This is a genomic window from Rhodoferax sp. U11-2br (assembly GCF_018619435.1).
GTDB lineage: Bacteria > Pseudomonadota > Gammaproteobacteria > Burkholderiales > Burkholderiaceae_C > Rhodoferax.
The window spans coordinates 1-57034 of the sequence record NZ_JAHFZF010000020.1 but is presented as its reverse complement, the minus strand read 5'-3'; the positions used below and the strand labels follow the sequence as shown (position 1 = coordinate 57034).

At 60.0% G+C, this 57034-nt stretch carries 54 protein-coding genes, 3 tRNA genes and 1 pseudogene (1 of these 58 cut by a window edge); 37 read left to right on the top strand and 21 right to left on the bottom strand.

Features of this window, described 5'->3' with window-relative positions; all coding sequences use genetic code 11:
- The 3 genes in view from rph to KKO72_RS13605 are tightly spaced (at most 25 nt apart) and all read right to left on the bottom strand, a layout consistent with a single transcriptional unit that may run on beyond the window.
- A protein-coding gene (gene rph / locus KKO72_RS13615; protein WP_214939247.1) for a ribonuclease PH crosses the window boundary here: on the bottom strand, nt 1-37 show its 5' portion. 686 nt of this gene lie to the left of the window's left edge; 37 of the gene's 723 nt are visible here — the first part of the coding sequence; its start codon is at nt 35-37; the stop codon falls past the left edge of the window.
- 25 nt (nt 38-62) lie between these two features.
- Entirely contained in the window at nt 63-977 is a 915-nt protein-coding gene (locus KKO72_RS13610) for a PP2C family serine/threonine-protein phosphatase (RefSeq protein WP_214939244.1), read from the bottom strand.
- Nucleotides 974-1981, bottom strand: a complete 1008-nt coding sequence (locus tag KKO72_RS13605; RefSeq protein ID WP_214939242.1) for a serine/threonine-protein kinase — start codon at nt 1979-1981, stop codon at nt 974-976. Before KKO72_RS13605 ends, KKO72_RS13610 begins: the two co-directional genes overlap by 4 nt.
- Nucleotides 1982-2058: 77 nt before the next feature.
- Here KKO72_RS13605 and KKO72_RS13600 point away from each other — a divergent pair, with 77 nt between their 5' ends.
- From KKO72_RS13600 to KKO72_RS13585, 4 genes are all read left to right on the top strand, one after another.
- Nucleotides 2059-2976, top strand: coding sequence for a YicC/YloC family endoribonuclease (locus KKO72_RS13600; protein ID WP_214939239.1), 918 nt, complete (start codon nt 2059-2061; stop codon nt 2974-2976).
- Nucleotides 2977-2982: 6 nt separating this feature from the next.
- Nucleotides 2983-3603 carry a guanylate kinase gene (gene gmk / locus KKO72_RS13595; protein ID WP_180125473.1) on the top strand — a complete coding sequence of 207 codons (621 nt, stop codon included), beginning with the start codon at nt 2983-2985 and terminating at the stop codon, nt 3601-3603.
- Nucleotides 3604-3629: 26 nt separating this feature from the next.
- A complete protein-coding gene (rpoZ, locus tag KKO72_RS13590; protein WP_180125474.1) occupies nt 3630-3833 on the top strand; it encodes a DNA-directed RNA polymerase subunit omega in 204 nt (67 codons plus the stop codon).
- A 173-nt stretch (nt 3834-4006) separates the two neighbouring features.
- Nucleotides 4007-6211: a bifunctional (p)ppGpp synthetase/guanosine-3',5'-bis(diphosphate) 3'-pyrophosphohydrolase gene (locus KKO72_RS13585; protein WP_251140648.1), complete on the top strand. Its 2205-nt coding sequence runs from the start codon at nt 4007-4009 to the stop codon at nt 6209-6211.
- A gap of 167 nt (nt 6212-6378) precedes the next feature.
- Here KKO72_RS13585 and KKO72_RS13580 read toward each other — a convergent pair.
- From KKO72_RS13580 to hrcA, 3 genes are all read right to left on the bottom strand, one after another.
- A tRNA-Arg gene (locus KKO72_RS13580) sits at nt 6379-6455 on the bottom strand.
- 331 nt (nt 6456-6786) lie between these two features.
- A tRNA-Ile gene (locus KKO72_RS13575) sits at nt 6787-6863 on the bottom strand.
- A gap of 23 nt (nt 6864-6886) precedes the next feature.
- Nucleotides 6887-7891 carry a heat-inducible transcriptional repressor HrcA gene (gene hrcA / locus KKO72_RS13570; RefSeq protein WP_214939232.1) on the bottom strand — a complete coding sequence of 335 codons (1005 nt, stop codon included), beginning with the start codon at nt 7889-7891 and terminating at the stop codon, nt 6887-6889.
- 145 nt (nt 7892-8036) lie between these two features.
- Here hrcA and KKO72_RS13565 point away from each other — a divergent pair, with 145 nt between their 5' ends.
- From KKO72_RS13565 to KKO72_RS13530, 8 genes are all read left to right on the top strand, one after another.
- Nucleotides 8037-8939: an NAD kinase gene (locus KKO72_RS13565; RefSeq protein ID WP_214939229.1), complete on the top strand. Its 903-nt coding sequence runs from the start codon at nt 8037-8039 to the stop codon at nt 8937-8939.
- Entirely contained in the window at nt 8936-10588 is a 1653-nt protein-coding gene (recN, locus tag KKO72_RS13560; RefSeq protein WP_214939225.1) for a DNA repair protein RecN, read from the top strand. The genes KKO72_RS13565 and recN overlap by 4 nt, the downstream gene beginning before the upstream one ends.
- Before the next feature lies 1 nt (nt 10589).
- Nucleotides 10590-11498, top strand: coding sequence for an RNase adapter RapZ (gene rapZ / locus KKO72_RS13555; protein WP_214939222.1), 909 nt, complete (start codon nt 10590-10592; stop codon nt 11496-11498).
- Nucleotides 11499-11987: 489 nt separating this feature from the next.
- On the top strand, nt 11988-14153 hold the full coding sequence (locus KKO72_RS13550) for a TonB-dependent siderophore receptor (RefSeq protein WP_214939219.1): 2166 nt from the start codon (nt 11988-11990) through the stop codon (nt 14151-14153).
- A 14-nt stretch (nt 14154-14167) separates the two neighbouring features.
- On the top strand, nt 14168-15067 hold the full coding sequence (locus KKO72_RS13545) for an alpha/beta hydrolase (RefSeq protein WP_251140645.1): 900 nt from the start codon (nt 14168-14170) through the stop codon (nt 15065-15067).
- A 42-nt stretch (nt 15068-15109) separates the two neighbouring features.
- Nucleotides 15110-15382 (top strand): hypothetical protein, encoded by a 273-nt coding sequence (locus KKO72_RS13540; RefSeq protein WP_214939216.1) that lies wholly within the window; start codon nt 15110-15112, stop codon nt 15380-15382.
- 1 nt (nt 15383) lies between these two features.
- Complete coding sequence (locus KKO72_RS13535) at nt 15384-15674, top strand: hypothetical protein (protein ID WP_214939213.1); 291 nt, start codon at nt 15384-15386, stop codon at nt 15672-15674.
- The gene (locus KKO72_RS13530) at nt 15671-17305 is read left to right on the top strand and encodes a PepSY-associated TM helix domain-containing protein (RefSeq protein ID WP_371736881.1); all 1635 of its coding nucleotides are present in this window, start codon (nt 15671-15673) and stop codon (nt 17303-17305) included. Before KKO72_RS13535 ends, KKO72_RS13530 begins: the two co-directional genes overlap by 4 nt.
- Nucleotides 17306-17423: 118 nt before the next feature.
- Here the strand turns inward: KKO72_RS13530 and mutY are convergent, their stop codons facing one another.
- From mutY to mutM, 3 genes are all read right to left on the bottom strand, one after another.
- Nucleotides 17424-18470, bottom strand: coding sequence for an A/G-specific adenine glycosylase (mutY, locus tag KKO72_RS13525; RefSeq protein ID WP_214939210.1), 1047 nt, complete (start codon nt 18468-18470; stop codon nt 17424-17426).
- Nucleotides 18460-20409, bottom strand: coding sequence for a dynamin family protein (locus KKO72_RS13520; protein ID WP_214939207.1), 1950 nt, complete (start codon nt 20407-20409; stop codon nt 18460-18462). The genes mutY and KKO72_RS13520 overlap by 11 nt, the downstream gene beginning before the upstream one ends.
- 69 nt (nt 20410-20478) lie before the next feature.
- On the bottom strand, nt 20479-21294 hold the full coding sequence (gene mutM / locus KKO72_RS13515; RefSeq protein WP_214939204.1) for a bifunctional DNA-formamidopyrimidine glycosylase/DNA-(apurinic or apyrimidinic site) lyase: 816 nt from the start codon (nt 21292-21294) through the stop codon (nt 20479-20481).
- Nucleotides 21295-21332: 38 nt separating this feature from the next.
- Here mutM and KKO72_RS13510 point away from each other — a divergent pair, with 38 nt between their 5' ends.
- The 8 genes from KKO72_RS13510 to KKO72_RS13475 all read left to right on the top strand — a co-directional run bounded on the left by KKO72_RS13510 (nt 21333) and on the right by KKO72_RS13475 (nt 27545).
- The gene (locus KKO72_RS13510; RefSeq protein ID WP_214939200.1) at nt 21333-23063 is read left to right on the top strand and encodes a tetratricopeptide repeat protein; all 1731 of its coding nucleotides are present in this window, start codon (nt 21333-21335) and stop codon (nt 23061-23063) included.
- Between the two features lie 104 nt (nt 23064-23167).
- Nucleotides 23168-23578 carry a lipoprotein insertase outer membrane protein LolB gene (locus KKO72_RS13505; protein ID WP_251140644.1) on the top strand — a complete coding sequence of 137 codons (411 nt, stop codon included), beginning with the start codon at nt 23168-23170 and terminating at the stop codon, nt 23576-23578.
- 25 nt (nt 23579-23603) lie between these two features.
- Nucleotides 23604-24440, top strand: coding sequence for a 4-(cytidine 5'-diphospho)-2-C-methyl-D-erythritol kinase (gene ispE / locus KKO72_RS13500; RefSeq protein WP_214939194.1), 837 nt, complete (start codon nt 23604-23606; stop codon nt 24438-24440).
- 42 nt (nt 24441-24482) lie between these two features.
- Nucleotides 24483-24559, top strand: a tRNA-Gln gene (locus KKO72_RS13495).
- A gap of 63 nt (nt 24560-24622) precedes the next feature.
- Nucleotides 24623-25600 carry a ribose-phosphate pyrophosphokinase gene (locus tag KKO72_RS13490; protein ID WP_078366461.1) on the top strand — a complete coding sequence of 326 codons (978 nt, stop codon included), beginning with the start codon at nt 24623-24625 and terminating at the stop codon, nt 25598-25600.
- 95 nt (nt 25601-25695) lie between these two features.
- Complete coding sequence (locus tag KKO72_RS13485; RefSeq protein ID WP_214939191.1) at nt 25696-26352, top strand: 50S ribosomal protein L25/general stress protein Ctc; 657 nt, start codon at nt 25696-25698, stop codon at nt 26350-26352.
- 69 nt (nt 26353-26421) lie between these two features.
- A complete protein-coding gene (gene pth / locus KKO72_RS13480; protein ID WP_214939189.1) occupies nt 26422-27090 on the top strand; it encodes an aminoacyl-tRNA hydrolase in 669 nt (222 codons plus the stop codon).
- A complete protein-coding gene (locus KKO72_RS13475; RefSeq protein ID WP_214939186.1) occupies nt 27087-27545 on the top strand; it encodes a hypothetical protein in 459 nt (152 codons plus the stop codon). Before pth ends, KKO72_RS13475 begins: the two co-directional genes overlap by 4 nt.
- Before the next feature lie 59 nt (nt 27546-27604).
- Here the strand turns inward: KKO72_RS13475 and KKO72_RS13470 are convergent, their stop codons facing one another.
- The 6 genes from KKO72_RS13470 to KKO72_RS13445 all read right to left on the bottom strand — a co-directional run bounded on the left by KKO72_RS13470 (nt 27605) and on the right by KKO72_RS13445 (nt 32482).
- A complete protein-coding gene (locus tag KKO72_RS13470) occupies nt 27605-27880 on the bottom strand; it encodes a YfhL family 4Fe-4S dicluster ferredoxin (RefSeq protein ID WP_214939183.1) in 276 nt (91 codons plus the stop codon).
- A gap of 37 nt (nt 27881-27917) precedes the next feature.
- Nucleotides 27918-28373: a universal stress protein gene (locus KKO72_RS13465; RefSeq protein WP_214939180.1), complete on the bottom strand. Its 456-nt coding sequence runs from the start codon at nt 28371-28373 to the stop codon at nt 27918-27920.
- A gap of 21 nt (nt 28374-28394) precedes the next feature.
- A complete protein-coding gene (gene coaD, locus KKO72_RS13460) occupies nt 28395-28892 on the bottom strand; it encodes a pantetheine-phosphate adenylyltransferase (RefSeq protein ID WP_214939177.1) in 498 nt (165 codons plus the stop codon).
- Between the two features lie 65 nt (nt 28893-28957).
- The gene (rsmD, locus tag KKO72_RS13455) at nt 28958-29578 is read right to left on the bottom strand and encodes a 16S rRNA (guanine(966)-N(2))-methyltransferase RsmD (RefSeq protein WP_214939174.1); all 621 of its coding nucleotides are present in this window, start codon (nt 29576-29578) and stop codon (nt 28958-28960) included.
- Between the two features lie 66 nt (nt 29579-29644).
- Complete coding sequence (locus KKO72_RS13450; protein WP_214939171.1) at nt 29645-31000, bottom strand: pitrilysin family protein; 1356 nt, start codon at nt 30998-31000, stop codon at nt 29645-29647.
- A 21-nt stretch (nt 31001-31021) separates the two neighbouring features.
- On the bottom strand, nt 31022-32482 hold the full coding sequence (locus KKO72_RS13445; RefSeq protein ID WP_371736880.1) for a M16 family metallopeptidase: 1461 nt from the start codon (nt 32480-32482) through the stop codon (nt 31022-31024).
- Nucleotides 32483-32511: 29 nt separating this feature from the next.
- Between KKO72_RS13445 and ftsY the strand changes: the two genes are divergently transcribed.
- From ftsY to KKO72_RS13430, 3 genes are all read left to right on the top strand, one after another.
- Entirely contained in the window at nt 32512-33627 is a 1116-nt protein-coding gene (gene ftsY, locus KKO72_RS13440; protein ID WP_214939168.1) for a signal recognition particle-docking protein FtsY, read from the top strand.
- A 121-nt stretch (nt 33628-33748) separates the two neighbouring features.
- On the top strand, nt 33749-35482 hold the full coding sequence (gene pilB, locus KKO72_RS13435) for a type IV-A pilus assembly ATPase PilB (RefSeq protein ID WP_214939165.1): 1734 nt from the start codon (nt 33749-33751) through the stop codon (nt 35480-35482).
- Between the two features lie 20 nt (nt 35483-35502).
- Nucleotides 35503-36726: a type II secretion system F family protein gene (locus KKO72_RS13430; RefSeq protein WP_214939162.1), complete on the top strand. Its 1224-nt coding sequence runs from the start codon at nt 35503-35505 to the stop codon at nt 36724-36726.
- A 5-nt stretch (nt 36727-36731) separates the two neighbouring features.
- On the opposite strand, the gene KKO72_RS13425 is transcribed toward KKO72_RS13430, so the two are convergent.
- A complete protein-coding gene (locus KKO72_RS13425) occupies nt 36732-37727 on the bottom strand; it encodes a LysR family transcriptional regulator (RefSeq protein ID WP_214939159.1) in 996 nt (331 codons plus the stop codon).
- 97 nt (nt 37728-37824) lie between these two features.
- Between KKO72_RS13425 and KKO72_RS13420 the strand changes: the two genes are divergently transcribed.
- The 3 genes from KKO72_RS13420 to KKO72_RS13410 all read left to right on the top strand — a co-directional run bounded on the left by KKO72_RS13420 (nt 37825) and on the right by KKO72_RS13410 (nt 41919).
- A complete protein-coding gene (locus KKO72_RS13420) occupies nt 37825-39072 on the top strand; it encodes an MFS transporter (protein ID WP_214939156.1) in 1248 nt (415 codons plus the stop codon).
- 80 nt (nt 39073-39152) lie between these two features.
- Complete coding sequence (locus KKO72_RS13415) at nt 39153-40706, top strand: DUF1800 domain-containing protein (RefSeq protein WP_251140643.1); 1554 nt, start codon at nt 39153-39155, stop codon at nt 40704-40706.
- Between the two features lie 28 nt (nt 40707-40734).
- Nucleotides 40735-41919: a DUF1501 domain-containing protein gene (locus KKO72_RS13410; protein WP_214939153.1), complete on the top strand. Its 1185-nt coding sequence runs from the start codon at nt 40735-40737 to the stop codon at nt 41917-41919.
- Between the two features lie 42 nt (nt 41920-41961).
- Here KKO72_RS13410 and KKO72_RS13405 read toward each other — a convergent pair whose 3' ends face one another.
- The 4 genes from KKO72_RS13405 to KKO72_RS13390 form a co-directional block, all read right to left on the bottom strand.
- Nucleotides 41962-43200: an ABC transporter permease gene (locus KKO72_RS13405; RefSeq protein ID WP_214939150.1), complete on the bottom strand. Its 1239-nt coding sequence runs from the start codon at nt 43198-43200 to the stop codon at nt 41962-41964.
- Complete coding sequence (locus tag KKO72_RS13400; RefSeq protein ID WP_214939147.1) at nt 43197-43895, bottom strand: ABC transporter ATP-binding protein; 699 nt, start codon at nt 43893-43895, stop codon at nt 43197-43199. The genes KKO72_RS13405 and KKO72_RS13400 overlap by 4 nt, the downstream gene beginning before the upstream one ends.
- Entirely contained in the window at nt 43892-44302 is a 411-nt protein-coding gene (locus tag KKO72_RS13395) for a hypothetical protein (RefSeq protein ID WP_214939144.1), read from the bottom strand. The genes KKO72_RS13400 and KKO72_RS13395 overlap by 4 nt, the downstream gene beginning before the upstream one ends.
- Nucleotides 44303-44367: 65 nt before the next feature.
- On the bottom strand, nt 44368-46161 hold the full coding sequence (locus KKO72_RS13390; protein ID WP_214939141.1) for an alkaline phosphatase: 1794 nt from the start codon (nt 46159-46161) through the stop codon (nt 44368-44370).
- Between the two features lie 278 nt (nt 46162-46439).
- On the opposite strand from KKO72_RS13390, the gene KKO72_RS13385 reads away from it, so the two are divergent.
- The 4 genes from KKO72_RS13385 to KKO72_RS13370 are packed head-to-tail and all read left to right on the top strand — an operon-like array spanning nt 46440 to nt 48896.
- Nucleotides 46440-47294 carry an A24 family peptidase gene (locus tag KKO72_RS13385; RefSeq protein ID WP_251140642.1) on the top strand — a complete coding sequence of 285 codons (855 nt, stop codon included), beginning with the start codon at nt 46440-46442 and terminating at the stop codon, nt 47292-47294.
- 3 nt (nt 47295-47297) lie between these two features.
- On the top strand, nt 47298-47936 hold the full coding sequence (gene coaE, locus KKO72_RS13380; RefSeq protein ID WP_214939134.1) for a dephospho-CoA kinase: 639 nt from the start codon (nt 47298-47300) through the stop codon (nt 47934-47936).
- A 1-nt stretch (nt 47937) separates the two neighbouring features.
- The gene (zapD, locus tag KKO72_RS13375; protein ID WP_214939131.1) at nt 47938-48693 is read left to right on the top strand and encodes a cell division protein ZapD; all 756 of its coding nucleotides are present in this window, start codon (nt 47938-47940) and stop codon (nt 48691-48693) included.
- Nucleotides 48690-48896 (top strand): DNA gyrase inhibitor YacG, encoded by a 207-nt coding sequence (locus KKO72_RS13370; RefSeq protein ID WP_214939129.1) that lies wholly within the window; start codon nt 48690-48692, stop codon nt 48894-48896. Before zapD ends, KKO72_RS13370 begins: the two co-directional genes overlap by 4 nt.
- A gap of 105 nt (nt 48897-49001) precedes the next feature.
- Here KKO72_RS13370 and KKO72_RS13365 read toward each other — a convergent pair whose 3' ends face one another.
- Complete coding sequence (locus KKO72_RS13365) at nt 49002-49769, bottom strand: sulfite exporter TauE/SafE family protein (RefSeq protein ID WP_214939125.1); 768 nt, start codon at nt 49767-49769, stop codon at nt 49002-49004.
- Nucleotides 49770-49786: 17 nt separating this feature from the next.
- Here KKO72_RS13365 and KKO72_RS13360 point away from each other — a divergent pair, with 17 nt between their 5' ends.
- The 7 genes and pseudogenes from KKO72_RS13360 to KKO72_RS13330 form a co-directional block, all read left to right on the top strand.
- Entirely contained in the window at nt 49787-50425 is a 639-nt protein-coding gene (locus tag KKO72_RS13360; RefSeq protein ID WP_214939121.1) for a trimeric intracellular cation channel family protein, read from the top strand.
- 34 nt (nt 50426-50459) lie between these two features.
- Nucleotides 50460-50894, top strand: coding sequence for a DUF1841 family protein (locus KKO72_RS13355; protein ID WP_214939114.1), 435 nt, complete (start codon nt 50460-50462; stop codon nt 50892-50894).
- Between the two features lie 45 nt (nt 50895-50939).
- Nucleotides 50940-51794: a MoxR family ATPase gene (locus tag KKO72_RS13350; RefSeq protein ID WP_214939113.1), complete on the top strand. Its 855-nt coding sequence runs from the start codon at nt 50940-50942 to the stop codon at nt 51792-51794.
- 211 nt (nt 51795-52005) lie between these two features.
- Nucleotides 52006-52602 carry a GNAT family N-acetyltransferase gene (locus tag KKO72_RS13345; RefSeq protein WP_214939110.1) on the top strand — a complete coding sequence of 199 codons (597 nt, stop codon included), beginning with the start codon at nt 52006-52008 and terminating at the stop codon, nt 52600-52602.
- Between the two features lie 25 nt (nt 52603-52627).
- On the top strand, nt 52628-53848 hold the full coding sequence (locus tag KKO72_RS13340) for a VWA domain-containing protein (protein ID WP_214939107.1): 1221 nt from the start codon (nt 52628-52630) through the stop codon (nt 53846-53848).
- Nucleotides 53845-55767, top strand: a complete 1923-nt coding sequence (locus KKO72_RS13335) for an autotransporter assembly complex family protein (RefSeq protein ID WP_214939104.1) — start codon at nt 53845-53847, stop codon at nt 55765-55767. Before KKO72_RS13340 ends, KKO72_RS13335 begins: the two co-directional genes overlap by 4 nt.
- Nucleotides 55764-57034, top strand: a pseudogene (locus KKO72_RS13330) (hypothetical protein); the annotation flags it as partial. The gene KKO72_RS13335 and the pseudogene KKO72_RS13330, both read left to right, overlap by 4 nt.

Genomic DNA, 57034 nt, shown 5'->3' with positions numbered 1-57034 from the left:
CAAAGGCGCGCGCGCCTGAGCGTGAAAAATCAGTCATGGCAGAACCTTCTCAATAACAAAAATCAGGTTTTTTTCTGGGCCGAGCGGCGGATCGCTTCGTTGATCTCGGCAATCGAGCGCTCGATCGCCTCGTCATCCAGATCGTCGTCGGCCGGATCCAGCCAACCGGCCTGCACAGTCGAAGCAAACACACCATCCAGAATCGAGTCGGTGGTGATCGAGCCCCGGGTGGACGACAGGTTGTCGGGGGTTTCCCAGGCCAGCGCCAGACAGGTCACATTGTCGGCGCTCGGGCCGGCCAGGCGCAAGGCCTGTTCCACCAAGTCGGGCACCGCCACATCCACCGGTTTGTTCAGCAGCTCAGACACCAGGGTGGGTTCGGGCACCGCCGACCACAGGCCATCCGAGCACAACATGATGCGGTCACCCAACTGCAGGTTCACCGCTCCCTCCACCGCAAACAGCGGTTTGGTGGGTGAGCCCAGGCAGGTGAACAACACATGGCGGTTTTTGCCTGCCTCAGGCCGCGCGGTGGCGGGTTTGATGAGGTCCTGCTCCAGCAGCGAGTGGTCGCGGGTGCGTGTCAAGAGGTCACCCCGACGCAACAGGTAGAGCCTGGAGTCGCCGCAGTGGGTCCAAGTCAAGGCACCGTTCTGGATCACCGCCACCACAATCGTGCTGCGTGGTGCGTCCAGCATGGCGCGGCCCGTCGCGTAGCGCAGGATATGCCGGTGCGCCGAGCGCACCGCGTTGTCCAGAAAACGGGGCACGTCCGCGAGTTCAGGTTTGGCTTCTTTCTGGAACAGGGCGGCAATGGCCTGAATGGCCAGCTGCGCCGCCACCTCCCCCTCAGGATGCCCACCCATGCCGTCGGCCAGCATAAAAATGGCGGCGCTACTGGTGTAGCAGTACCCCATGCGGTCTTCGTTTTTGTCACGCCCACCTTTGCGGCTGACCTGGAAGACAGAGAACTTCATCGCGTCTTTTTGCTGGGCTCAGTGGCCTTGAGCACGGTTTTTTTGGTGCCGGTGACCATGTTGTCAAACTGCAGACGCACCTTCTCACCCACACTCAGGCGGGTGTAGCGCCGCTCGCCAGGGCTATTGAGCTCTTTTTGCAAGGCAAACACCGATTGCGGCCTGGCCAGCGGGTCCAGCGCCATGCACCATTGCACCACCTCGATCAGGTTGTCGGAATACACCCCCTGCAGGCGTTTCCAGGCGGCAGCCATTGGGTCGTTGTTGACGCGCTGCGGTGCCTCGTTGGGCGGGTAACCCTGCATACAGGCGAACATGCAGGCGCCAATGGCGTAGATGTCGGTCCAGGGGCCCATGGTGCTGTCGCGCCGGTACATCTCGGGCGCAGCAAAACCAGGGGTGTACATCGGGCGGATGAAGTTGCCCTCTTTGCTGAGCACCTCACGCGCCGCACCGAAGTCGATCAGCACCGCCTTGTTGTCGTCGGTGATGAAGATGTTGGCCGGTTTGATGTCCAGATGCAGCATCTTGTGCTGGTGCACGATGCGCAGGCCGCGCAGAATCTCCTCGAACAACGAACGGATGGTCGACTCACGGAACACCTTGGGCTGTTTGAGATCACGCGCGATCAGGATGAAATCCTGCAGGCTGGCGCCTTCCAGGTAGTTCATCACCATGTAGACCGTGTCATTTTCCCGAAAAAAATTCATCACACTCACCACCGAGGGGTGGGAGATCTGGGCCAGCGAGCGGCCTTCCTCGAAAAAACTCTTGAGCCCCAGGCGGTACAGCGACAACTTTTCGGGCGCCACCTGCGGCGCCAGATCACCCGGGTCACGGGTGGTGAGCGAGGCAGGCAGGTACTCCTTGATGGCGACTTGCTGGCCGTCGTTGTCGGTGGCCAGGTAGACCACCCCAAAACCACCCGCTGCCACCTTGCGAACGACCTGATAACCACCAATGAAGGTTCCGGGGGGCAGTGGGGAGGGTTTGACCTTGGACATCATTTTTTAATCAGGAAACCGCAAGCGGGGCAAGAACCGGGTTATTCTCAAAAGCACATTTTTTGAAGAGAACCGCAATGTCAGTTTACAGCATGACCGGTTACGCCAGCGCCCAGCATAACCCGGCCAAAGAGGGCGCCGAGGGCGATGGCAAAAGCAGCGCCAACAGCCGATTGGGCATCGAAATCCGGGCGGTCAACAGCCGCTTTCTGGACCTGTCTTTCCGCCTGCCTGAGGAACTTCGCGCGTGCGAGCCCGCACTGCGCGAGAAGTTGAATGCCCGACTCAAACGCGGCAAGGTGGAGCTGCGGGCGTCCATCGAGAGCACCACCACCAATGTGGTTGCCGAGCCCTCAACCCGGCTGCTGCAACGCCTGAACGCCATTCAAGACCATGTCAAGGCCTGGCTGCCGTCGGCCCAGCCCCTCAGCGTCGCCGAAGTGATTCGCCTGGCAGGGGACGAATCCCAACCCGGCAAGGACTGGCAAGCCGAGACACTGCAACTGGCCGACGAGGTGCTGGACGCGCTGATGGCCGCGCGCAAACGTGAAGGCGCCCGGCTGGCGACCATGTTGTTTGACCGCATCAAACAATTGCGCGCCCTGGCCGCCCAGGCCGAACCGCTGATCCCGCAGCTGGTGACACAACAACGCCAACGCTTTCTGGACCGCTGGGCACAGGCCATGGAACTCACCGATGGCCAGGCCAAATCCGAAATGGCCCAGGACCGGGCGCTGACCGAAGCCACCGCGTTTGCCATCCGCATCGACGTGGCCGAGGAGCTGACCCGGCTGGCCTCTCACCTGGACGAGCTGGAACGCCTGGTCAAAAAGGGTGGCGACATCGGCAAACGGCTGGACTTCCTGATCCAGGAATTGCACCGCGAGGCCAATACCCTGGGCTCCAAGTCCGCCGCGCTGGAACTGACCCACATTTCGGTGGACATGAAGGTGCTGATCGAGCAAATGCGCGAGCAGGTGCAAAACATAGAATAAGCGCCTATGGATTACCCCGGAAACCTCTTTGTTGTCGCCGCCCCCAGCGGGGCTGGCAAATCCAGCCTGGTCAAGGCCTTGCTGGAGCTTGATTCCCATGTGCAACCCTCGGTGTCACACACCACCCGCGCCCCCCGTGGGCAGGAAAAACATGGGCGCGAATACTTTTTTGTGCCAGACACCGAGTTTGATGCGATGGTGCAGGCTGACACCTTCGTCGAGTGGGCACATGTGCACAACCACCGCTACGGCACCTCCAAAAAAGCCATTGAAGAACGCATGAGCCAAGGCGCCGATGTGATTCTGGAGATTGACTTTCAGGGTGCGCTACAGATCAAGAAGGTGTTTGCCAACGCCGTGACCATCTTCATCCTGCCACCCAGCTGGGATGAGCTGCGCTCGCGCCTGGAGCGACGTGGTGAAGACACACCTGCGGTGATTGAAGTCCGGCTGCAAAACGCGGCTTTGGAGATGGCGCAGGTCAACCAGTTTGACTTCGTTATAATCAATGAGTTGTTCGACCGGGCCGTGTTTGATCTCAAATCCATCGTCCACGCTCAACGACTCAAGTACCTGGCACAGCGCCGTGCCAGGGCTGAAACATTCAAAGCACTGCATATTTCTTAGTGCGCCCACCTGGTTTTGGAGAAGTCATGGCCCGTATCACTGTTGAAGACTGCCTGGTGCAGATTCCCAATCGCTTTCAGCTGGTGTTGGCTGCGTCCTACCGTGCCCGCATGCTGAGCCAAGGCCACACCGCCAAGGTCGAGAGCAAAAACAAACCGGGTGTAACCGCCCTGCGCGAAATTGCAGCAGGCAAGGTTGGCATCGAGATGTTGAAAAAAGTGCCGCTCTGAATTCACGCGCACGCTGACATACCAAGCACCGCTCTGCGGTGCTTTTTTGTTTCATTTGTGCCATATGCTTACACGCAGGCTATATTTCAGGGATGCGCACCCCCGTCCAACCCGTTTCCGTTGTCAGCCCCACCCCACCCAAATCCGCGCCCAAGGCGCTTAGTTCGGCGGGCATGAATGCAGCTGCGGCGAGCTTGGCAAGCCTCACCAACAAGCTGGACTATTTGAGTCCAGCCGATCTTGCCAGCGTGCGGCAAGCCTACCGATTTGCCGACGAAGCCCATCTGGGCCAACTGCGCAACAGCGGAGAGCCCTACATCACCCACCCCATCGCTGTGGCGGCCCAATGTGCAGAATGGAAGCTTGACGCCCAGGCCTTGATGGCGGCCCTGTTGCATGACGCCATGGAAGACTGTGGCATTGCCAAGTCGGAACTGATTGAGCGCTTTGGTACCTCGGTGGCAGAGCTTGTCGATGGCTTGACCAAGCTGGAAAAACTGCACTTCAACACACGTGAAGAGAACCAGGCCGAGTCGTTTCGCAAAATGCTGCTGGCCATGGCACGTGATGTACGTGTCATCCTGATCAAGCTGGCAGACCGCACCCACAACATGCGCACGCTGTCAGACGCGCCGCGCGAAAAATGGGGGCGCATCGCTTCGGAAACGCTGGACATTTACGCCCCCATCGCCTACCGCCTGGGGCTGAACCAGACCTACCGCGAGTTGCAGGATCTGTCCTTCAAGTACCTCAACCCCTGGCGACACAGCGTTCTGACCAAAGCGGTGGCCAAAGCACGAAGCCGACGACGCGACCTGATTCAAAAGGTGCATGCGGACCTGGACAACACCTTTGCGCAACACGACATGCCGGTCAGGATCGCCGGGCGCGAAAAAACCATCTTCTCCATCTACAAGAAGATGGAGGAAAAAAATCTCAGCTTTGCCCAGGTCACCGATATCTACGGATTTCGCATCATCGTCCCGAACCTGGTTGACTGCTACACCGCTTTGGGTCTGCTGCACCAGCTCTACAAACCGGTTCCAGGCAAGTTCAAAGACCACATTGCCATCAGCAAAATCAATGGTTACCAATCGCTGCACACCACGCTGGTCGGCCCTTCGGGGATCAACGTCGAGTTTCAACTGCGCACCGAGGCGATGCACCTGGTGGCTGAAACAGGTGTGGCGGCGCATTGGCTGTACAAGGAAGCGTCCAACGACGATGTCGGCCAGAACGACCGCATGGGTTCCAAATGGCTGCAGTCACTGCTGGACATCCAGGACGAAAACCGGGATGCCACAGAGTTCTGGGAACATGTCAAGGTGGACCTGTTTCCCGATGCGGTTTACGTGTTCACGCCCAAGAGCCAGATCATGGCCATGCCGCGTGGTGCCACCGTGATCGATTTTGCCTATGCCATCCACAGCAACGTGGGCGACCACACACTGTCTGCCAAAATCAACAACGAACCCGTGACCTTGCGGACCGAGGTCAAAAATGGCGATGTGATCGAGGTCATCACGTCACCTGACGCCACACCCAACCCGGCATGGCTGGGATTTGTCAGGACAGCACGCGCACGTTCCAAGATACGCCAGCACCTCAAGACCTTGGCCCAAACAGAGTCGGAGAGCCTTGGCGAAAAAATGCTGATCCAGGCCTTGCGAGCAGAAGGCATCGAAAATTTGCCCGACCACGCTGGCCTCAAGGCCGCTGTGTGGGACAAATTGTTGCGTTTCAGTGGCAACAGGACCCCATCCGAACTGATGACAGACATTGGTCTGGGCAAACGCATCGCCAGCATCGTCGCCAAACGTTTGGCCATGTTGCTTGCCGACAGTGGTGAAAAACCCGATGCCCTGCTGCTGACCCGGGAACGTTTTGTGGCTGGCGAGAACATCTCCCAGGGCAGTGTGTCCATTGATGGCAGCGAAAGCACCTCGGTACGTTTTGCCCATTGTTGCCGCCCGATTCCTGGCGACAGTATTGTGGGTTACCTTGGTCGTGGTGAAGGGTTAACGATCCACACGGGCGACTGCCAGGTCGCCAAAAAACTTCACCACAAAGACAGCGAACGTTTCATCAGTGTGGAATGGTCCGATGAACCCATGCGGACCTTCGAGACAGGTATTGTTGTCACTGTCACCAATGGCAAGGGTGTGTTGGCCCGTGTTGCCAGCGCGCTGGCATCCGGCGAAGCAGACATCACCCAGGTTGACATGACCAATGAATCGTCACATGGGGTGATGGAGCTGCGGTTTGTCATTGCGGTGCGTGACTTGAGCCAACTTGAAACCGTGTTCAAACACCTGCGCCGCACCGCTGCGGTTCTGAAAGTCCAGCGTTCAAAGAACACCTCCCCCATCGCTGCATAGACAGACTCATCTGGCGCGCGTAAAAAAAGCGCCGTACCTCCAATGAGAGGGGGATCTGCGACATTGTTTCTCCGGGTGTCAGATCACTCGGAATCCATCGCCACGTCAAGCATTTGCGTGTAAAAACGAAAAAGCCCTAGAACATCTCTGTTCTAGGGCTTGTCGTTTGGTGCGGCTGGCAGGAATTGAACCCACGACCCCTTGGTTCGTAGCCAAGTACTCTATCCAACTGAGCTACAGCCGCTAAGCTATAAATTATAGCTTAAAAATTGGTAGTGCGTCACAGACTTGAACTTTGGGCCAAAGAATTATGCGTCTGACTGATTATTCTTGGTACCTCAAATGCTTTCGCTCTATGCACTTCTACAAACAAATCGAGATCGCTTTTAGCCAGGAATAAAGCAACGTGGTTTAGCCAGATGACCATGTGTGTGTCATATCCTGCGCAATGGCTGGCAGGCGCTGGCAACCAAACTACCAAAATTTGGCACAAATTTGGCACAGGGGCCTCCTTTGCAGTCACCAACGACAAAGGCCTGCTTACGCAGGCCCTTGATTTTGTTCACAATTCTAATTGGTAGGGCGTCACAGACTTGAACTGTGGACCAAAGGATTATGAGTCCTCTGCTCTAACCAACTGAGCTAACGCCCCAACCGAACCAGCAATTGTAGGGGCTACTTGTGGTGGCTCAGCGCGTTGCTGACCAGTTTGGAGGTGATGTCCACAATCTGGATCATGCGGTCATAGGGCATACGGGTGGGGCCAACCACACCGAGGGTACCAACCACCTGACCGTCGACCTCGTAGGGTGCGCTGACAATGGACAGGTCCTCAAATGGAATGACCTGGCTTTCGCCGCCAATGAAGATGCGCACACCCTCGGCGCGGCCAGTCACGTCCAGCAAACGCATCAACTGGGCTTTTTGCTCAAACAGGTCAAATGCACGGCGCAAATGGCCCATGTCGTTGGCAAAGTCGCTGACCGACAACAGGTTGCGCTCACCGGAAATAATCACCTCGTCTGCGGTTTCAGACAACACCTCGGAATTGGCGGTCACGGCGGCGTTCATCAGGCTGGCAATCTCTGCACGCAGGGATTCCACCTCATTTTTCAGCCGTTCACGCACCTGTTCGATGTCCAGACCGATGTAGTTGGCATTGAGGAAATTGGCCGCCTCCACCAACTGTTGCTGCTCGTAGTCCACCTCGGTGAAGATGACCCGGTTTTGCACATCCCCTTCCGGCGAGACGATGATCACCAGCAAACGCCGCTCGGACAGCCGCAAGAATTCGATGTGCCGAAACACTGTGGTGCGCCGAGGCGCCACCACCACACCTACAAACTGGGACAGGCTAGAGAGCAGATTGGCCGCGTTGGAAATCACCTTTTGCGGCTGGTCATGGGCCAGGCTGTGTTCACCAAACGGATTGCGCTGGACCGTCAACATGGTGTCCACAAACAAGCGGTAGCCGCGCGCGGTGGGTATGCGCCCGGCGGAGGTGTGTGGGCTGACAATCAGACCCAAATCCTCCAGGTCAGACATCACGTTGCGAATGGTGGCGGGTGAGAGTTCCAGACCAGAGGCCTTGGACAAAGTGCGCGACCCCACCGGCTGGCCATCAGCGATGTAACGCTCAACCAGCGCTTTGAGTAATAACTTGGCACGGTCATCCAGCATGTGGTGATTTTACGAACATCTGAACTCGGGCAACCCGACTCAGATGTCTCTTCAAACCGGCGCGATGTTTGACCCCCTTGGATGTATTGCCGCTATTTTCAAAGGTGACACAAAGCTGCCGGGTCTTTGATGTTGTAATTTGCAGATGGACTCCAAATTCAAGCTCGTTGCCCTGATCGGCAAATACCAGACCAGCGCCAGTGCCGCCGCCATCTCCAGCGCGCGCGCTGCGCTGGAAGCGGTGGCCCATTTTCTGCACGACCAAGGCTGTGACGTGGTGCTGGAGGCAGATACCGCACGCAACATGGGCATGACGCGTTACCCCACGCTGACCGTGCCACAAATTGGCCAACAATGCGACCTGGGCCTGGTGGTGGGCGGTGACGGCACCATGCTGGGCATTGGCAGGCAATTGGCCGCGTATGGTGTGCCGCTGATTGGTATCAACCAGGGCCGGCTGGGTTTCATCACCGACATCCGTTACGACAACTTTGCCGCGTGTCTGAGCGACATGTTGCGTGGTGAGTATGTGGAAGACCACCGCAGCCTGATGAGCGGTAGGGTCATGCGTGATGGGCGTTGCGTCTACAACGCCACGGCACTCAACGATGTGGTGGTCAACCGCGGCGCCACCTCGGGCATGGTGGAGTTGCGCGTGGAAGTGGATGGCCACTTTGTGGCGAACCAGCGCGCCGACGGGCTGATCATTGCAACACCGACCGGCTCAACCGCTTACGCCTTGTCATCAGGCGGCCCCTTGCTGCATCCATCCATCCCCGGCTGGGTGATGGTGCCGATTGCTCCACATACATTATCAAATCGACCGATAGTCCTTGCCAATACATCACATATAGCTATTGAAATAGTAGCTGGCCGGGATGCCAGCGCCAGTTTTGACCAGCAGTCGCTGGCGTCCCTGATGCATGGTGACCGCATTGAAGTCACCCGGTCCAACCACCATGTGCGGTTTTTGCACCCCAAGGGCTGGTCCTACTTTGATACCCTGCGTGAAAAACTGCATTGGAACGAAGGAGTAACCTCAACGTGAGTCTCAAACGCATCGTCCTGCGCGACTTTGTCATCGTCAGCGAACTTGACCTGGAACTGGCCAACGGCTTCACCGTGTTGACTGGTGAGACCGGCGCCGGCAAATCCATCCTGGTGGATGCCCTGCAACTCGTGACCGGCGGGCGCGCTGATGTCAGTGTGATCCGCGAAGGCGCGACACGCACCGACGTCAGCGCCGAATTCGAGGCCACAACCAGCGTGGCCAGCTGGCTGGACGAAGCAGGGTTTGAACACGACAGCAGCCTGCTGCTGCGCCGTACCGTCGACACCCAGGGCAAAAGCCGCGCCTGGATCAACGGCAGCCCCGCCACCGCCACCCAGTTGCGCGCCTTGGGGGAGCAGCTGCTCGACATTCACGGCCAACACGCCTGGCAAAGCCTGACACGCCCGGAGTCGGTGCGTGGCCTGCTCGACGCCTATGCCAAGGTGGCCACCGATGTCGTGTCGGTGCAGTGGCAGCTTTGGCGCACCGCCCAAGACCAGCTGGCACAGGCCCGCGCCTCCCAAGACTCTTTGCTCAACGAACGTGAACGCCTGAGCTGGCAGATTGGGGAGCTGGAAAAACTCGCCCCTGGTGCCGGCGAATGGCCCGCCCTGAACGCCGAGCACAGCCGCCTCTCCAACGCCCAGGCCCTGCTGGACGCTGCGCAATCGGCCTTGCAGGCACTCGATGAGGCCGACAACAGTGCCAGCAGCCTGACCGGCAGTGCCTGCGAAGCACTTCAAAAACAAGAGCATATTGAGCCCATATTCAAAGGGCTGAGCGAGGTTTTGGCATCAAGCCTGGCACAGTTGGAGGATGTGGTGCATTCACTGCGTGCCTACCTGCGCAAGACCGAGCTGGACCCGGACCGACTCAGCGCACTGGATGAGCGCCTGGGCCAGTGGGTGGCATTGGCGCGCCGTTACAAACGCAGCCCCGAGGAGCTAGTGGACCTGTTGTCTGGCTGGAAAGCTCAGCTGCGTGCTCTCGACGCCGCCGCCGACCTGCAGGCGCTGGAGAGTGCGGTGGCCTCTGCCTGGCAAAGTTATCAGGTGGAGGCTGGCAAGTTAACCCGGGCTCGGCAAAAGTCAGCCCCCAAGCTGGCCCAGACCATTACCCAGGCGATGCAGGGGCTGGGCATGCAAGGCGGCCAGTTCGAGGTGGCCATCCAGCCTGCGAGCCAGCCTTTGATGACCGGGCTGGAAGACATCCAGTTCCTGGTGGCCGGACATGCGGGCAGCACCCCGCGCCCAGTCAACAAAGTGGCTTCGGGTGGTGAGTTGTCGCGCCTGGCGCTGGCCATTGCGGTCACCACCAGCCAGTTGGGTACCGCCCAAACCCTGATTTTTGACGAGGTGGACGCCGGTGTGGGCGGCGCGGTGGCCGAAACCGTGGGCCGGCTGATGCGCCAGCTCGGGGTCGACCGGCAGGTGCTGGCCGTAACCCACCTGCCTCAGGTGGCCGCCTGTGCCGACCAGCACCTGGTAGTCAGCAAACAACTGGCGGGCAGCGCCACCGTGAGTTCGGTCACCCCGGTCAAAGGTGAAGAGCGCGTCACCGAACTGGCCCGAATGCTGGGTGGTGAACGCATTCTGGCAAGCACCCTCACCCATGCACGTGACATGCTGCAAGTGCAAGGCGTCTGACATGAACACCAGCCCCAATGTGCAGATTGTGCTGATCACCGGCATGTCCGGCTCGGGCAAATCGGTGGCCTTGCACGCGCTGGAAGACCTGGGTTTTTATTGTGTGGACAACCTGCCGCCCGAGCTGCTGATGCAGCTGGTGGATCTGGAGCATGCCCACCATGCCAAACATCTGGCGATTGCCATCGACGTGCGCAGCGCCAGCTCGCTGCCACTGGTGCCAGAGCAGTTGAAACAGCTCAAGGCGCGCGGGCTGCAGGTCGATTCCATCTTTCTAGATGCCACCACCGACACCTTGATTCGTCGCTTTTCAGAAACCCGCAGGCGCCATCCTTTGTCCCGGGGCGGACCGGAAAACGCCCTGCTGGACCAACGCCATGCACTGGCCGACGCCATCGAGCTGGAACGTGATTTGCTCAGCGACCTGCGCATGCAGGCCCATGTGATTGACTCGAGTGTGATTCGTCCAACACAGCTGCAGAGTTACGTCAAAGCCTTTATCGCCGCGCCCGGTGAACAACTGACGCTGGTGTTTGAATCTTTTTCGTTCAAACGCGGCATCCCAAGTGACGCCGATTTTGTGTTTGATGTGCGCATGTTGCCCAACCCACATTACGAGCCCGAACTGCGTGCCCTGACCGGGCAGGATGCGCCAGTGGCCGACTACCTGAAGCGGCAACCCGAGGTAGAGCGCATGCTGGACCAGATTCACACCTTCCTGAACAACTGGATGAACGATCTGGCACAAAACCACCGCAGCTATGTGACCGTGGCCATCGGCTGCACCGGCGGGCAGCATCGCTCGGTGTACCTGGTGGAGCAACTCACCGACTTGTTTGCACCGCACTGGGCCACCCTCAAGCGGCACCGTGAAATGGATGCCCGCTTCAGCCCGACAGCAGCATCCTGATGGCGGCAGACAGGCCGTACGTCGACTGCGCCAATCATCGCCTTGGTGCTCCAACGCAAGCAGCAACCATTGATGCGGTGAGTTTCAATCGGCAGAGATCACGGCTAAGTCTATCCAGACCCCAGCCTTCTGCATATTGACCCAAAAGTCGCGGTCAAAAAGGCCAACTTTGCGTGGAATGGATCCTGTAAATGACAATTTATCTCATTTACAATGCTATCTATTCCAGATGCTCAGAGTCGTCTGAGCAAGGGTTGCGAAGGCACACAAAGCCGGGCATCGGTGCCATGTGCCGATCACGATTTGACGCGTTCTGTAGAACAAGTCACAGGCGCTGAACTGCTCGGCCAATGGCCAGTTTGGGAACGTGTCCTTGACACGACCACCTCTTGCTAACGACCCCTGCCATCCGGAATGGTATTTAGACAAAGTAAACCAACAACATCAGCCAGCCTTCGCCAGCCAGTGTTTATTTAAAGGGAAAACACAATGCTGCGAATGACCCCGATCGCTCTGGCGATGGGCATGCTGACTCTGCCTTCATGGGCTTTGGCCCAATCAGCGTCCACAACAGACACCGACAACCAAGCCACATTGCAAGTGGTCAATGTCTCGGCCAACGCTGAGAAACCGGCTGATTTGCCCAGCACCTATGCGGGCGGGCAGGTCGCCACGGGCGCCCGCCTTGGCGCCTTGGGAAATCAAAGTGTCATGGACACGCCATTTAACCTGACCAGCTATACCGCTGAGCTGATTGAGGACCAGCAGGCGCGCACTGTGGCAGACGTCATGGCCAACGATCCAGCGGTCCGTTTTACAACGTCCAGCGGACACTCATACGAAAACTATCGGATTCGGGGATTTGATGTCAGCTCTTCCGAGCTCGCGATCAATGGCATGTATGGCTTGACGCCCATTGGCCATGTGCCGCTGGAATTCGTAGAGCGCGTTGAGGTTCTCAAGGGCCCCAGCGCACTTTTTGGTGGTATGGCCCCCGGAGGCGGTGTGGGCGGCGTCATCAATTTGGTGCCCAAACGCGCTGATGATGAGCCATTAACACGCATGTCCGTGGGCTACCAGTCGGAGAGTCAAACGGGCACAAGCATTGACCTGGGACGCCGATTTGGGGAGCGCAAGGAACTGGGTGTCCGCATCAACGGGACCTACAGCGATGGTGACGCTGAGCTGAATGGTCAGTCCAAAAAACGCGAGTTCCTGTCAGGCGCATTTGACTATCGCGGCGATGATCTAACCGCATCGCTGGATGCCTATTACAGCAAAGAGTCGTTCTCAGGTGGGACGTCGGCCATGTACTGGTTCCAGAACAATACCCCCATACCAAGCGCACTTGATCCCAGTACCAACCTCTTCCCGGGCGCCAGTGGCACCTTGGAGACCAAGGCGGTGATGGCGCGGGCTGAGTACACCATCAACCAGCAGCTCTCTGCTTTTGTTGGTGTGGGTGTGATGGGTTTCGAACAGTCGGGGTTCATCAATGGAACCCATGCGCGCAACATCGCCGCCAATGGCAATTTCACCGCCGCAACCAATGGCACCCGCTCTTACACCGACAGCGTGTCTGCCGAGGCTGGACTACGCTCTCGTTTTTCCACCGGTACGGTGGGGCATGAGCTGGTGTTGCAAGCCACCAATTTGGAGCAGGAGAGCGGCTCGGCCACCAACTCAGTCAGTACCACCTCGAACATTTACAACCCGGTAACCACGCTGGTTATGCCTGCGTCGCCGAGCACAGCACCCAAAACCAGTGACACGACTCTGTCCAGCCTGGGCCTAATGGATACGCTGTCTTTCATGGAGGACAAGGTTAAGCTGACGTTGGGATTGCGCCATCAAACGGTCAAAACAACCAACTACAACGCGACGACAGGTGCAGTGACGGCGCAGTACGATAAAAGTGCCGTCACGCCAGCAGTGGGCGTGGTTGTCAAACCTTGGGGGCCGACTGTGTCGCTCTATGCCAATTATGTTCAGGGCTTGAGCAAAGGCGATACGGTCACGGATGTCTTGGCGACCAACAAAAACGTGGTCTTTGCGCCCTATAAGACAGAGCAAAAGGAAGTCGGTGTTAAGTGGGACGCCGGGGTCTTCACCAACACAGCCAGCTTGTTCGAAATCACCAAGCCGACCTTGATCGCGCTGGGTAGCAGCAGCAACCCGACGTACTCCGATGAGGGCGAAAAGCGGGTCCGTGGCTTAGAGTGGAACACCTTTGGACAGCTGACACACAACGTTCGTTTGCTTGGCGGCGCAACCTACTCTCAAGGTGTCCAGACCAAAACCGCCTACAACCAGTACGACGGCAATGTGGCCATTGGTGTGCCACGTTGGCAAGGCAACTTGGGCGCTGAGTGGGACACATCCTGGCTGTCCGGGCTGACGCTCAGCGGTCGGATCGTCACCACAAGCAGCCAATACCTGGATGCAGCCAATCAACAAGCCATTCCCAATTGGACAACCCTTGATGTGGGTGCACACTACACCACAAAGATGAATGGTCACAAGACTGTTCTGCGACTCAACGTCACCAACTTGTTTGACAAGCATTATTGGTCGGGCAGCTTCAGCGACAGCTACTCGATGGCGACACTGGGCGCGGGTAGAACCATCTCAGCATCTGCCACGATGGACTTCTAAGGATGCGGGCTCGTTTGAATAAAACGATGCTGCTGTGTGGTCTGGTACTGGGGGCCACCATGCTTCCAGCCAATGCGACCGAGACCAACCGCGGTTGGTCCAAGGTCGTATTGCCAGCAGCGCAACAAACGGATGTGCGGGCCAGCGTTGCTGGCCACCGATACCGACTGTTTGTGTCCGTCCCGGCGACAGCTGCGCCTGCAGAGGGATATCCGGTTCTTTACGTGCTCGATGGCAATGCGGCTTTTCCAGTTGCAGCATTTCTGGCAAGAAGTGCAGCGAACCGCAGTGAGGTCACCGGGCACACCGCACCCTTGGTGGTTGGAATTGGGTATCCGGGGAACGAAGACTTTGATGTGGCGGCACGTCGACGCGACTACACCATAGGCGCAGGTGACTCCAACCCATTGACATCCGAAGGTGGAGCAGACCGTTTTTTGGACTTTATCCAAAACGAGCTCAAGCCGCTGGTGGCGACACGTTACCCCGTCGATCACAAGCGGCAGGCCCTATTTGGGCATTCCTTTGGTGGATTGTTTGTGCTTCATGCGCTGTTGACCCAACCCACGAGTTTTTCCACATTCATCGCATCCAGCCCATCCATTTGGTGGCAGAACAAGCAGCTGCTCAGCGAGTTGCCGGCTTCGATGCCACCGGGGGTGTCTCCTCGCGTCCAGATCAGTGTCGGCGCACGGGAAGATGACCCGCCACCGGACAGTTATCCGCCAGATCTCCGCGCCTTGATCGCGAGCCGCAGCATGATTCCCGAAGCACGCAACATGGTTGGGCAGTTTCAGAACATCTCGGGCTGGACGGGCCAAGTGATCTACCACGAACTGGCGCAGGAAGACCACGGCACCGCGTGGTTGCCAGCCATGACCAGAGGTATGCAATTCTTTTTGGCGCAACCTTAAGCGCATGTGCCATCTCTGTCGACCTGAGAGCGTTCATTGACTATGCAGACATTTTTTTTGATCGGGCTGATCTCCGTTTTGCTCGGTTGTTGCGGTATTTACCTGGCTTCACCCAACCAAAGGTGGCTCGCAGCGTCCTGGCCAGCTCGGTCGACCCGTGTGTTAGGCGCCCTGTTGCTGGTGCTCGGCTGGCTCAGCCTAGCCCAGGTGATGTCGTTTTTGACAGCCACCTTTGTGTTCCTGACCGCCCTGATGCTGGCCCTGTCCGTGCTGCCTTACATCGGCGCCCTGTTGAGCCTGCGGCGAGGCCGATGACATGGCCAAGAAAACCACACAACCGATCCAGCGCGACTGGCTCTCCAAAACCCTGGCAGGTGTCCTGCTGGGTGCCGTCATCGCACTCGTCTGCAGCGGCTGGTTCACGCAACTCAACAGCGAGATGCCTTTTGCCATCCGTGGCCAACTGGCCATGTGGATGGTGCCGCCAATCTGGCTAGGCGTGCTCAGCGGTACCTATTTTTTTGTCAGTGGCGCGAGAGCTTGGATGTGGTTGGGTGCGGTCAGTGTACTCAGCGGCGGGAGCTTGGCAGTGCTGCGCTTGGCTTGACACAGAACGCCTTCATCATGAGAACTGATTTCGTACGCATCTACAAATCGATCCATACCTGGACGGGCATAGTTACCGGGATGGCCTTGTTCATCGCCTTCTACACAGGAGCCTTGACTGTTTTCAAAGAGCCTTTAACACGCTGGGCCACGCCCCCGCACGACACGCAGCCTGTGCCGTTGGCAGACACCCAACAACTCATCGTCAAAACCCTGATCGCCCAACCAGCGGTCGCGGCAGACTTTTCCATTCACCTTCAGGATGCCGAACACCTGCCAGCCCGCCTGAGTTGGCAGGTGCGCGACCCAGAGGCAGAAGACCACGATGAATCATCGACACAACACTATGTGGCGACGCTGGACGCCGAAGGCGTCGCAAAGCTGGCACAGTCAAACCCCTCACATCTGGCAACCTTCATCGACGTGCTTCACCGTGTTGTGGGCCTGCCCGTAGACAGTGATCCAAATCGTTGGGTGATGGGCGTCATTGCGGGCCTCTACGCACTCGCCTTGGTCTCCGGAGTGGTTGTGCTGCTGCCTTCGCTGGCCAAAGACTTTTTTGCTTTGCGCATGGGCAAAAACATCAAACGCATGTGGCTGGACGCCCACAACGTGGTGGGCATTGTCAGCTTGCCCTTTCATCTGGTCATGGCATTGACATCTGTAGGTTTTGCCTATCACGATGGCATCTACCTCGTGCAAGACAAACTCTTACACGACGGCAAGTGGGGCTCCGCCTTTCAGCAACAACGGCCGTTCAAACCGGTTTCCGCCCCGCGTGACCCGGCAACCATGTTGACACCGATAGAACTGATCACCAAGGTCAAGGAATTTGCGCCAGGATTCGAGCCCACAACCTTGCAGTATCAACAAATGACGGGGCCACGCGCCTTGGTCCGTGTCTGGGGAAAGGACACAACGGCAGTTTCGCCGCGAGCCAGAGGTGGTTTTGCGGCTGTTGACCCCTACAGTGGCAAAGTCGTCAATAGCGAGTTTCTGCCGGGTCGGCAGAGCACGCCCAGCCTATTTATCAGCAGCTTCTTCGCGCTGCACATGGCCGCTTTTGGTGGCATAGCGGTTCAGTGGATGTATTTTCTGCTGGGCTTGGCTGGGGCCTGGCTGTTCTACAGTGGAAACCTTCTCTGGGTGGAAAGCCGCAGGAAGATGAAACCAAGACAGGCAGAGACATTACCTGCCCAGCGCTTAGATACCCGCCTCATGGCATCAGCCACTGTCGGGGTTTGCTTAGGCTGTATTTGCGGCGTTTCGCTGACCATCGTTGGCAGCAAATGGTTGCATGGTCTGGTCAGTGACATGAACGCCTGGCATCCTATTCTGTACTACGCGGTCTTCTTTTCTGCGCTCACTTGGGCATTTGTACGCGGTGCGGCACAAGCCGCCATCCATTTGTTGTGGATGGCCGTTGCGTTGACTTTGGCCATTCCTGCCACATCTTTGCTGGCGTGGCTCGTGCCCGCTTTGGGCATGTGGACCCATACCTCCCTTTCCAGCTTAGGGGTGGACGCAACAGCGCTTGTCGGCGCAGCCGCATTGACGTGGATGGCCAAAGCGACGTCAAAACGCGTCCGCCTCGGTACACCCGACAGTGTGTGGTTCGCAGGCAAAGCGTGATAGCAGCCACACGGGTCTTGACACGTGGTTGTGCTCATCTGTTGCGCAGAGAGCAACTTCGCTTAGTTTCACGCGCTTTAGGTGACGTTCAAGCGGCACCGTGACATGGATGCCAGCTTCAGACCGACAGCAGCTTCCTGATCGGCGCAGGCAGGCCCAAGCTGGGCCAACGCTCAGCAGCCACCCAGGCGCCCGCCACATCAGGTGGTGAAACCTTGGGCAACACCACATGCACCGGGTGCAAATACAGGTCTTTATGCGTGAGCACATGTTTGGACACCGGCAGGTCTTGCATTTGATGTTGTAGCGCAGGCGGCACACTGGCTTGCAAAGCATCCCGGTCGTCAAACAGCGCCAGGCAATACAGACCAGCCCACACGCCCGGGGTTGGGCGCTGGCTCAGCCAAACCGCGCCTTCTTCCGCCTGCGCCCACAACAACCAGATCGTTTGCGCGCTGCGCTTGAGTTTGCGGGTTTTGACCGGGAACGCTTCCTGGCGCGCCAAAGCTTCAGCCCGACATTGACTGTGAAACGGGCAGACCACACAGGCGGGTTTTCTGGCGGTGCAGACCGTAGCCCCCAGGTCCATGATGGCCTGGGTGTAACGTGGCATGGTGTGGGACAGATCATGCTCTGGCAGCAGGCGGTTGGCCTCCTGCCACAACAGCCGCTCGTTGGCAGAGAGCGCCAGATCAGCCTCAAAACCCAGGAAACGTGTCAACACACGCTTGACGTTGCCATCCAGAATCGCCACGCGTTCGCCAAAACAGATCGACGCCACCGCCGCCGCCGTGGACGGGCCGATGCCCGGCAGGGTCTGCAACAGCGCCGCAGTGCGGGGAAACACCCCCCCATGCAAGGCCATCACCTGCAGCGCGCACAGGTGCATGTTGCGGGCGCGGCTGTAGTAACCCAGACCACTCCACAGGCCCAGCACATCATCCAGCGGCGCTTGCGCCAGCGCCGCCACGTTTGGAAACCTCGCCACAAACCGGGTGAAGTAGTCGCGCACGGTGACCACCTGGGTTTGCTGCAGCATGATCTCGGAGAGCCACACATGGTAGGGCTCGCGCGTGGCCTGCCAGGGCAGGTCGTGCCGCCCGTGGGCACGCTGCCAGTCCACCAATCTCTGCGCAAAGTTCTGCGCGACCAACTCAGGAAGCATGCACGGCCACCCCGAAACGCGCGGCGGTGGTCATCTGCAGCAGCGAGTCGGTCAACTCCACCAGCTTGAGTTCAACCTGATCCAACTCAGTGCTGCGGGCATTAATGTCCTCAATGCGTTCGTCGAGTCCACTCGATGCCTGGCCAATACGGTCAATCGCTTCGAGCCGCCTCACAAAGTTCTTGCGCCGTTCGCGCAGTTGCGAGTCCAGCTGCGAAGCGGCCGACTTGCTCCAAGCCTCAATATCTCCCAGCACGGTTTCATTGACAGTGCGCAATCGGGTGCTCAGCGCCCGCACCAGGCGATCCGCAAACTCGGGTTGTGCCAGTCTGAAAGCGTTGCCGATGCCGAGGTATTGCACATGGCTGCGCTCAATCAGGTCCAGGTCGCTCAGATACGGCGCCATCTGGGGCTCATCAGGCACCTGCAGCGAGAAACCGTACTCGGTGTTGAGTTGCAAAAAGGTAGCCGCCAACATGGCGTGGATGTCGAGCCCCTTGGCATGCACCTGGCGCAAATTGGCACGCAGCCGTTCGAAGGTTTCACCATAAGAGCGCTTGATACCCAGTTTGAAGCCTTTTTGCTTGAGCGCCGCGGTCAGTTGCGCCATCTCGTCCTTGAGGGCCTTCGGACCGAGCAAGCCAAAAATTTCACGGATCAGTTTCAAGTGCACCGAACGCACCGCGTGAATCTTGACGCCAGCAGCATCAAATTCGGCCTGCTCCTGCGCCACCCTCGCCCGCATGTTTTTGATCACAGGTTGGTTCTTGCCCTGCAAACCTTTGAGTTCCAGCAGCTGCTCGGTCAGGTCACGGCGGCGGATGTGCACACAGCGACCGGTTTCACCGCGCAGGGCAGTGATGCCACGGCTCACCGCTGCGCCCAGAATTTTTTGCCGCCGCCCCATGATGTCCTGGCTCAAGGCATCTTCCAATTGCTCGAGGCAACTGCGTTTGAGCAGCGCTGCGTCATTCTTGACCTTGGCAAGCAGGCCTTTCTGGGCCGACACCGCCACCACTTGGTCTGCGGGAATACCCAGAATCTCGGCCGAACCGCGTTTTTGCCGCTCAATCTGTGCCTGAACCTCTTGCGGGCTGTCCAGTGCGTCCCACAAGGTGTCGATCTTGTTCAGCACCACCAGGCGTGTTGACAGGTCCTGCCCGTCTTCCACCAGGTGTTCACGCCAGATCGACAGATCAGATTGGGTCACCCCGGTGTCGGCACCCAGGATAAACACCACCGCCTGCGCTTGCGGGATCAGGCTGACCGTGAGTTCAGGCTCGGCACCAATCGCATTCAAGCCCGGTGTATCCAGAATGACCAGGCCCTGCTTGAGCAAAGGGTGGGCGATGTTGATCAAGGCGTGGCGCCACTTGGGCACCTCCAACAGGCCATTGGCATCAGGCACTGCATTGCCGTCGTCGCTGTGCCAGAAGCCCAGGGCACGCGCCTCGTCCTGCGTGACACGACGGGTTTCTGCCACTTTGGCAAACGCTTCGGCCAGTTGCTTCGGGTTGTTGACCTCCAGCTCCAGCCGCTCCCACTTCTCGGGTGCCAAGCGCCACTCCATGAGGGACTGCGGCTGCAGGCGGGTCTCGATGGGCAACAGGCGCAAACACGGCGGGACTTCCGGGTCATAGGCCATCTCGGTGGGACACATGGTGGTGCGCCCGGCACTGGCAGGCATGATGCGCCGACCATAACCCGCAAAAAAAATCGCGTTGATCAACTCCGACTTGCCACGCGAAAACTCGGCAACAAAGGCCACCGTCACCTTGTCGACACGCACCTGGGTTTCAAGCCGGTGCAAACGGTCTTCCACCGAGGCGTCCAGCAGATCCTGGTCCTTCAACCATTGGGACAGCAGCTTGAGGCGCAAGGCAAACTCCCGCCGCCAAGCGCTGTGCTGGTCGAATTTGTCGTTAAATGAAGTTCCCAATCTGCCTCCAAAACGTGGGTCGTCGATCAATATAGCACCCTCGCCAACGTGTCCCCTGCGCGACACCTGTCAGGCTTTCTGACAGGTCGGGCAGTAAAATGTGGATCGCTGGCCCTGGCGCAGCAGTTTGATGACCGTGTCACACCGCTTGCACGGCAAACCCGCGCGACCATAGACCATGGCTTCCAGCTGGAAGTAGCCGGGTTTGCCGTCACTGCTGGAGAAATCACGCAAGGTGCTGCCCCCCTGCTCCACCGCCCTGGCCAGCACATCACGTATGGCCGCATACAACCTGGCCGCCTTGGGTCGGCTGAGTGTATGGGCCGGGCTGGTAGGTCGGATACCTGCCAGAAACAAGGCTTCGGACGCATAGATGTTGCCCACCCCCACCACCAGTTCGCCCGCCAGCAACACCTGTTTGATCGGCATCTTTCGTCGCTTGAGGCCCTGGGTGAACAGGCCAAGCTCAAAGGTTTCCGACAGCGGCTCCATGCCCAGACGCCCCAGCAGCTTGATGGCCATAGGGGAGCTCAAACTCTCCACGTACACCACCGCACCAAAACGGCGTGGGTCGTTCAAGCGCAGACAACCGCGCGTGGTGACCAGTTCAAAATGGTCATGGACACCCGGCGCAGGCAGATCTGCGGCAAAACGCAGGCTGCCCGACATGCCCAGGTGCACCAGCAACCAACCCTGACTCAGTGCAATCAACAAGTATTTGCCGCGCCTGTCCACGGTTTTGACCGATCGGCCCACCAATTCCTGCGGCAGGCAAGCCAGCGGCCAGCGCAGCGGTTTGCCCAGGGATACCGCCAACACCTGAGCGCCCTCAATGGCATCCACAAAGCTGCGGCGGGTAACTTCTACTTCAGGTAATTCAGGCATGAGACAAATATCCTTGGGGCTTGGATTATTATGAATGGATGCGCCTCACATCCGTCCTACTGCCCCTGCTGCTGTCCTGCTCAGTCGGGGCTCATGCCCAGTCCACCAGCGCCACGGAGCCCGTCTCCAAACGCTCTGCACTGGACGCACCTCTGTTCTACGAAATCTTGCTGGGTGAAATCAACGCCCGCGTGCAGGAGCCGGGGGCGGCTTTTTCACTGCTGCTGGATGCGGCGCAAAAAACCAAAGAGCCCGCGTTGTTTCGGCGCGCGGTTCAGGTTGCTTTGCAGGCGCGCTCGGGCGACTCCGCACTGCAGGCCGCCAGAGCCTGGAGCCAGGCCATTCCCGACTCCAGGGAGGCGAACCATTTTGTCGTGCAGATTCTGCTCGGCTTGAACCGCGTTGCCGACACCCAGGAGGTCCTCAAACGCGAGATCATCTTGGCCCCCGCCAAAGAGCGACGTGATCTGATCTGGTCTCTGCCGCAAGCATTTGAGCGCATGAGTGATCGGCCACTGGCGGCCTCCACCCTCCAGAAAGCCTTGGGCCCTTGGCTCAGCGACCCAGGCTTGGGCGCCACCGCGTGGGCCGTTGTGGGGCGTTTGTGGCAAGCTGCCAATGACAACACCAAGGCGCTGGACGCCGCCACCAAAGGCATGGCCATGGACCCGCGCTCCGAACACCCGGCGCTGCTGGCGCTGTCGCTGATGCAGCCACAGACGCCCCAAGCCGAGAGTCTGGTCAAAAAACATCTGCCCGGCGCCCGGCCAGAATTCCGCATGGCCTACATCAAGGTTCTGCTGAAAAACCGACGCGAAGACGATGCACAGCGCCAGTTGCAAACCATCCGGACCGACACCCCCGACTACCCCGATGCCTGGCTGATTGACGGCGCTTTGGCCATGCAGGCCGGCCAATCTGCCCTGGCTGAAAGACAGTTCCAGCGTTACCTGGAACTGGTTGACGCCCAGCCTGCACTGCAACAGGCAGCAGAGACCAAACGCGGCCGCTCTCAAGCCTTTTTGTCCTTGTCGCAGCTGGCGCAACAGCGCAAGGATCTCAAAGCCGCCGAGGCCTGGCTACAGCGGATCGACAACCCGGAAGACGTGTTGCGCGCACAGGTCCGCCGGGCCGCTTTGATCGCCAAACAAGGCCGGGTGGACGAGGCCATCAGCTTGATCCAGAGTCTGCCCGAGAACTCGGATGCCGATGCCGGGCTCAAACGCTCAGCCGAGGTGCAGCTGCTGCGGGATGAAAAATTTTTCACGCGCGCCCGCGACCGCTTGCAGCAACTCACCCAACAGTTCCCTGATGACCTCGAACTCCTCTACGAGTTGGCCATGGCCCATGAAAGATTGGGCAACCTGGCCGAGATGGAACAGCTGTTGCGTACGCTGATCGCAGCCCGGCCGGATGACGCCAACGCCTACAACGCCCTGGGTTATTCGCTGGCCGACCACAACATGCGCCTGCCCGAAGCCATCGCACTGATCAAAAAGGCCTTGGAGCTTTCACCCAACAACCCCTTTATCATCGACAGCCTGGCCTGGGCCGAGTTCCGCAGTGGCAACTTCACCGAGGCCGTGCGGCTGTTGCGCAGCGCGTACAAAGAGCGGCCAGACGCTGAAATAGCCGCCCATCTGGGCGAGGTTCTGTGGCAAGCGGGTCAACAACAAGAGGCCATCCAGGTGTTTCGCGACGGTCTCAAAATCAACCCCGACAACGACACCCTCAGCGACACCATCCAACGCCTGCGTGTTCCGCTGTGAAGAACCGCCGCGCCGTACTTGCCACGGGTGTGTTGTCAGCTATTTCCTTGGTAGCTGGGTGTGCAAGCAATACAAGGGGCAGAGGCCAAAATGGTCTTGAACCAATGATCTGGCGTGGGCGTTTGTCCTTGCGTGTGCAGGAAGATGCCAGCGCCGTATCGCAACAAGGCCAGTCCTTCAGCGCAGCCTTTGAATTACAAGGCAACCCGGCGCAGGGCGAGTTGCAATTTTTCACCCCACTGGGCAGCACAGCAGCTACTTTGTCCTGGTCGCCCGCTGGTGCACAGCTACAGGCCAGGGGCGAAACGCGTGAGTTCAGCGATCTGACGCAGTTGCTCATATCCTTGCTGGGCACCGATGTGCCGGTGGCCGCCTTGTTTGCCTGGTTGAACGGCCAGCCACAGGTGGTGCCTGGCTGGCAGGTAGACCTGTCCCAAAGAGCGCAAGGCAAAATCCAGGCGCGCCGCACCTCGCCCGAACCAGTTGCTGAACTGCGGGTGCTGCTCGACGACTGACTTCCAGGCTTTTTCCCTTGCCACCATGAAATCCATCTACGATATTTGCGCGCCTGCCAAGCTCAACCTCTTTTTGCACATCGTGGGACGCCGCCCCGACGGCTACCATTTGCTCGAATCGGTGTTCATGCTGATCGATTGGAGCGACACATTACACGTCGAGTTACGCCAGGATGGTCAGATCAGCCGGGAAGACCTGAGCACACCCCTGCCGCCCAACGACCTGATAGTGCGCGCTGCGCAGGCGCTGCAACAAGCCAGTGGCACAAGCTACGGCGCCCATATTTGCATCGATAAACAGATACCAGCACAAGCCGGCATGGGTGGTGGCTCGTCCGATGCTGCCAGCACCTTGATGGCCTTGAACCGCTTATGGGGTCTGAACCTGAGCCTGGCGAGCCTGAAGGCCATTGGACTGAAACTCGGGGCAGATGTGCCTTTTTTCCTGGGGGGGCACAACGCCTGGGTCACCGGCATCGGCGAGATTATGACCCCCGTCGAGGTGCCTTCGGCACGGTTTGTGGTGGTCAAACCAAACCAGGGTTTAGAAACTCAGAGAATTTTTTCTCATCCAGATTTGAAAAGGGACACCAAATCCGCTATACTTTCAGGCTTCGCTGCAGACGCCTTTGGCTTCGGTCAAAACGACTTGCAGAGTGTTGCCCAGCAGTTGTGTCCAGAAATCAGCCAAGCTTTGGATTGGTTAAAAACTTCAGGACTGACTGGTCGGATGACTGGCTCTGGAAGTGCGGTGTTTGCGCAAACGTTGCATAATTTTGAGACGCGCAGTGCGCTTGGGTCGTTTCAAGTCAGGTTATGCAACAACCTGCCAGCACATCCCCTGCAAGGGTGGGCTGTCTAGGATAGGTTTATCGGTGTGTCATGCTGCATGATGCACCCGTGTAGGGGAGTCGCCAAGCTGGTTAAGGCACTGGATTTTGATTCCAGCATGCGAAGGTTCGAATCCTTCTTCCCCTGCCAAATATTCTTGCATGTTGTTTGGCAACATGCCGAAGTAACAGCGATCTACCAGTTGGGAATACCATGCAATCCGATCAACCGCCCGAGTTCATGGTTTTTACCGGCAATGCCAACCCCGCGTTGGCAGCAGACATTGCCAGCCATCTCAAAACCGGTGTGGGTGCTGCAGAAGTTGGTCGGTTCTCGGACGGTGAAGTCACCGTCGAAATCAAACAGAACGTGCGTGCCCGCGATGTGTTCGTGGTGCAGAGCACTTGCCAGCCGACCAACGAAAACCTGATGGAATTGCTGATCATGGTCGATGCGCTCAAGCGTGCATCGGCCGAACGGATCAGCGCGGTGATCCCCTACTTTGGTTACGCCCGGCAAGACCGCCGCCCGCGTTCCAGCCGTGTGCCGATTTCGGCCAAGGTGGTGGCCAACATGCTGCAGGCCGTGGGTGTGGCCCGGGTGCTGACCATGGATTTGCATGCTGACCAGATCCAGGGCTTTTTTGACATTCCGGTGGACAACATTTACGCCTCGCCGGTGTTGCTCGGTGATCTGCGCCAGAAAAATTACGACGACCTGATTGTGGTCTCCCCCGACGTGGGTGGTGTGGTGCGTGCACGCGCGCTGGCCAAACAGCTCGGTTGTGACCTGGCCATCATCGACAAACGCCGTCCCAAGGCCAATGTCAGTGAAGTGATGCACGTGATCGGTGAAATTGAAGGCCGCAACTGCGTCATCATGGACGACATGATCGACACCGCGGGCACGCTCGTCAAAGCCGCCGAGGTGCTCAAACAACGTGGAGCCAAAAAGGTGTATGCCTATTGCACCCACCCGATTTTCTCCGGCCCAGCGATCGACCGCATCAGCAACGGCCAGGCCTTGGACGAAGTGGTGGTGACCAACACCATCCCGCTGAGCCCCAATGCCCTCGCCTGCCACAAGATCCGGCAGCTTAATGTGGCACCGCTCATTGCCGAAACCATCCACCGGATTGCCCTGGGCAAGTCGGTCATGAGTTTGTTTTCTGATCAGGACAACCTGTTCTGACCGGAATCTCAAGTGGCTCGTCACCCATTCGGGGTGCCGAGCTTTTTTAAATCAGGGTCGCACTGGTCGCGGTCGGCCCCTTCAGGAGTTAGAACATGAAATTAGTCGCTTTTGAGCGCGCCAAGCAAGGTACGGGTGCGAGCCGCCGTCTGCGCATCACCGGTCGCACACCCGGTATCGTTTACGGTGGTGCCACCGAGCCCCAACTGATCGAGGTGGACCACAACGCCTTGTGGCACGCCCTGAAGAAGGAAGCCTTCCACGCCAGCGTTCTGGACATGGACATCGGTGGCAAAGAACAAAAGGTTCTGCTGCGCGACGTGCAAGTGCACCCGTTCAAACAATTGGTTCTGCACGTGGACTTCCAACGCGTGGACGCCAACACCAAACTGCACATGAAGGTGCCATTGCACTTCGTGGGTGACGACCAGTCTGTGGCCGTCAAGTCTGAAGGTTGTATCGCCAACCACGTGATCAGCGAACTCGACGTGTTGTGCCTGCCCGCAGACCTGCCTGAGTTCATCACCGTTGACCTGAGCGGCCTGCGCAAGGGCAGCTCGCTGCACCTGCAAGACCTGCCTCTGCCCAAGGGTGTCAAGGCCATCGCTCACGGTAGCGACAAGAACCCGGTGGTGGTGTCGGTGGTGGTGGTTGCCGCTGCTGAAGCGCCCGCTGCTGAAGCAGCACCTGCTGCTGACGCTGCAGCCAAGCCAGCCGGTAAAGCAGGCGCCAAGCCCGCTGCCAAGAAATAAGTCCTCTGCGACTATGCAAGAGCCCACTTCGGTGGGCTTTTTTTATGGCCCGCTTGCATAATTCACACCATGATTCGACTCTTTGTTGGCCTCGGCAACCCCGGGCCGGACTACGCCGCCACCCGACATAATGCCGGGTTTTGGTGGCTTGACGCTGTTGCCAAGGCACTCAACACATCCTTGGTATTTGACAAAAGTTACCACGGCCTGACCGCGCGCACCGTGGTCAACGGCCAAACCGTGTGGCTGCTGGCGCCCCAAACCTTCATGAACCTGAGTGGCAAGTCGGTGGCCGCACTGGCCAACTTTTTCAAGATCAGCCCGCAGGAGATGCTGGTGGCCCACGACGAGCTGGACATCGCGCCTGGCGAGGCCAAGCTCAAGTTGGGTGGCAGCCACGCCGGCCACAATGGTCTGCGGGACATCCACGCCCAGCTCGGCACCGACCAGTACTGGCGCCTGCGCCTGGGCGTCGGCCACCCGGGCAACAAGGCCGAGGTGGTGCACTGGGTGTTGAAAAAGCCCTCCCCCGACCACCGCATCGCCATCGAACAAACCATTGACCGCGCGCTCAAGGCCCTGCCACAGCTGCTGGCGGGTGACACGGAACAGGCCACCCGTTTGATCCACACCAGCAAGCCCCCTCGGCCAAAAATTCCCCGCCCTGCGCCGCCCGCAGCCTTGCCCCCCATAGACGCTGACCCCAACAGCTCCGTCATGAAAGTGGCCACACCATGAACACCAAGCGCTGGTCAATTGCTTTAATAGTTATAGCTACCAGCGCTTTCTCTACCTGGGCTAGAGCCGAAAATATCTACAAATGTGGCACGAGCTACAGCCAGTCTCCCTGCCCGGGAGGCAAACTGTTAGACGTCAACGACAACCGCGACCCACAGCAGAAAAAACTCAAGGACGACATCACCCAGCGTGATGCCGAGCTGGCGCGGGACATGGAGAAAGACCGGCTGGCCAAGGAAAAAGCAATGCGCGCGACCGAAGTCAAACGCGCCTTGACACCCACACCCCCAACGCAGGTGGTGGTGGTTCGGGAAGAACCGGTGCTTGTTCATCCCAAACGTTTGAAGCACAAAACCGCCAAACAACTGGGTTTTGTGGCCGAGGTGCCCGAGGCTCGACGCCCGCCCACCAAGAAGAAACCTGCTAAAAAAACGGCGCCGAAAGACCAACCTTAGGTCAGCATGGGCACCACCCGCTCAGCGCGCACTGCGCGGCACAGCCCGCAGCCCACGGGTCAAGACGACGCGGTACTCACCCCAACCGCAAGCACCTGCAGGCGGCGGTACTTTTGCAGCAGGGTTTCGCGGTCTTCCACAAACGCCGGATTGACCGGAATGCAGTTCACCGGACACACCTGCACACACTGGGGTTCATCAAAGTGGCCGACACACTCGGTGCATTTGGCCGGATCGATCTGGTAGTAGTCCGGCCCCATCGAGATCGCCTGGTTCGGGCACTCGGGCTCACACACATCACAGTTGATGCATTCGTCGGTGATCAGCAATGCCATGCGCTGGGTCCTGGGTACACGTGAAAATGTGCGCGCTTCAAGCCGTCAGCTCAGCCTCGAGCTCTTCCGTGGCTTTCACAATCACCACCGGCACGCCGGCGGCGTGTAACAGTTCGTTGGACACCGAACCCAGCAAAGCACTGCGCAAGGTGCTGGTGCCGCTGGCACCCATCACCACCATGTCGCAGCCGTAGTTTTCCAGAATGTCCACCAGGGTATGTGCTGGGTCGCCGGTGCTGACCTCGCTCTCAAAGGCAATGCCCGCATCCTCCAACAGCGTCTGAGCGGGTTTCAGGGTATTGGCACCCGCATCGGCGCTGACCTGCTCGATCACCTGCGGGTCGTGCGCCACCATCAGCTCATACAAGCTGGCGTGCTCTTGCACATTGGCCAACACCACCGAGGTGTTCAGCCCATCACCGGCCAGACGAATGGCAAACTGCACAGCCTCCAGCGCAGCGGCCGAACCATCAAAAGGCAAAAGAATTTTCATGGTGTTCTCCAGTTAAACAGATCAGGCGGCAGAAGCGCCGCGCACTTTGGCCAGCAGCCGCTGGTGGACACCCGGCGACACAAAAGCGTCCACCTCACCACCCAGGGTGGCGATCTCGCGCACTAGGGTGCTGGAGATGAACTGGTATTTGTCGCTGGGGGCCAGAAAAATGGTTTCCACCTGAGGCATCAGGGTGCGGTTCATGCCCGCCAGCTGGAATTCGTAGTCAAAGTCGGTCACCGCGCGCAGGCCACGCACCATCGCCTTGGCGCCCCGGCTGATAACAAAGTCACGCAGCAGGCCGTGAAACTCCGCCACCTCAACACCCGGCACATCGGACAAAGCGGTGTGCGCCATGTCCAGCCGTTCCTGCACCGAAAACATGGTTTTTTTATGGTGCCCGGCCGCCACCGCGACGATCACCTGATCGAACAGCTGGGCAGCACGGCGCACGATGTCTTCATGCCCCAGGGTGATCGGGTCAAAGGTGCCGGGATAAATCGCTATCAGGTGGGGCATGGTTCAGGGTTCTTGCCAAGGGATGAGGCCGATTATCGTGCCGCCCTGCCCTGGGCTGGTCGCCTTCAAAGTGCAATCACCCCACTGCGACGCAGCAAATGGGCGTGCACCGCACCCGCTTTGAGATAACGGTAGACCTGCAGCCCAGCCGTTTGCAGCTGTTCATCGGTCCAGCGTGTGGGCGCTTCCAGATAGACAAAACCGCTATCGGTCACGGCTTGGCCTGCGGCCAGTACCGCTGCCTCAAACAGGTCCGAGTCAAAAGGCGGGTCCAGAAAAATGGCGTCCAGACTGTTGGGGCTGGCCCGTTTGAGCGCAGACACACCGTCCGCACGTTCGATGTGCACCGTGTCGATCTTCAAATGGCTGGCCGTGCGTTTGAGCTGATCCACCAAGGCCGCGTCGTTTTCCACCAACCGCACCTCTTTGGCACCACGCGAGACCGACTCGAAACCCAGCGCGCCAGTCCCCGCAAAAGCGTCCAGACAGCGCCAGCCGCTCAGGTCCTGGCCGAGCCAGTTGAACAAGGTCTCGCGCACCCGGTCTGGTGTCGGGCGCAGACCAGGTTTATCAGCGACCGGCAGTTTGCTGCGTTTGAACAAGCCCCCAATGATGCGAACCTCATGGCTTTGGACGGCGCGGGGACGCACAGGTTTGCGGTAGGGAGCGGGTGGGTCTTTTTTCATCGGTCAGGTTGTTGGGTGTCTAAACAGTGCGGGCATGTTATCCGGTGTGGCCGGGCGTTTGACCTGTCAGCGGCCACCGAGCACCACGGTGACCATGCGCTCGGGTTGTAATTTGCGGGCAAACGCGGCCTGGATGTCGGCCACCGTCACTTTGTCGACCTGCTGCGTCCAAGTGTCGAGGTAATTCAAGGGCAGATTGTTCCAGGCGATGTTGGCCACATTGCCGAGCAGCTTGCGGTTGCTGTCAATCAGCAGCGCAAAACCACCCACCAGGTTGTCCTTCGCGGCCTGCAACTCGGCCTGAGTTGGCCCATTGGTGACAAAGTTGGCCAGCACCTCGCGCACCACCTTGACCGCCTCGTCCGCCTGGTCAGGCCGGGTTTGCAGCCCGATGGTGAAGGCTCCGGCGTGTTGACCCGGCGCAAAACCGCTGGACACGCTGTAGGTCAGGCCACGCTTTTCACGCACCTCATGGGTCAGGCGCGACACAAACCCTCCGCCACCGAGGATGTAGTTGCCCACGGTGAGCGCGAAATAATCCGGGTCGTCACGTTTGAAACCGGGCTGGCCGATCAGCACATGCGCCTGGGCCGAGTCAAAGGCGATGCGCTGCTCGGACGGCCCCGTCAGCGGCAACACTTCGGCAACAGTGGGTAAGGGGGCACAAGCGGCCTTCTCGTCCACCGGTAGCTTGCTGAGCAGCTGCTTCACCAAGCTGTCAGCCTGCACCTTGCTGACTGCGCCCACCACCGTGACCTTGGCGCGACACGGTGTGATGGCCTGGCGGTACAGCGCCTGCATGTCAGCCACCTCGATCTTGGCCAGCGTGGCCTCGGTCATCTCGTACCCGTAAGGGTGGCTGCCATACACGGCCTGTGAAAAAGCGCGGCCAGACAGCGTGCCCGGGCGGGTGTTGGCCTCTTTGAGGGCCGATTGCAGGCTGCTGCGTTCACGTTGCCAGATGTCGACCGGGAACGCGGGCTGTGCCAGCTGCCGCGCAGCGAGCTGCACCGCCCGGCCCAACAGATCCGGGTAGGTGAGCGAGCGCAAGGAAAAGCTCATGCGGTCGTTGCCAGCGCCCACCGAAAAACTCGCGCCCAGGTCGGCCCAAGCTTCACCCAGGGCGTTTTCATCCAGCGCGGGCTCGTCCGGGCCAGATCCGGCCAACACACCATGGCTAACCATACCCGCAGTCACATTGGCCAGCCCCGCTTGGGCGGCCGGGTCGCGTCGGTCACCGGCGTCAAAGTCGATCTGCACATCCACCATCGGGATGGCCGGGCTTTGCACAAGATAGACCTGGGCGCCGCTGGTTTGGGTCCAGTGTTCGATGGGAAGGGCTGCCCACGCGAAATTTATAAGAAATAGGCTTGTAGCCCCCGTCCATAAAGCGCAAGTAGCTATTTTTTTAAGAGTATTCATAAGGTGATCGTGCAAACTGTCTCAATGTCTGGCGCCGGTCGGTGGCGTGCGAGTTTTGCGGTTTTTGTCAGGCGGCTGGGGCAGCAACTGCGCCACGGTGAGCTGGTCATCCCCAAAATACCTGGCCGCTACGGCCTTGACCTGCTCAGCGGTGACGGCACGCAGGCGCTGCACCAGCACCTCACCTGCGTCCACCGGCAGGCCTTGTGCCCACTGGCTGCCCAGTTCACGGGCCTGGTTGAACAAGGAATCGAGTTTGTAGACCTCGCTGGCAACCCACTGGGTTTTGACACGCGCCAGCTCGGCTTCGGTGACGCCCTCGGTCGCCACGCGTTGCACCTGCGCGCGCAGGGCCTGCTCCACCTGCTCGGTGCTTTTGCCCTGGGTGGGCACACCCATCAACACAAACAGCTGCGGCCCGCGACCCCACAGGCCGTTGTAAGCACCCACGCTGTCGGCCACCTTGTCCGGCCCCTGGGTCAGGGCCCGCTCCAGGCGAGCACCCTGGTAACCATCGAGCACCGCAGCCAACACGGTCAAGGCCAGGGCGTCGTCCTGCGCCTGCACATCGGCTGACCATTGCAGGCTGGGCACCTTGAAGGCCAGCGTCACCTGGGCCTGCTCAGCCGGGGCCTTGAAGCTCAGGCGTTTGATGCCGATTTGCACCGGCTCGGTGCGTGGTTTGCGCTCGGGCACCGCGCGGGTCGGCAAGCTGCCGTAGTACTTATCGGCCAGGGCACGCACCTGCACCACGTCCACATCACCGGCCACCACCACGGCAGCGTTGGCGGGCACATACCAGCGCTGGTAAAAGGCGCGGGCGTCAGCAGGGGTCAAGGCATCGAGATCACTCATCCAGCCCACAATCGGTCGGCGGTACGGAGATGCTACAAATACAGCAGCATTCAGCGCCTCATTCATAAGGGCCAGAGGGTTATCTTCTGTGCGAAGACGGCGCTCCTCCTTGACCACTTCGAGTTCTTTCCTGAAGGCCTCGTCTGACCACTGCATGTGGGCAAAACGATCCGACTCCAGCCGCATCACGTCTTCTAGGCGTTGTGACGGGATCATCTGGTAATACCCGGTGTAATCGCGGCTGGTGAACGCGTTGTCGCGCCCGCCCAGTGCCGCGACCCGGCGTGAGAACTCGCCCTCAGGCACACTGGGTGTGCCTTTGAACATCATGTGCTCCAGCACATGGGCGACACCGGAGCTGCCGTCCACCTCGTCCATCGAGCCCACACGTACCCACAACATGTGGACAGCGGTAGGTGCACGTCGGTCGGGTTTGACGATCAAGGTCAGCCCGTTGGCCAGGGTGAACTGCCGGGCACGGCTGGCCTCGGCGGCGGCTGGTGTGGCACTGGGTGGTGCGGCGACTTGCGCCAGAGCGGTGTGACTGAAGACCATCGCCATCCACAGGGGCACCAGGCAATGGGTGGCAACATAAAAAAGCGTAGCAAGAGAGGTTGGACGTTTCATAGAATGCTGTGATACCACGAAACCCCAAAATGTTCAGCTTCTTCAAAAAAAAGTCCGTAGCGCCTCCCCCTGCATCATCTGCCCCTGAGGCGGTTCTGCCAGCCGCCGAAGTCGCAGCCCCATCGGTGCAGACTCCGGTATCCCCATCGCCAGACCCGCTGCCACCGGTATCTGCACCCGTCACAGCAAGCACCGCCGCCGAAACACCGGCGCGCAGCTCCTGGCTGGCCAAACTCACGAGTGGCCTGCGCAAAACCGGCGCCAGCATCACCACGGTGTTCACCGGCACCCGGATTGATGATGCACTCTACGAAGACCTGGAGTCGGCGCTGCTGATGGCCGACACCGGCGTCAAAGCCACTGAGCATCTGCTGGAAGACCTCAAGCGCCGTGTCAAAGAGAGCAAAACCACAGACCCAGCAGCTGTCAAAGGGCTGCTGGTGCAGTCCCTCACCGAGCTGCTGTTGCCCTTGCAAAAACCCCTGCAAATTGGCCAGTTCAAACCCACGGTGATCATGGTGGCAGGTGTCAATGGCGCGGGCAAAACCACCTCGATAGGCAAACTCACCCGACACCTGGCCAGCGACGGTGCCAGCGTGCTGCTGGCCGCAGCCGACACCTTTCGGGCGGCGGCACGCGAACAGCTGGGTGTCTGGGCTGACCGCAACACGGTCGACATCATCAGCCAGGACGGCGGTGACCCGGCGGCGGTGTCCTTTGACGCGGTCAGCGCCGGCAAGGCACGCGGGAGAGATGTGGTGCTGGTCGACACCGCTGGGCGCCTGCCGACCCAGCTGCACCTGATGGAAGAGTTGAAAAAGATCAAACGGGTGATCCAGAAGACCGGCCCGCTGGCGGATCAAGCGGGCGAGTCCGGTGCCAGCAGTATCCCGCCGCACGAGGTGCTGCTGGTCATTGACGGCAACACCGGCCAGAACGCACTCAACCAGGTCAAAGCCTTTGACGACACCCTGGGGCTTACCGGCCTGATCGTGACCAAGCTGGATGGCACGGCCAAGGGCGGCGTGCTGGCAGCGATTGCCCGCGAGCGGCCGATTCCGGTCTACTTCATCGGGGTCGGGGAAAAGCTTGAAGACCTGGAAACCTTCAACGCCCAGGAGTTTGCCCAGGCCTTGCTGTCCTAGGCACCCACACCGTGAACGATGACGCTGACCGCTTCAATAAGTCGCATATTTGCCAACTCAGACACGACCAAGTCACCCTGAAAAGTTATAACCCGCCATCCAGGTAGTACATTCTCACCTTATGTCCATCACCGAACTTATGCCGCTCAGCATGCCCGCCAGCAACCTGCCTGGCTTGGGGCGCACGCTGGTGATGGCCGGCAAGCTCGATCAGAAATCTGCCGAAGACATTTTCCGCAAAGCCCTGGCCAAACGCTCCAGCTTCATTGCGGAGATCACCGGCTCGGGCGCAGTGTCGGCCACAGACCTGGCGCACACCTTGTCGCTGGCATTTGCAGTGCCCATGATTGACCTGGACTCGGTCAACTCGCAACTGCTGCCGCGTGGCCTGCTTGATAGCAAAATCTGCCAGGACTACCGACTGGTGGTGCTCGGAAAACGGCAAAACCGCCTGATCGTCGCCACCGCCGACCCGTCTGACCAGCAGTCGGCCGAGAAGATCAAGTTCTCAACCCAGCTCAGTGTGGACTGGGTGGTGGCCGAATACGACAAGCTGCTCAAACTGGTGTCCACCAACTCACTGTCGGCCACGGAGTCGATCGACAACATCATTGGTGACAACTTCGAGTTCGACGAGCTGATGTCCGAGCAGGTGAGCGACAGCGCGGCAGCGGCGTCGTCCGAGGTGGACGACGCACCGGTTGTCAAGTTTCTGCACAAGATGATGCTCGATGCGTTCTCCATGCGCGCCTCTGACTTGCATTTCGAGCCCTACGAGCACAACTACCGGGTGCGTTTTCGCATTGACGGTGAGCTGCGCGAAATTGCCTCACCTCCGATTGCCATCAAAGAGAAACTGGCATCGCGCATCAAGGTGATCTCCAAAATGGACATCTCCGAGAAGCGGGTGCCGCAAGACGGCAAGATGAAGCTGAAGGTCGGACCGGATCGCGTGATCGACTTCCGTATCAGCACCCTGCCCACCCTGTTTGGCGAGAAGATCGTGATCCGGATCCTTGACCCCAGCACCGCCAAGCTGGGCATTGACGCGCTGGGTTACGAGCCGGAGGAAAAAGAGCGGCTGATGAACGCTATCGGTCGGCCCTATGGCATGATCCTGGCCACCGGCCCGACCGGCTCGGGCAAAACCGTGTCGCTGTACACCTGCCTGAACCTGCTCAACAAACCGGGTGTGAACATCGCCACGGTGGAAGACCCGTCCGAAATCAATTTACCGGGCGTCAACCAGGTCAATGTCAACGAGAAAGCCGGGCTGACCTTTCCGGTGGCGCTCAAGTCCTTTCTTCGGCAAGACCCCGACATCATCATGGTGGGGGAAATCCGCGATATCGAAACAGCCGATATTGCCATCAAGGCCGCACAGACAGGACACTTGGTGCTATCGACTTTGCACACCAATGATGCCCCATCAACTCTCACGCGCATGCGCAATATGGGTGTGGCTCCGTTCAATATTGCATCGAGTGTGTTGCTGATCACGGCGCAACGTCTGGCGCGCCGTTTGTGCCCGACCTGCAAAAAGGCCATCGAGATTCCTGACAAAGCCTTGCTCGAAGCAGGTTTCCACCCCGAAGACCTCGATGGCAGCTGGAAACCGTACCACCCGGTGGGTTGCAGCGCCTGCAACAACGGTTACAAAGGCCGTATCGGCCTGTACCAGGTGATGCCGATCAGTGAAGATATCCAGCGCATCATCCTGCGCGACGGCAGCACGCTGGACATAGCCGAGCAGGCCCGGCGTGAAGGCGTGAAAACCATGCGCGAGTCTGGGCTGTACAAAGTGAAGATGGGGCTGACTTCTCTTGAAGAAGTTTTGGCTGTTACCAACGAGTAAACCACCACAATCGGCGCACCATGGCAACCGACAAAACGAAACCCAAAACAGTCAAGGAATTTGTCTTCGAGTGGGAAGGCAAGGACCGCAATGGCAAGCAAGTGCGCGGAGAGACACGCGCCGCCGGTGAAAACCAGGTCACCGCCGCGCTGCGCCGCCAGGGGGTGATGCCCACAAAGATCAAAAAACGCCGCATGAGCGCTGGCAAGCGCATCAAGCCCAAAGACATTGCCATCTTCACCCGCCAGCTCGCCACCATGATGAAAGCCGGTGTGCCGCTGCTGCAGGCCTTTGACATTGTGGGCCGGGGCAACCCCAACCCGAACGTGACCCGCCTGCTCAATGACATCCGCAGCGATGTCGAAACCGGCACCTCACTGTCGGTGGCGTTTCGCAAGTACCCGCTGCACTTTGATGCGCTCTACTGCAACCTGGTCGAGGCCGGTGAAGCCGCCGGTATCCTGGACCAGCTGCTGGACCGCCTGGCGGTCTACATGGAAAAGACCGAGGCGATGAAGTCCAAGATCAAGTCCGCCTTGATGTACCCAATTGCGGTCTTGATCGTGGCTTTTGTCGTCACTGCGGTGATCATGATTTTTGTGGTGCCTTCGTTCAAGGAGGTGTTCACCAGTTTTGGTGCCGACCTGCCCGCCCCCACGCTGTTGGTCATTGCCATGAGCGAGTTTTTTGTCGCTTACTGGTGGCTGATTTTTGGCGGTCTGTTTGGTGGTTTTTACTTTTTCATGCAGGCTTGGCGGCGCAACATCAAGGTGCAGATCTTCATGGACCGGCTGATGCTCAAGCTGCCGATTTTTGGGGTGCTGGTGGAAAAATCCAGCATTGCACGCTGGACACGCACACTCTCGACCATGTTCGCCGCGGGTGTGCCGCTAGTGGAGGCGCTGGACTCGGTGGGCGGCGCCGCTGGCAACTATGTGTTTGAGTCAGCCACCCTCAAGATCCAGCAGGAGGTGTCCACAGGCACCGCCCTGACAGCTGCGATGACCAACGCCAACCTGTTTCCATCCATGGTGCTGCAGATGTGCGCCATCGGTGAAGAGTCGGGCTCGATCGACCACATGCTGGGCAAAGCCGCCGACTTTTACGAGTCCGAGGTGGATGACATGGTGGCTGGTATTTCGAGCCTGATGGAGCCCATCATCATCGTGGTCCTGGGCACCGTCATCGGCGGCATTGTGGTCGCGATGTACCTGCCCATCTTCAAACTCGGCCAGGTGGTGTAACCAGGCTAAGCCTTGGCCACAGGCTGTGCGCCGGTACCCGGCAACCACTTCGGGACTGCCTCACGCAGGATGTCAGCAAACCGACGCAGCCGGGCCGGATAAAAGGACGCGTAGGGGTAGACCAGGTAGACAGGCAAGGGCGCGGCATGCCATTGCGGTGCCAGGTGGCGCAAGCGCCCACTGGCCAAATCCTCGGCCAACACCCAGATGGACCCGATACACACCCCCATGCCTTGCAAGGCGGCACTGCGCAAAGCGTACAGGTTGTCGGTACTCATGCGTGGTGAAATGGTCAGGCGCTGGACCTCACCGGTTTCCCGATGCTGCAGCACAACCTGGTTCTGATAAAAGGTTTTTAGCGCCAGCCAGGGCAACGCCGCCAGATCAACCGCCTGTTCGGGCAGCGCAGCACCTGCCAGCACTGACGGCGCAGCCACCACAATACGCGGCACCTCGGCCAGTTTGATCGCCACCAAGGCCGGGTCAGTGACCTCACCGACCTGAACCGCACAGTCCACCCCGCCAGCGATGAAATCCTGCAGGACGCTGTTGTCGTGCAACAACCACTCTACCCTCATCTGAGGGTAACGCCCCAGGTAGTCTGCCAGCGGCTGGATCAACCGGTCCTGCCCAATAGCGTGGGGCACTACCACCCGCAACACCCCTTGTGGCGCGTCACCGGCACCACGCAGGTCGGACTCGAAGGCGGCCCAACTGGCCAACAAATCCTTGGCACGCTCATAACAGCGTTGTCCATCCTCGGTCAAGCGCATGGCATGTGTGGAGCGCTGCAACAGACGTACACCTAGAGAGCGCTCCAGGGTTTGCAAACGGCGGCTGACGGTCGGCTGCGTGGTGCGCAACTGGCTTGCCGCCGCCGACAGGTTGCCAGCCTCGACGATACGTACAAAGGTCTGCATCAGTTCGATGCGGTCACCTGCACCCGACAACACAGCGGGGCTTGTGGCGGTGGTTGTAGAAGGAGCAACAGGCTTATTCATGCATGCAATGTATAACAAGTCTGCGGTACGTGGGACTACCGCTGCACTGTCAAACTGAGAAGAATCGATCCCAACCTCAACCGTTCAGGATCACACCATGTCTTCTATCCAAAATGTGCATGACAGAAGCAGCACCCCATCAATATCTGCGGCTTCGGTGCGCGACCCAGTATCGACACCGCTGGTGCTCTTGCTGGCCAGCGGTGCCGGCTTGGCCGCCGCGTCCCTTTACTACAGCCAACCCATGCTTGGCATTCTGGCAAGCGACATGGGTGCCAGCACCGTGGATGTCGGTTTTGTGCCGACACTGACCCAACTTGGCTACGCCCTGGGCATTTTGCTGCTGGCGCCGCTGGGCGACCGCCATGACCGCCGCCAGATCATTCTCATCAAAGCCTTGCTGCTGGTGGCCGCCTTGCTGGCGGCGGCTTGGGCCCCCTCGTTTGTCTGGCTGCTGGTCGCCAGCCTGGCCATTGGCCTGAGTGCCACCCTGGCCCAGGACATCGTGCCAGCTGCGGCCACCCTGGCCCCGGCGGCACGGCGCGGCAAAGTGGTAGGCACCGTGATGACCGGGCTGTTGCTGGGCATTCTGCTGTCACGTGTTGTCAGTGGCTTTGTTGCGGAACACTTTGGCTGGCGCAGCATGTTTGTCGCCGCCGCCATTGGCGTGGCGATCATTGGCATCACCGTGTGGCGCAGCCTGCCCAACTTCGCACCCACCACCACCTTGCCGTACCGGGCTTTGCTGGGCTCACTCTGGGCGCTGCTGCGTCGCCATGCCAGCCTGCGCCGGGCGGCCCTGGCCCAAGGGCTGTTATCGGTGGGTTTCAGCGCCTTCTGGTCCACCCTGGCGGTGATGTTGCACGGCCAACCTTTTGGGATGGGCAGTGCTGTGGCCGGTGCCTTTGGCCTGGCAGGCGCAGTAGGTGCCTTGGCTGCGCCCCTGGCAGGCCATCTGTCTGACCGGCGTGGCCCTGAGCTGGTGACACGCCTGGGCGCAGGACTCGCCACCCTCTCCTTTGCTGCGCTGTGTCTGAGCCCGTTCCTGTCCACCACGGGTCAACTGTGCTTGCTGGTGATCGGCACCGTCGGTTTCGACCTGGGTGTTCAAACCGCCCTGATTGCGCACCAGACCATCGTCTACAGCATCGACCCTGCTTCCCGCAGCCGACTCAATGCGGTGCTGTTTGTGGGCATGTTCACGGGCATGGCCCTTGGCGCGACTTTGGGCAGCACCGTGCTGGCTCATGGGGGATGGCTGGCCGTCACCACCATGGCCACCGCGTTTTCGCTGGCCGCCTGGGTGGTACGTTACTGGCCAATTGCGTCAAAACGCACAGCCTGAGGCACCAGCTGCCTGCGGCTGGTGCGAAGACGGGGTGTTTGGTGATACAACACCCTATCCCCTCTCCTTCAGGATCTGTGATGTTTGTTGAACACTGGCGGATGACCCATGTGCCCCTGCTGGGTGCAGCCACTCTGTCACTGTTGCTGGCCAGTTGTGCAGCACCCCAGACCGGGCAAAACCAACAATTCAGTGCTGCAGACACGGCTTACCAGCAAGTTACTCACCTGACCTGGGGCGCCAACACCAGCGCGGTGGAGCACTTCAGGCAACAGAGTGCTGAGCAGTATCTTCAGAACCAGTTGCACCCGGCCCGCTGTCCCTTGGCGCCGGAACTGCAGCAGCAAATTGACGGCATGCGCATCACTACCACACCGCTGCTCGAACTGGTCCAGCAGATGGAACAGCAACGCAAGGAAGCCGACGCGCTGGGCAATGACGAAGCCAAAAAGGCCGCCCAACAGGCCTACCAGCAGGAGCTCAACCGCCTGCGGCGTGAATCCGCCACGCGGCACATCCTGCGGGCTTTGTACTCACCGTGTCAGGTGCAGGAACAAATGACCTGGTTCTGGCTCAACCACTTCAGTGTGCACCAGGGCAAGGGCAACCTGCGCGCGATGCTGGGTGACTACGAGGAGAGCGCCATTCGCCCCCATGCCCTGGGCAAGTTCCGGGAGCTTCTGGGCGCAGTGGCCACCCACCCGGCGATGCTGCGTTACCTGGACAACGAACAGAACGCCGCAGGAAAAATCAACGAGAACTTTGCACGTGAACTGATGGAGCTGCACACCCTGGGGGTGGATGGTGGTTATTCCCAGCACGATGTGCAGGAACTCGCGCGGGTGCTCACCGGCACAGGCATCAATTCAAACGCCAGCAATTCGCTACAAAAGAAAGAGCTACAAGCCCTTTATGTACGACGGGGAGCGTTTGAATTTAGCCCAAACCGGCATGATTTGGGCAACAAGTCCCTGCTCGGCCAGCCGCTGCAAGGCAAGGGGCTGGCCGAAATAAGCGACGCCCTGGACCGCCTGGCCGCCCACCCCGCCACGGCACGTTTTATCAGTCGCAAGTTAGCCATCTACTGGCTGGCCGACGAACCTCCGGCGGCACTGGTCAAGCGCATGGCCGAGGCCTTTCAGAAGAGCCAAGGCGACATCGCAGCGACCCTGGCGGTGCTGCTGAACGCGCCGGAATTTGCACAGGCCAGTGGCCGCAAGTTCAAGGACCCGATGCGTTATGTGGTGTCCGCCGTGCGGCTGGCCTATGACCAGAAGCCAATCCTCAATACCGGCCCGATCCTGAACTGGCTCGATCGCATGGGTGAGCCGCTCTACGGGCGGGTGACGCCAGATGGTTACCCCTTGACCGGCAATGCCTGGGACAGCCCGGGCCAGATGAGCACCCGCTTTGAAATTGCCAAAGCCATTGGCTCCGGCAGTGCCGGACTGTTCAAGAGCGATGGCCCTCAGCCGCAGGAACGTGCTGCCTTTCCGCAACTGGCCAATGCCTTGTACTTCCAGTCCATGGCGGCCACGCTGTCCCCAGCCACCTTGCGGGCGCTGGAGCAGGCAAGCTCTGCCCAGGAATGGAACACCTTCCTGCTGTCGTCCCCAGAGATGATGTTCCGCTGAGCCCCGGCCCCGCCTCTGAAAGACCACCATGCACCGTCGCCACTTCATAAGCTCGGCCCTGGCCTGGCCCCTCGTGTCGGGAACCACCCGTTTGTATGCGGCAGCCAACAGCCCCGCACGTTTGCTCTTTGTTTTTTTGCGGGGGGCGTATGACGCAGCCAGCCTGCTGGTGCCGATCTCGAGCAACTTCTACTACGAGTCGCGACCCGACATCGCGCTGGCACGCCCCTCGGCCGACCTCGCGGCCAGTCTGCCGATCACGACCGACTGGGGTTTGCACCCGGCCCTGCGCGACAGCCTCTACCCGCTGTACCAGCGCGGTGAGCTGGCTTTTGTGCCATTTTTCGGCACCGACGACATCAGCCGCAGCCATTTTGAAACACAGGAAAGCATCGAGCTGGGCCAGCCGCTGGTCGGCCACAAGGACTACAGCTCCGGCTTTTTGAACCGCCTCAGCACTGTGTTGACAGGCTCGGCACCGATGGCGTTTACCAACCAGCTGCCCAGCATCTTCAAAGGCCCGGCCCAGGTGCCCAACACCGCACTGAGCTCCCTGGCCAGACCTGCGATCGATGTACGCCAGAGCGACATCATTGCCAGCATGTACAGCGGCACCCGGCTGGCCTCGGCGGTGCAGGAAGGGTTTGTGATGCGCCAGGAGCTGATGCGGGAACTGGCGGCCGAGATGGATGCGGCCAGCCGCCAGTCAGTCAGCGCCAAAGGCTTCGAGCTGGAGGCCCGGCGCATCGGCAAACTCATGAAAGACAGCTACCGGCTGGGTTTTGTGGATGTGGGGGGCTGGGACACCCACGTGGGTCAGGGTGGCGCCACCGGCTACCTGGCCAACCGTCTGAACGAGTTGGGCCAGGGCCTGGCGGCGCTGCCCCAGGAGCTGGGCCGTGCCTGGAAAGACACCGTGGTGGTGGTGGTGAGCGAGTTTGGCCGCACCCTGCGCCAGAACGGCAACCGGGGCACCGACCACGGGCATGGCAGCGTGTTGTGGGTCATGGGTGGCAGCGTGCGTGGTGGCCGGGTGGTTGGGGAGCAGGTCGCGGTAGAGCGCGCCACGCTGTTCCAGGACCGTGATCTGCCGGTGCTCAATAACTACCGGGACACCCTGGGTGGCTTGTTCCAACGCCAGTTCGGTCTGAGCCAGACCCAGCTGGCCCAGGTGTTTCCGGGTGCCTCGGCGCGCGACCTGGGCTTGTTGTAATGACGAATGACACCGCCATCAGAGCGGATTTGGCCGTGGTCTCTAAGCAGTTACCAAACCTTCGGCAATGCTACGCCGGAAGGTTAACCAGGCTGGCAACAGGCCAATCAGTGCACCAGAAACAACCAAGCCACCCACCAGCAGCGCTTCGGCTGCACCCAGCCGCACCGGCATCACAAAACCAAGCTGAGACTGCAACCAATGTGATAGCGCCACCGATCCGCCCCATCCGAGCGCAGTCCCCAGCGCCGCACCCAAGACCACGAGCGACACCACCTCCAGCCAGACCACACTGAACACATACACACGCCCGGCGCCCATGGCACGCAATACCGCAAACTGGCGTTGCCGCGCCAGAAAACCCACCAGCAAGGCCATCAGTACAGCAATCACCACCAGCACTTGCGTGGTGATCGCCAGCACCGACATCATGTCGCGCACATTGCCCAGAGTCACATACAGATCATTGAGCACTTCTGCTGGGAACAAAGCCAGGCTGTTGGTCCCTTGAAACGCGCCGCGCAAGTGGTAGGCGGCTCCCACAGAATTCGGTTTGACGGCAATGGCAGGCACCCCGGCCAATCGGCTCTCATCCCACGGCGGGCCGATGTGTTGGTCACCGTGCGGGTCATGTCCATGGACCAGGCCATGAACCTGCCAAACGTCTTCCACCGGCACCAGGATCGCCCGGTCCCACACGGTGTGTCGTGCTGGCAAACGCCCCACCACCGTGTAACTCACACCGTGGTGTTCCTCGCTGTCGTGATCCTCGCCTTCGTCTTCATCGTGATGCAAACCATGGGCCGGGCTGACATGCGCCCCCACCTCAAGCGGCACGTCCGCACCAACGACAGCTTCCCCCTGGCGTTCAAAAAGACGGCCTTGTGTGGGTGAGAGGGTGCCCCCCCGGCTGGCAAAGTCGGCGATTGTCCCGACAATGGGGTGACCCTGCCAGTTGTCACCAAAAGCAATCGGGGCAGCGTATTTGATCCCTTCAGCGGCCACAAGCTTCGCCAGAACGCCGCCGTCCATCAAGGGCATGGCCTGCGGCCGCAAATAGACCGTGGTCAACACCAACTGAGTGGCACTGCCGGGCGCACCGATCAACACATCAAAATCGTCTGCGGCACGTGCACTACCTTCTCGCAAGGCGCGTTCCTGGGAAATCACGGCAATACCGGTGGCCACCGACAACGCCACCAGCATCACGGTCACCCACACCAGCAAGAGGTTGCGTCGGAAATCGGCACGCACGATCGGGAAGGGGTTGAATACCGTCATGTCGCCATCTCGTTGATACCCCGAGCATTCAACTGCCCCTTTTGCAACACCAGGCAGCTGTCCATACGCGCCAGCAACTCAGGCTCATGCGAGATCACCACCAGCGTTGTGCCGTGCGCGCGCGCCAGAGCCACCAGCAAGCCGCCCAGCTGCGCACGTTGCTCCGGGTCCAGGCTGGCTGTGGGTTCGTCGGCCATCACTATGGTCGGTTGCAGCAGCAGTGCACGGGCAAACGCCACTCGCTGACGCTCCCCTCGCGACAACACCGCCGCCAGCCGGTCGGGCGCGTTCATATCCACCGCAGATAACAGTTCATGGGCCCGCGCTCTGACGCCAGATGGGATTGACCAGCGCCCAAAATAAGCAGGCAGCAGCACGTTGTCCAGCGCCGTCAGCCCATCCACCAAGTGGAAATCCTGAAACACCAGACCCAGATGTTGGCGCCGCCAGGCTGCCAACGCCTCCGAACTCAGCGTGCAAATATCAGTGTCACCCCACAACACTTGGCCAGCCAAGGGTTTGGCGATGCCCGCCAGACAATGGAACAACGTTGTTTTGCCAGCACCCGAGACACCGCTCACCCCCAGGCTTTGCCCTGCGGGCAGGTCCAGCTTGGGCACAGTCAGCAGATCATGGGCTTGCCCCGGAAAACCATAACGCAGCCGACGCACCTGCAGTGCAACACCCTGTGTCATAACTTGTGGATCATCGCGTCAACAATCCGAACCTGGCTGACAAAACCTGATTGTGGATCGGTCCAAGAGCCCATCTCCAAGGTGCCAATCACCTCAATACGGCGTGACAAATTGATGGGTGCCAGCGTGTCCCGCAGGTAAACCACCACGATGTCTGCCGGCCATTGGGCGTCTGACGCACAAAAAGGGCAGACCGCCACCGGCTCACGTGTCAGCACAAAAAACTTGCTCTCCGGCTTCAAAGGCGGTGCCATGTAGCCACGCATGCGCACTTCCTTGTTCTTGAGTGACTTGGCCTGATCGGAATACACCGTCCCCAAAACACCCACCGACTTGTACAAAGTGTCAAAGCTCAGCTGGTTGTCAAGACGTGCAGTGTCGGCCGAGCTGACCAAGGGGGTGGCCATCAGCGCCGGCAAAAGCAAAAAAGTCCGGCGAGGCAACTCGCCGGACAACCAGGACAAGCAAAGCATTATTTCGAAGAGGCCTTCGATGAAGCGGACCGCTGTTGCGGTGACAGTGCCAGGGCTTCTGCCATGACGCGGAACAGATCGGTGTTTTCCATTTGACCGTGTACTTTTTGTGCCCCCGGTCCCATAGCGGTCAGGACCACATCGTCACCCGTGTGTACACCACTGTTCGCGGCACCTGAGCCAATATTGGGCAGGTTACCAACACGCAACTCTGCGCCCGGCGCATCCTTGTAAGCATCGTTGGCGACCATCACGCCAGCAGCGTTACGGATGGCGGGCACAAACTCACCCTCCATGTGCGGCGCAAAGGTGTCGTAGTGGTCAGGGTAAGAGCCAAAGAGCACACGCAGGCGGCGTGACACATCCACCTTGTTCGGGTAACCATCCGCGTCCGGCGCCGGGTAATTGGGGAAACCCGCCTCGTTGTAGGTGCCGATCTTGTTGCGCATGTCTGGACCGGGTTTGTTGTCGTCCACCGTACCCACCACACTCACCGCATGGCTGTGGTCGGCGGTGACCAGGATCAGCGTGTTGTCGCCGTTGGCCTTGGCCCACTGTTTGGCTTGTTTCACCGCGTTGTCCAGCATGATCGCGTCGTAAATGGCGCGCTCAGCATCCAGCGAGTGAGAGTATTTGTCGATACGTGCACTTTCCACCATCAACACAAACCCGTTTTTGTTGCGCGACAACACTTTCAGGGCGGCATTCATGCTCTCAGGCACATCCGGTTGGTCGGGGAACTTGGCCACCGAACCCTTTTTGAGGAATTTCAGATCCAGTGCACCGTCCACGTTGCCGGTGTTGTACAAACCCAGCAGTTTGGTGGTTTTGGCGTCGTCGGCGGCAGCCAACATCTCGGTCTTGGTGGTGGCCAAGCGGTAGTCAGCCTGCTTAAAACGCTCGATGTAATCCACGTCGTCCTTGCGTTTGGAGCCGGGGGTCGACTTGGGCAAGAAATTGGGTGACCCGCCACCCATGATCACGTCGATCTTGCTTTGGTAAAACATCTCCACGATGTCGTTGAAGTCCGAACGGCGCCGGGTGTGCGCCACCATCGCCGCCGGTGTGGCATCTTCGATCTCAGAATTGGTCACCGCACCCACCGCCATGCCGTGGCGCTTGGCCAAAGAGGTGATGGTCTCCACCTTGGGATGGTCCAGCGAATTGGCCGCGCGTGAACAATACACACCGAGTGCATTCACACAAGATTTGTGTCCCGTGGTGTAGGCATGGGCCGCGTTGGCAGAATCGGTGATGATCGAGTCGGTGCCCTGGGTGGTCAACAAGGCCATGTACGGCATCTCGTCAACGGCGAGTTTGGAGGTAAATTTGCCACCCTCAATACCTTTGGACAAGAGACGCATCGCAGTGCGGTGGCCGATGGAGAAGCCATCCCCCACAAACAGAATCACATTTTTGGCAACTCTCTTGGCAGGGGTGCTGTACACCGTCCAGGTCACGGAACTGGTGGCCTTGCCGTCGGTGGCAGTCACCACATAAGTACCAGGTTTGCGGATGCTGGCGTCACGCAAAAGCAGGCTGGAGACCTCTTTGCCATCTTCTTTGGCCACCAAAACAGCCGACTTGCCCAGTGTTTTGCTGTAGTCCACCCCGTTGATGCTGACCTTGACCTGCGCCGGGTCAACCACGCTGTCGAATTCCACTTTGAAATCGAAAAGTGAGCCCGCCAGGATGTCTGCTTGGGTCAAGGGAAAAATGGTTTGGGCCGAGCAGGTGGCAGACAAAACAGTCGCTAGGAGGGCCGCACTCAGGAAAGAAGTTTTTGATCGCATCGCAAAATTCCTTGGTTATTTCAGCGCGTTGAATTTACCCACCCGTTGTGACAAAACCGTGAAAAACAACCCTTCTTTCAGACTGGGAAAAGCTCTTGTGTTATTGCGTATTGCATCACTCCTCTCTGGGTAAGTGGGTGTGCCAACATCGTAAGATCGAGACCAGCCCGTTGTCACCGGTCGTCACACAGGCGACCAACCGATGCGACAGGGTTCAACAGCAGCTTGCGAGCTCAGAAGAAACAGGTCTTTATGAATCAACAGGGTTTATTGCAATGATGGGCGACTTCCTCCATGTGTCTCAAGGACTGGACGCCAGCCTGATGGGGCTGCTGGGGCTGCTGCTGGGCAGTTTTCTCAATGTGGTGATCTACCGACTGCCGGTGATGCTGGAGGCGCAATGGAAGGCCGAGTGTGCCGATCTGAGCGGCCAGGCACAACCCGCCAGCGAGCCCTTCAACCTGATGCTGCCGCGCTCGCGCTGCCCCAAATGCAGCCACACCTTGTCCTGGTTGGAGAACATCCCGGTGCTGAGTTACCTGGTGTTACGTGGCAAGTGTCGGTATTGCGGCACCGCCATCAGTGTGCGTTACCCGCTGGTGGAGCTGGTGACCGGTGCGCTGTTTTTCTATTGCGCCTGGCGCTGGGGCCTGACCGCCACCGCGCTGGCCTGGAGCGGCTTAGCTGCAGCCCTGGTCTGCCTGGGCATGATCGACTGGGACACCACCTTGCTGCCCGACAACATCACCCTGCCCCTGGTCTGGGCCGGGCTGATCGCCACCACACTGGGCTGGACAGCCACCCCCCTGACCGAGTCGCTGTGGGGTGCGGTGGCGGGTTATCTGTCGCTGTGGCTGGTGTACCAGGCTTTCAAGCTGGCCACTGGCAAGGAAGGCATGGGTTTTGGCGACTTCAAGCTGTTTGCTGCGCTGGGCGCCTGGTTTGGCTGGCAGGCGCTGGTGCCGATCATCCTGATGGCCTCGGTCATCGGCGCCATCGTCGGCATTGCCATGAAGTTCACCAGCGGGCTACGCGAGGGTGGTTACATCCCGTTTGGCCCGTTTCTGGCGGGCGCCGGTCTGACCGCACTGGTGTTTGGCCCGCAGGCGATCCTGCACGCGGTGGGTTTCTGACCCATGGCAACTGTGGTCCGACTGGGACTGACCGGGGGCATTGGCAGCGGCAAAAGCACGGTGGCAGCTTGTCTGGCGGAGCTGGGCGCAGCGGTCATCGACGCAGATGCCATTGCCCGCGCGGTCACGGCTGCGGGCGGTGCAGCCATCGCCCCGATTCGTGCAACTTTTGGTAACAAGATGATCACGCCAGAGGGCGCGCTGGACCGCCAAGAGATGCGCAGCCTGGTCTTTGCCGATGCCAGCGCACGGCAGCGGCTGGAGGCCATCGTGCACCCGCTGGTGGGTTTGGAAACCCAGCGCCAGGCCGATGATGCCGTGGCCGCAGGTCACCGCTGCCTGGTGTTTGATGTGCCCCTGCTGGTGGAGTCGACCCACTGGCGCAGCCGGGTTGACCAGGTGCTGGTGGTGGACTGCAGCAAACCCACCCAGATCAGCCGGGTGGTAGCACGCAGCCAGCTTGACCCGGCCGCGGTGCAAGCCATCATGCAAGCCCAGTCACCCCGGCTGCGGCGGCTGCAGGCGGCCGACGCGGTGATCTGGAATGACGGCATCAAACTGGCGGATTTGCGCACCCAAGTTGCAGCATTGGCGGCTACCTTCGGGCTATCATTGGCAAACACCACAGTTGGCCCCCATTAGCGTGATCCTTTACGAATACCCCCTGCACGAACGCATCCGCACCTATCTGCGGCTGGAACACCTCTTCTTGCGCCTGCAACAGCTGGTGACACGGGTGGACGCGCTGGACCACCACTTTGCGCTGGTCACCCTGTTCGAGATCATGGACGTGGCGGCCCGCGCCGACCTCAAAACCGATCTGCTCAAGGACCTGGACAAACAAAAACACCTGCTCGAGGCCTATCGGGGCAACCCGGCCATTGCCGAGTCGGTGCTGGATCAGGTCATCGCTGACATCGAGCAGTGTTATACCGCACTGAACAACCAGCAAGGCAAGTCCGGCCAGCCCTTGACAGAAAACGACTGGCTGATGAGCATCCGCAGCCGCATCAGCATTCCCGGCGGCACCTGCGAGTTTGATCTGCCCTCGTATTACGCCTGGCAGCACAAGAGTGGCGCCATCCGCCAGGCCGACCTGCTGCAGTGGATTGGCACCCTGACCGCGCTGTCCGCTGCGGTGCAGTTGCTGCTCAAGCTGCTACGCGACTCGGGCACCCCGCAAAAAGTCATGGCCAACGGTGGCCAGTTCCAGCAAAACCTGCCGCAAGGCCGCACCTTCCTGCTGCTGCGCGTGGCATTGGATGTGGCACAAGGCCTGATCCCCGAGATCAGCGGCAATCGGCTGATGGTGTCGGTGCGGCTGATGCAACTCGGTGAGGACCAGCGCCCGCATCTGGTCAATGACGACCTGTCGTTTGAACTGGCGCTGTGTTCATGAGCGCCAGCACCACCCCCGAGATCCCGGAAAAATGGGTCAACTGCCCGCAATGTGGCGGCCCGAGCCTGTATGCCAGCAGCAACAGGTTTCGGCCCTTCTGCAGCGAACGTTGCAAACAGATTGACCTGGGCGCCTGGGCCAGCGAACAGTTTGCGGTGCCGGCCCAGCCGGGGTCTGACGATTTGCTGGCCGAGGGCCACTGAGCCGGGCTTATATAAGAAAAAAGCCTCTAGCCCTTATTTATCAAGGGCTGATAGCTATCTTTTAGGCAGCGTGTTTGGCTGCAACACAGCGACTTTCCTCACACCTCAAGCCAATGCATCCCACAACAGCTTAAGCCCGGTCAGCAACATACCTGCGTACAAGAAACCGTAAAACAGGCGCTGGCTGATGCGCCGCGCCAGCCAGACACCCACCCAGACCCCAATCGGCGCAATCGGCAGCAGCACCAGCGAGGTCGCCATGTTGCGCCAGTCCAGCAGGCCCAGCCAGGCGTACGGAATCCATTTGGACAGGTTGATCACAAAAAAGAAAAACGCCATGGTCGCGGTGAAGCGCACGGGTGACAGGCGCATCGGAATCACATAGGCGTTGATCGGTGGCCCACCCGCATGGGCGATGAAGCTGGTAAACCCCGAGGCCACGGTCAGCAACACACCCAGCCATTTGGGCGGCGGCGGGCTGTTGGGCTTGGGGGGAAACAGCAAGCGTTGCGCCAGAAACAGCAGCGTGAAGGCGCCCACCATACCGGCCACCACATGGGCGTTGAGCACCTTGAACAACAAGGTGCCCACCACAATGCCCACCAGCCCCCAGGGCAGCAGGAAACGCAGCAACTTCAGGTCAAAGTCCTTGCGAAAGGCCGCCATGCCCAGGATGTCCATCACCAGCAGCACCGGCATCAAAATCGCAGCGGCCTGCGGCACACTCACCGCCAGCGCCATCACCGGCACCGCCAGCGAACCAAAACCAGCGCCAAAACCGCTTTTGCTCAAGCCCATCAGCAGCACTGCTGGGATGGCCACCATGTAGAAATAGGGTTCAGTGATCAGGGGAAAAACATCTAACAAAGGCATAACGCGACAATTCAGGCATGCAACACATTCAACAATGGGGCGAAACACTCCGACTGCTGGTCGAACTGGCGGGGACCGCCGCCTTCGCATTGTCCGGGGTTTTGGAAGGTGCCCGCAAAAAACTCGACGCCGTGGGCATCTGTGTGGTCGGTTTCCTGGCCGCGTTTGGTGGTGGCACACTGCGCGATCTGTTGCTCGACCAGCGCCCGTTTTTCTGGGTACGCCACGTCGAGATGTTGTGGGCGGTGATGCTGATCTGCCTGTTGTCCATGCTTTTTTTGCGCAGCCAACACCTGGCGCTCACCCAGAAAACCATCGCCATCCCCGACGCGCTGGGTCTGGGCCTGTTCGCGGCCACCGGTGTGGACCTGGCGCTGGGGGCCCATATGCCCGCCCTGGTGGCGGTGCTGATGGGGGTGATCACCGGTGTGTTTGGTGGGGTGCTGCGCGACATTGTGTGCAACGAAATCCCGACCACTTTCCGCGACCAGCAGCCTTATGCGGTGTGTGCTTTTGTCGGTGGCTGGGCCTACCTGGGCGTGTGGGAACTGGGTGCACCAGGCTGGCTGGCCTTGCTCACCTGCCTGCTGGTCACAGCTGGCCTGCGCGGCCTGTCCCTGTGGCGCCAGTGGCGCCTTCCGGTCTGGCTGGGTTGAGCTGGACTATTTTTCCTATTTTCCCAAGCTGTTTATGTTTAATCCCTCCCAAGCCGATGTCCGCCGTTTTTTTTGCTCTGTTTACGCCAAAGCCCAGACAGGGCAAGCGCTCGAAGCTATTGAGACCATAGCGTCGTTATGGATCAACGAACACCCCGAATACCACGCCGAGCTGGCGAACGAGTCCGCCGCATTGGCCAGCATGGCGCTGCCCGAGGACGGCAAAAGCAACCCGTTTTTGCACCTATCGATGCACCTGTCGATCACCGAGCAATGCAGCATCGACCAGCCACGTGGTATCCGCCAGGCGGTGGAGTTGCTGACGGCCCGGCTCGACTCTTTGCACGACGCGCACCACGAGGTGATGGAGTGCCTGGGCCAGATGTTGTGGGAGAGTCAGCGCGCGGGCCGTCCACCCGACGGCAACGCCTACATCGCCAATGTGCAGCGGCGTGCCACGCAAGACTAAAACCCACGCTAAGCTTCAACACCTCTGTTCACAGACCACACCACCATGAAATTCCAAGGCACCCAAAACTACGTCGCCACGACCGACCTGATGCTGTCGGTGAATGCCGCCATCACCCTGCAGCGCCCGCTGCTGGTCAAGGGTGAACCCGGCACCGGCAAAACCATGCTGGCCGAGGAAGTGGCGAGTGCGCTGAACCTGCCACTGCTGCAATGGCACATCAAAAGCACCACCAAGGCGCAACAGGGTCTGTACGAGTACGACGCGGTGAGCCGTCTGCGTGACTCACAACTGTCGGATATCGATGGCGGTGAACGGGTCAAGAACATCCATAACTACATTCTCAAGGGTGTGTTGTGGCAGGCCTTCACCGCCGACCAGCCAGTGGCCCTGCTGATTGACGAGATCGACAAGGCCGACATCGAGTTTCCGAACGATTTGTTGCGCGAAATCGACCGCATGGAGTTCTACTGTTACGAGACGCGTGAGCTGATCCGCGCCAAACACCGCCCGCTGGTGTTCATCACCTCCAACAACGAAAAAGAGTTGCCCGATGCGTTCCTGCGCCGCTGTTTCTTCCACTACATCAAGTTCCCTGATGCGGCCACGATGCAACAGATTGTGGATGTGCACTTTCCCGGCCTCAAAGCCGAGTTGCTGCAAGCGGCGATGAAGACCTTTTTTGACATCCGCAACCTGCCCGGCCTGAAGAAAAAGCCCTCCACCAGCGAACTGCTGGACTGGCTCAAGCTGCTGATGGCGCAGGACATTCCGGTGTCTGTGCTGCAGACCGAAGGCGACAAGGTGGCCGTGCCGCCGCTGGTGGGCGCGTTGCTAAAGAACGAGCAGGATGTGACTCTGTTTGAGAAGCTGGTGTTCATGCAGCAGCGCAATCGGTGAGGTGATTTGAAACATGCCGGTGTTGACGAAGCGTCAGGTTTGACATCCTGGACTCAGGCATGAGGGGTTTTCGCTGCGCGGGAGTCAGTGGGGGCATCCCCCTCATACTGGGGTACCAGAAATCGGGGGCCACCCCCACTGACTCCCGCGCGGAGATTCTGGACAGGCGGGCTTTGTTTTTGTGAATCCCTGTTTTATTTGGAGTTGTTGAATGGCATTTGTTGAACCTGTTTCCCTGAACGAGCGCGGCATCACCCTGCTGCCCCTGAGTCTGGAGCACGAAGACGGCCTGCGTGCCGCCGCCGCCGATGGAGAGCTCTGGAACATCCGCGTCACCTCGGTGCCCGAACCAGAAAACACCCGCAAATACATCGAAGACGCGCTGGCCATGCGTGAGGCGGGTAACCGCTTTGCGTTTGCCGTGACGGAAACAGCAACGGGCAAAGTGCTGGGCACCAGCAGTTACCACGACATCCTGCCCGCCGTGAAACGCGTGGAGATTGGTTACACCTGGTACGCCAAAAGTGTGCAGCGCACGCACGTCAATAGCACTGCCAAACTGCTGCTGATGACCCATGCGTTTGAAGTGCTCGGCTGCCATGTGGTGGGCTGGCGCACCGACAACTTCAACTTTGCCAGCCAAGCTGCCATCGAGCGCCTGGGTGCCAAAAAAGACGGCGTGATCCGTGGCCACGCGCTGCGCCGCGACGGCAGCATCCGCGACACCGTGATGTACAGCCTGCGCAGCGGTGAGTGGCCTGAGGTCAAGGCGCAGTTGCTGTATTCGCTGGACAAACCCTGGGCCTGACAGCCCCCAGAGATCTCTCACCACCATGCTGATCGACTTCTTCTACACCCTGCGCGCCGCCAAGTTGCCGGTCTCGGTCAAGGAGTTCCTGACCTTGCTGGAGGCGCTCAAACTGGGGGTGGTCGGGCCCAAAACGCCGCAGGCTGAGGATGACGAGACAGGTGATGCACCCCAAGGCTACAAGATCGAGGACTTCTACTTTTTGAGCCGCGCCACCCTGGTCAAGGACGAAAAACATTACGACAAGTTCGACAAGGCGTTTGCGGCCTACTTCCACGGTGTGGAGCTGATCACCGACATCACCCAAGACATTCCGCTGGAATGGCTCAAAAAAACGCTGGACATCCACCTCACGCCTGAGCAAAAAGCCGCCATCGAAGCGATGGGCTGGGACGAGCTGATGGAGACGCTCAAAAAGCGCCTCGAAGAACAAAAAGAGCGCCACGAAGGCGGCAGCAAGTGGATCGGCACCGGCGGCACCTCACCCTTTGGCCACGGCGGTTACAACCCCAAGGGCATTCGCATTGGCGGGCCGGGCCAGAACAAAAGCGCCGTCAAGGTCTGGGAGCAGCGCGCCTACCGCGACTATGACGACACCCAGGAACTCGGCACCCGCAACATCAAGGTGGCGCTGCGCCGCCTGCGCAAGTTTGCCCGCGAGGGGCATGTGGAAGAGCTGGACCTGGACGACACCATCCGCGCCACCGCCGCCAACGCGGGTTACCTCGACATCAAGATGCGCCCGGAGCGCCACAACAACGTCAAGGTGCTGTTGCTGATGGACGTGGGCGGCACCATGGACGAACACATCGCGCGGGTGGAAGAGCTGTTTTCTGCCGCCAAGACCGAGTTCAAACACCTGGAGTTTTATTACTTCCACAACTGCGTCTACAACTTTGTCTGGAAGAACAACCGCCGCCGTTTTGCCGAGAAGTTTCCGACCTGGGACATCGTGCGCAAGTACAACAAGGACTACAAATTGATCTTCATCGGTGACGCCACCATGAGCCCGTATGAAATCTTGCAGCCCGGCGGCAGCGTCGAATACGGCAACGAAGAAGCCGGTGCCGAATGGCTGGGGCGCCTCACCCACGCCTACCCACAGTTCGCCTGGATCAACCCCGAGCCGCAAGGTGTCTGGCAATACCGCCAAAGCATCAGCATCGTGCAGCAACTGATGGGTGGGCGCATGTTCCCGATGACCCTCAAAGGTCTGGAAGAGGCCATGCGATTGCTCAGCCAATGAACACACGCTGGTTCAAAACAGCCCTTGGCTATGGGGCCGCGTTGTGGCTGGCCCCGCTGCTGGTGGCCGCACAAACCCTGCCCGAGCCCGATGGTGTGGCGCCCGCCACACCACCCGAGGTCATGGCCACCCTGCATGACAGCGCGGCCAGCAGCCCCGCAGCCCTGGACGACAGCAGCGCCACGCCCGCTTTCACCCTCGTCATCAGCGCTCCCGATGAGATCAAAACCCTGCTGGAGCGGCATCTGGAGTTACAACGCTACCGCAGCCTGAGCGACCTGAGCAACGACGAGCTGGACCGCCTGCTCGACATGGCCCGAATCGACGCACAGAAGCTGCTGGCCACCCAGGGTTATTTCTCACCGCTGATCACTCTCAGCCGCAGCGCTGAGGCACAAGCCAGCGCCACCCGAGAGGTGCAGATGGTGGTGGTGCCCGGTGAGCCGGTGCAGGTCCGCCAGGTGCGCCTGCAGTTCAGCGGCCCGATCACCACCGACCCAGAAGACGCGGCGCAGCGGGCGCTGATCACCGGCACTTGGCTGCTACCCGCAGGCAACCGCTTCACCCAGGCCGCCTGGAGTGCGGCCAAACAGCAGGCGCTCCAGCAACTCACCAGCCAGCGCTACCCCACCGGCACCGTCAGTGTGTCCGAGGCCGATGTGGACCCCGAAACCCACAGCGCCAGACTGACGCTCACGCTCGACTCCGGCCCCGCCTTTCGCCTGGGCACACTGGTCTCCACCGGGTTAAAACGTTATGACACCGACCTGGTGCGCCGCCTGGCACGCTTGCCCGAGGGCAGCGACTACGACCTCAAAGAGCTGGTGGCTGCCCAGCAGCGTCTGACCCGCAGTGGTTACTTCAACACCGCGTTCATCCGGCTGGACACCAGCGGAGCCGACCCACAAGCCGCCCCCGTGCTGGTGACGCTGCGCGAAGCCCCGCTGCAAAAAGTCACGATCGGTGTGGGCGCCAGCAGCGACAGTGGTGCACGTATCAGCGCCGAACACCTGCACCAGATGGTGCCCGGCCTGGGCTGGCGCGCGCTCAGCAAACTCTCGCTCGATCAGGACACCCAGTCCCTCAGCACCGAGCTGACCGCGCCCCCCAACGAAGCGGGTTGGCGCTGGAACACCTCGGTGCTGTTGCAAAACGAAACCAGTGGCAGCACCGAGGTGAGCAGCCAGCGCTGGCGCGCCGGTTCCAGCAAAGAGCAGGAGCGCATCGACCGCAGCTACTACCTCGAATACAACCGCGCCGACAGCATCAGCACGGACAACACCCCATCGAACCAGGCCGAGTCGCTCAGTGCCAACTACGCCTTCACCCTGCGTGAATTTGACGCCCTGCCGTTCCCGACCAGTGGCTGGGCGCTCGGGCTGGAGGTGGGTGGTGGCACCACCTTGGGCAACGAACACATTCCTTTTGGCAGGGTGTTGGCACGCTGGCAGGCCTATGTGCCGCTGACGCGCGCCGACGACAGCGGCCTGACCGACCTGCGTGCAGGGCGGCTGGCGCTGCGCGCCCAGCTCGGCGCGGTGGTGGTCAAGGACGGCACCAGCCTGCCCTCGACCCTGTTGTTCCTGGCCGGTGGCGCCAGCAGTGTGCGCGGTTACGCGCTGCGCAGCATCGGCATCACCGAGGCCGATGGCACCGTGAATGCCGGGCGCTACTTGGCCACCGGCACGGTGGAGTGGCAGCGCCCCATCACCCACAACGGGCGTTTGACCGACTGGGAGGGCGCGTTGTTTGTCGACGCCGGATCTGTAGCCAACAAGGCGGCCCGCCTGGATGCCCAGGTCGGTGTGGGGGGTGGGGTGCGCTGGAAAACACCGGTGGGCCCGCTGCAGATTGACCTGGCTTACGGTGTGGCGCTGCAAAAATGGCGGCTGCACCTTAACGTGGGGTTTGTGTTTTGAAGCCCGTGCTGCGCCGCAGTGTGTGGACACTGACTGGCCTGCTGCTGGCCACGCTTGGCCTGCTGGCCGGGCTGTGGTTCTGGTCTGGGTCAGATGCCTCGCTGGCAGCAGCGCTGCAGCAGGTGCAGCGGCTGTTGCCCGCCGGGCAAACCCTGGAGACCCGGGACGTCCGTGGTTCGGTGCGTTTTGGCGGGCACATTGGTTGGTTGCGCTGGCAGCGGGGTGATCTGAGTGTGGTGGCGCAGGACGTTGACTTGGCCTGGGAGCCGATCGCGCTGCTGCAGCGCGAGCTGCGCCTGAGCCAGCTGCGCATGGGGCAGCTGACTATCCAGGACCAGCGTGCGCCCACACCCGCCGCGCCCAGCACCCCACCGACCGATCTGGGCCTGCCTTTCCAGGTGGATGCGCAGCTGCAGGTGGATGTGCTGGAGTGGGTGGGGGTCAGTACCCAGCGGCTGGAGAAGCTCGCAGCACACTACGTTTTTGATACCAAACTCCACAGGATGGACAAGGGCGTGGGGCAGTTTTTGTCCAATAGTTTTAGTTTTTCGGGCCAGTTGCAGGCGAGCGGCCCGATGGCACTGGATGTGCAGGCCGGGGCCACGGTGGCTGCCTCTGTGCCGGGCCGGGCCGAGCCGTTGCCACTGCGGGCCCAGGCCACACTGCTTGGCAAGCTGGCCGGGCCGCAGGCCGAGCTGGTTTTGCAAGCCGACCTTAAACCCGCATCCAACACCGCGTTGCCCGGCAAAGGGGGCAAAACCGCCGAGATACAAGCCAGCCTGTCGGCCCAGATTGCACCCTGGCAGGCGCAAGCCATCGTCCGGGCACAAGGCCAATGGCAGGCCCTGAACCTGGCCAACCTATGGCCACAAGCCCCCCAAACCGGGCTGAGCGGTCAGGCCCAGGTGCAGCCCCAGGGTTCTGGCTGGCTGGCCGGTGTGACACTGAAAAACAGCTTGAGTGGTCCGTGGGACCAGCAACGCCTGCCGCTGCAAGCGCTCCAGGCCGAGCTGACCTACAGCGGCGGCCACTGGCTGCTACAGTCCTTGCAGGCACAGGGTGCGGGTGGTCACATCCAGGGCCAGGGTGACATCGACGCCAAGGTGGGTGACAGCACCGGCCTGTGGCGTGGCCAGGTCCAGCTGCAGGGCATCAACCCGGCAGCCATCGACACCCGGCTGACGCCGGATGTGATCAGCGGCAGCCTCAACGTGCGCCAGACCGCTACCAAACAGCCACCCGCCCCCACCCCAGGCAGCACCAGCCC

Bases quoted from the DNA above. Each gene is read 5' to 3' on its own strand.
- KKO72_RS13485 (WP_214939191.1), top strand. From the start codon at position 25,696: ATGAAATTAGTCGCTTTTGAGCGCGCCAAGCAAGGTACGGGTGCGAGC.
- KKO72_RS13505 (WP_251140644.1), top strand. From the start codon at position 23,168: ATGATCTGGCGTGGGCGTTTGTCCTTGCGTGTGCAGGAAGATGCCAGC.
- rsmD (WP_214939174.1), bottom strand. From the start codon at position 29,578: ATGAAAAAAGACCCACCCGCTCCCTACCGCAAACCTGTGCGTCCCCGC.
- coaD (WP_214939177.1), bottom strand. From the start codon at position 28,892: ATGCCCCACCTGATAGCGATTTATCCCGGCACCTTTGACCCGATCACC.
- pth (WP_214939189.1), top strand. From the start codon at position 26,422: ATGATTCGACTCTTTGTTGGCCTCGGCAACCCCGGGCCGGACTACGCC.
- KKO72_RS13540 (WP_214939216.1), top strand. From the start codon at position 15,110: ATGCAGACATTTTTTTTGATCGGGCTGATCTCCGTTTTGCTCGGTTGT.
- KKO72_RS13450 (WP_214939171.1), bottom strand. From the start codon at position 31,000: ATGAATACTCTTAAAAAAATAGCTACTTGCGCTTTATGGACGGGGGCT.
- coaE (WP_214939134.1), top strand. From the start codon at position 47,298: ATGGCAACTGTGGTCCGACTGGGACTGACCGGGGGCATTGGCAGCGGC.
- KKO72_RS13550 (WP_214939219.1), top strand. From the start codon at position 11,988: ATGCTGCGAATGACCCCGATCGCTCTGGCGATGGGCATGCTGACTCTG.
- KKO72_RS13585 (WP_251140648.1), top strand. From the start codon at position 4,007: ATGAATGCAGCTGCGGCGAGCTTGGCAAGCCTCACCAACAAGCTGGAC.
- KKO72_RS13400 (WP_214939147.1), bottom strand. From the start codon at position 43,895: ATGACACAGGGTGTTGCACTGCAGGTGCGTCGGCTGCGTTATGGTTTT.
- pilB (WP_214939165.1), top strand. From the start codon at position 33,749: ATGTCCATCACCGAACTTATGCCGCTCAGCATGCCCGCCAGCAACCTG.
- gmk (WP_180125473.1), top strand. From the start codon at position 2,983: ATGGATTACCCCGGAAACCTCTTTGTTGTCGCCGCCCCCAGCGGGGCT.
- KKO72_RS13565 (WP_214939229.1), top strand. From the start codon at position 8,037: ATGGACTCCAAATTCAAGCTCGTTGCCCTGATCGGCAAATACCAGACC.
- KKO72_RS13405 (WP_214939150.1), bottom strand. From the start codon at position 43,200: ATGACGGTATTCAACCCCTTCCCGATCGTGCGTGCCGATTTCCGACGC.
- KKO72_RS13370 (WP_214939129.1), top strand. From the start codon at position 48,690: ATGAGCGCCAGCACCACCCCCGAGATCCCGGAAAAATGGGTCAACTGC.
- KKO72_RS13360 (WP_214939121.1), top strand. From the start codon at position 49,787: ATGCAACACATTCAACAATGGGGCGAAACACTCCGACTGCTGGTCGAA.
- mutM (WP_214939204.1), bottom strand. From the start codon at position 21,294: ATGCCTGAATTACCTGAAGTAGAAGTTACCCGCCGCAGCTTTGTGGAT.
- KKO72_RS13475 (WP_214939186.1), top strand. From the start codon at position 27,087: ATGAACACCAAGCGCTGGTCAATTGCTTTAATAGTTATAGCTACCAGC.
- KKO72_RS13430 (WP_214939162.1), top strand. From the start codon at position 35,503: ATGGCAACCGACAAAACGAAACCCAAAACAGTCAAGGAATTTGTCTTC.
- KKO72_RS13600 (WP_214939239.1), top strand. From the start codon at position 2,059: ATGTCAGTTTACAGCATGACCGGTTACGCCAGCGCCCAGCATAACCCG.
- KKO72_RS13345 (WP_214939110.1), top strand. From the start codon at position 52,006: ATGGCATTTGTTGAACCTGTTTCCCTGAACGAGCGCGGCATCACCCTG.
- ftsY (WP_214939168.1), top strand. From the start codon at position 32,512: ATGTTCAGCTTCTTCAAAAAAAAGTCCGTAGCGCCTCCCCCTGCATCA.
- KKO72_RS13470 (WP_214939183.1), bottom strand. From the start codon at position 27,880: ATGGCATTGCTGATCACCGACGAATGCATCAACTGTGATGTGTGTGAG.
- KKO72_RS13340 (WP_214939107.1), top strand. From the start codon at position 52,628: ATGCTGATCGACTTCTTCTACACCCTGCGCGCCGCCAAGTTGCCGGTC.
- rpoZ (WP_180125474.1), top strand. From the start codon at position 3,630: ATGGCCCGTATCACTGTTGAAGACTGCCTGGTGCAGATTCCCAATCGC.
- KKO72_RS13605 (WP_214939242.1), bottom strand. From the start codon at position 1,981: ATGTCCAAGGTCAAACCCTCCCCACTGCCCCCCGGAACCTTCATTGGT.
- KKO72_RS13355 (WP_214939114.1), top strand. From the start codon at position 50,460: ATGTTTAATCCCTCCCAAGCCGATGTCCGCCGTTTTTTTTGCTCTGTT.
- ispE (WP_214939194.1), top strand. From the start codon at position 23,604: ATGAAATCCATCTACGATATTTGCGCGCCTGCCAAGCTCAACCTCTTT.
- KKO72_RS13365 (WP_214939125.1), bottom strand. From the start codon at position 49,769: ATGCCTTTGTTAGATGTTTTTCCCCTGATCACTGAACCCTATTTCTAC.
- KKO72_RS13415 (WP_251140643.1), top strand. From the start codon at position 39,153: ATGTTTGTTGAACACTGGCGGATGACCCATGTGCCCCTGCTGGGTGCA.
- KKO72_RS13490 (WP_078366461.1), top strand. From the start codon at position 24,623: ATGCAATCCGATCAACCGCCCGAGTTCATGGTTTTTACCGGCAATGCC.
- KKO72_RS13610 (WP_214939244.1), bottom strand. From the start codon at position 977: ATGAAGTTCTCTGTCTTCCAGGTCAGCCGCAAAGGTGGGCGTGACAAA.
- KKO72_RS13425 (WP_214939159.1), bottom strand. From the start codon at position 37,727: ATGAATAAGCCTGTTGCTCCTTCTACAACCACCGCCACAAGCCCCGCT.
- KKO72_RS13335 (WP_214939104.1), top strand. From the start codon at position 53,845: ATGAACACACGCTGGTTCAAAACAGCCCTTGGCTATGGGGCCGCGTTG.
- KKO72_RS13395 (WP_214939144.1), bottom strand. From the start codon at position 44,302: ATGGCCACCCCCTTGGTCAGCTCGGCCGACACTGCACGTCTTGACAAC.
- KKO72_RS13420 (WP_214939156.1), top strand. From the start codon at position 37,825: ATGTCTTCTATCCAAAATGTGCATGACAGAAGCAGCACCCCATCAATA.
- KKO72_RS13510 (WP_214939200.1), top strand. From the start codon at position 21,333: ATGCGCCTCACATCCGTCCTACTGCCCCTGCTGCTGTCCTGCTCAGTC.
- KKO72_RS13350 (WP_214939113.1), top strand. From the start codon at position 50,940: ATGAAATTCCAAGGCACCCAAAACTACGTCGCCACGACCGACCTGATG.
- mutY (WP_214939210.1), bottom strand. From the start codon at position 18,470: ATGCTTCCTGAGTTGGTCGCGCAGAACTTTGCGCAGAGATTGGTGGAC.
- KKO72_RS13385 (WP_251140642.1), top strand. From the start codon at position 46,440: ATGGGCGACTTCCTCCATGTGTCTCAAGGACTGGACGCCAGCCTGATG.
- KKO72_RS13410 (WP_214939153.1), top strand. From the start codon at position 40,735: ATGCACCGTCGCCACTTCATAAGCTCGGCCCTGGCCTGGCCCCTCGTG.
- KKO72_RS13390 (WP_214939141.1), bottom strand. From the start codon at position 46,161: ATGCGATCAAAAACTTCTTTCCTGAGTGCGGCCCTCCTAGCGACTGTT.
- rapZ (WP_214939222.1), top strand. From the start codon at position 10,590: ATGAACACCAGCCCCAATGTGCAGATTGTGCTGATCACCGGCATGTCC.
- KKO72_RS13535 (WP_214939213.1), top strand. From the start codon at position 15,384: ATGGCCAAGAAAACCACACAACCGATCCAGCGCGACTGGCTCTCCAAA.
- hrcA (WP_214939232.1), bottom strand. From the start codon at position 7,891: ATGCTGGATGACCGTGCCAAGTTATTACTCAAAGCGCTGGTTGAGCGT.
- KKO72_RS13465 (WP_214939180.1), bottom strand. From the start codon at position 28,373: ATGAAAATTCTTTTGCCTTTTGATGGTTCGGCCGCTGCGCTGGAGGCT.
- KKO72_RS13445 (WP_371736880.1), bottom strand. From the start codon at position 32,482: ATGAAACGTCCAACCTCTCTTGCTACGCTTTTTTATGTTGCCACCCAT.